The following is a 56,002-nucleotide window of genomic DNA, read 5'->3' as shown; positions in this document are numbered from 1 at the left end:
GCCCAAGAAACTTCTGGCCCTAGCCGCAACAGGACTTAGCCTCAGCATGGCGATCGCCGCTTGCACCCCCAGCAGCACAGACACCGCCAGCAGCCCCGCCGCAGGGGAAAGCACCCCCGCCGCCGCCGCCCCTGCAAAAGTTGAGATCACGCTGGTCAGCTACGCCGTTACCCAGGCTGCCTACGAAAACATCATTCCTCAATTCGTCGCCAAATGGAAAGCGGAAAAGGGGCAAGATCTCGTAATTAACCAAAGCTATGCTGGCTCTGGAACCCAAGCTCGCGCCGTGATTGACGGTCTGGAAGCAGACGTGGTTGCCCTCGCTCTCGCCCTCGACATCCAGAAAATTGAAGAAGCTGGTCTGATCAACGAAGGCTGGGAAAAAGAGCTGCCCAATGACTCTATTGTTCACAAATCGGTCGCAGTGCTAGTGACTCGTGAAGGCAACCCCAAAAACATCCAGGACTGGAGCGACTTGGCCAAAGACGGCATTCAAATTGTGACTGCCAACCCCAAAACTTCTGGCGGTGCCCGCTGGAATTTCCTCGGCGCGTGGGGTTCCGTAACGCAGAACGGCGGTACGGATGAGCAAGCGCTGGAGTTGACCACCAAGCTCTTCCAAAACACGCCGATTTTGGCGAAGGATGCTCGCGAATCGACCGACATCTTCTTCAACCAAGGCCAGGGTGATGTGCTGATTAACTACGAAAACGAAGTGCTGCTGGCCAAGATTAAGGGAGAAGAACTGCCTTACGTAGTGCCTACAACCAACATTTCGATTGACAATCCCGTTACCGTTGTAGACGCCATTGTCGATAAGCGCGGCACGCGGGAAGTGGCAGAAGCCTTTACGCAGTTCTTGTTTACGCCTGAGGCGCAGGAAGAGTTTGCCAAGGTCGGGTTCCGTCCATCTGATCCAGCAGTTGCAGAGAAGTTTGCTGACCAGTTTGGCAAAGTCGATAATCTATTTACCGTAGCTGATTTTGGCGGCTGGGACGATATTCAGGCCAAGTTCTTCGCGGATGGAGCAGTGTTTGACCAGATTCAGGCCAAGCTGGGCAAATAGGTGTAGCGTTGTCAGGTGCCTGTATGCGCCGGAGATTCTTTCGAGTGATACAGGCACTTTTAGCAAAGTTAATTACATTCATTTGCTGCGCGACTGGCTTAAGCTGCTCCCGCCGTGTAATTGCCACTGACCGTCTGTTTGCCCCTGGGATCTCCGGCTTTTCTTAAATCAACGCTGTATCATGACTGCCTCTCCTACAAATCCTAGACCCGTTAAGGGCGATCGCTCTTTTTGGTATCGCCTCACCCATTTGTCCTGGCCCTGGCGCGTCACGTGGGTTTATCTATCATTCATGCTGTTTTTGCCCGTGACTGCCATGCTGCTCAGCGCCAGCACGGTCGGCCCGGCAGAGTTTTGGCGCATTGCTACCACTGATATCGCCCTTTCCACCTACAGCGTCACCTTTGGCACGTCCCTGGCCGCCGCCCTGCTCAACGGCGTCTTTGGCACGCTTATTGCCTGGGTGTTTGTGCGCTATGAATTTCCCGGTAAGCGAATGATTGATGCGGCAGTGGACTTGCCTTTTGCCCTGCCGACCTCAGTGGCAGGTCTGACGCTGGCCACGGTCTATAGCAATAACGGCTGGATCGGCTCCTTCTTTGAACCCTTCGGCATCAAAATTGCCTTTACACGTCTGGGCGTGTTTGTGGCGATGGTGTTCATCTCGCTGCCGTTTGTGGTGCGGACGCTCCAGCCTGTGCTGCAAGAAATGGAAAAGGAAGTAGAAGAGGCGGCCTGGTGTTTGGGCGCGTCGTCCTGGCAGACCTTCTGGCGGGTGCTGCTGCCGCCGCTAATTCCAGCGATTTTGACCGGGGTGGCGCTGGGGTTTTCGCGGGCAGTAGGCGAATACGGCTCGACGGTGATTGTGGCGGGCAACGTGCCATTTCAGGACTTGATTGCGCCCGTGCTGGTGTTTCAGCGGCTAGAACAGTATGACTATGCCGGAGCAACGGTGATTGGCACGGTGCTGCTGCTGATTTCACTGCTGATGCTACTGGTGATCAATTTGCTGCAAGCCTGGGGGAGGCGCTATGCGGACTGATGCGGAACTGTTTAACACGCCGGACGCTTCATCGGGCCGCAGGGTTGCCCCTCGCAGCCAGGGGGCGTGGGTGAAGTGGGTGCTGATCGGCATTGCGGTGCTGTATCTGACGCTGATTTTGTTTATTCCGGCGCTGAATGTGTTTGTGCAGGCGTTTCGCAATGGACTGGGGCCGTTCTTTTCCAACCTAGTGTCGCAGCCGTTTTTGAATGCGGTGAAGCTGACGCTGCTGATCGCGGCGATCGCCCTCCCCATCAACACAATTTTTGGACTTTGCGCGGCCTGGGCGATCGCCCGTCATCAGTTTCCCGGCCGCACGCTGCTGCTCAGCATCATCGACATTCCCTTTGCCATCTCGCCTGTGGTGGCGGGTCTGATGATTGTGCTGCTGTATGGGCGAAACGGCTGGTTTGGCCCGTGGCTGCAAGCCAACGATCTGCGGATTATCTTCGCCGTACCGGGGATGGTGCTGGCGACGATGTTTGTAACGATGCCGTTTGTGGCGCGGGAGGTGATTCCGGTGCTGGAGGAAGCGGGCACCGATCAGGAAGAGGCAGCGAAAACCCTGGGCGCAAGCAACTGGCAGACCTTTTGGCGGGTAACGCTGCCTAATATCCGCTGGGGCTTGCTGTATGGCTTGATCCTCACCAATGCGCGGGCGATGGGCGAGTTTGGCGCGGTGTCGGTGGTGTCGGGGAATATCATCGGCAAAACCCAAACCCTGCCGCTCTATGTGGAAGAGGCCTATAAGCAGTACAAAACGCCTGAAGCCTATTCCGCAGCCGTCTTGCTGGCGTTTTTGGCCGTGATCACGCTGGTGTTAAAGGAAATTGTGGAGCGCAAGACGCGCATTAAAGACGTTGAGGAGTAGCACCTGTGCTGCCGAATAGCGCTGAACAGTCTCGCTCTGTGGTTTTGAATCCGCTGCTCGTCAGACCTCATCGAACTATAGGAGATTTAGCCATGACTGTACCCACGACCTCGATCGCCCATTTTGATGGGGATAGCCTTGCCGACGGAGGCGATCGCCCCACCCAGACCCGCATCCGCGTCCGCATTCCCAAGCAATATCACGAAGAACCCGTCATTTCCCGGCTAGTTTCCAAGCACGGGCTGACGGTGAATATTTTGGCGGCGCTGCTGGGGGCAAATGCCCGCGATGACGGCTGGTTTGACCTAGAGCTGCGCGGCCCCGCCCAGAACATTCAAAGCGCCCTGATCGACCTGAACGATCTAGATTTGGAAATCTGGCAGGGGGGCGATCGCCCTGACGGTTGGTGATCCGATTTTGGATTGCCGATTTTGGGTTTTCTTCTTTAGTTTGGACTAACTGGCATCACAATAATGCTCAACAGGATGCCATAAAGAATCTGCTCAACCGTTCATAACAGTTGAACTTAAGGAATTGGATACAATCCTGCTCGCAGTTAAGCTGCTGTTGCAACCGGACTGTTCAGGGATTGTTCGGATGTCTTGCGTTTCGAGGCTCGTTTTTTGACCATCGGATAGCAGGGACGAGGAGTTGGCTTGTGCCCCTTGCCTCGTCCTGGCGATTTACCACGAGGTTTAGGCGCAGGAGCAGGGGTGCCAATCACTGCCAAAATGCCTGCAAACGCTTGTGCGACCCGACCCGGAGTCAACGTTTCTTGCGGTGCCTGCCAGGGCAAGGGGTGGTCAGTACAGTCCTTTCGCGCTAACCACAACTGCCAACTGAGCAACGGCATCAGGCTGCTCCACTGTTCGGTTGCCGATACAGAACTGAACTGGGGATGTGTCCAATATAGCCTCTGCTTGGCAAAGCGATACCAGTGTTCAATGGCAAAGCGACGGAGGTAGTGCAACCACAGGGTTTCTAACGGAGGCATCTGCTCACCCAGCCAAACTAACCACAAAGGAGCCAAGCGTCGCGTGCTGCTCTGTGTCTCCAGCACCTCCACGCGCAACACTTCCATTGCCCGTTTGGGGGATTTGCGGAAATGGTATGCACTCCAACGACTGACCCGCACTCGTCCCCAGTTGGGATCATCGACTTCAACGGTTTCGACCGGGACACTCCAAGTGTCAGGGTCATTGAGTTTCATCTTATGTCCATGCTTGGCAGGTGCGCCTCGCCCTCGATACGCTGGGGGCGCGCCATAGACACATCGATTGGATGTAACCCGCAGCAGCAAGTCTGCCTCAATCCCTGCCGTTTGGTTGACAAAACTGGCATTGCCGTACCCTCGGTCGTAGATCGCCAACGGACGCACCGCTAACTGCCGAGTCACTTGTTTGAGTTGGAATGCCGCTTTACTGGCGGGTGTTTCAAAGCTGGTGATGCGCTCATGCCGCAATGGTAATGCCCAACTGCCCCTGTCTTCAGCAATCCAGGCTAAGGTACTGTAGTTTTGTCCGGCTATCGGGGCATGTCCTGTTCTGCCTGATAAGGTGCGGTCTTTCAAACGCCTGGCAGCAGGACGGTTCCACCGACTCGCATCACCTGCCAACAACGGTTGCTGCTGAGTCGGTATCTGCTGCACCAACAGCTTCAGCACCTTTGATCGGGGTAGGCGGCTATCGCGCAACGCTTCATAGGTGCTCGACCACTGGCGACGAAAGACAGGACTCTGCGATAGCCTCACAAACGACACGATGCACGCACTCACTAACACGGCATCCATCAGATCAAACAGGGCATCTCTGGCGTTTCCCAAGCTGGCATACAACGTTTGGCGAAATTGCTGAAGTTCGTTGAAAATCATGGGGTCAATGTTGGTTGTACTTCATTGACCTTACGGCAGTCGGTGCTTCTCATTGACTGCCTTCCTCTTCACCATTAGTCCAAACTAAAGTTTCTTTGGATTTACGATTTTTGGCCAGATGAGCGTTTGCAGGGCTGCTGGCGATCGCACTGGCAGCATCGACAATTGCTACATAAGCCGTCAAACGTGCATAAAAAACAAAAAATAGCCAGCCCTAAAGCAGGCTGGCCGGGTTCGCTGTGTTGGAAAGAGATGTGATGCTAGGAGAACGAAGTCACTGGCAGACTGCCTGAATGAACAGCCGAAGTCGTCAGTGCGATCGCTTTGCAGAAATCTCTGTAAAGTAATGTAACACTATCACCCCGACAGCGCAACATTTCGCAATAAATTTGCCGCCTGCTAGATTTGCCAATCCAAAATCGTCAATCCAGGGGGCGGCAATCCAAAATCACCAATCCAAAATCCACACCGCCGTTCTACTGCCGGGGCGTGAGCGATGCCCCCAAGGCCTGCGACACCCACACTTCAAAGTTGCGAACGGGGCTGCGGCGTATCTCTACGGCGGGGTCTGCCATTGGCTCCACTAGGATGGTGAACATGCCCAGGCGATTGCCCGCTAGCACATCGGTAAACAGGCGATCGCCCACCATCGCCACCTGTTCAATTGGAATGCCCATTGCCTCCACGGCCTGCCGCAGTTTGCGCCGCGAGGGTTTGCCTGCGCCCAGCAAGTAGGGCAGATCAAGCGAGTTGGCAATGCTGCTGATGCGCGATTTGCTGATATTGTTGCTCACCAGCCAGATCGCAGTTGTGGGACGCAGTTGCGCCACCCACTCGCGCAGTTCTCCAGAGGTTTGAGCCACCCGAATCGGCACCAGCGTTTCGTCCACATCCAGCACTAGCCCCCGCAGGTTGTATTGCTGCAATAACGCTGGGGTCAGCGCCAAGATGCTGCTGCCCAACACCAGGTCAGGTTGTAAGAGTTTTCCCCAGGACATTGTTTTTGCGTAAGGGCGAATTGGGGCGCGATACCGATTCTCAATTTTGGATTCGCGATTTGGGATGGCTAGTCAAGCAGTTGCAAAGCTTCTAGCAGTTTCACTCGTCGCTCCGCTCAGGAGAATTGATATTGCGATTGCTTGGCTAACAACCCAGCCTAAATTCTACCTGGTAGATCTGGTGCCGTTGGATGATTTTCCGTGACGTTGGAACTTTAGTTTTTCCGAGTTAGTTTTGCCGAATTAGTTTTGCCAAGTTAGTTTTGCCGAGTTAGTTCCGCATCGACTGCTCGCTTGGCGGCTTCGTGTTCGGCGAGCGTCCGGCTAAAGATATGCGTACCGTCGTATCGCGCCATGAAAAACAGATATTCCGTATCGCCAGGATTCAGCGAGGCTTCCAGACTGGCCAAACCCGGTGCGGCGATGGGCGTTGGCGTGAGGCCAGGGTTGATGTAGGTGTTGTAGGGCGAGGGCTGGCGCACCTGGGCGTAGGTCAGCGGCTGCTCAACGGTTTGCCGGATGCCCAGCCCATATTCTACCGTGGGGTCCGCAGCCAGAGGAATACCCTCGCGCAGCCGCCGCGCAAACACGCTGGCGATGGTGGGACGCTCGTCCTGGACGACGGCTTCTTTTTCAACAATGCTAGCCAGCGTCACCCATTCCATGAAGCTATAGGGCGATCGCCCTTCGTCATAAATCGGCAGGGCGACTTGCTCAAATCGGCGAAGCATTTGGTCAATTGCCAACTCAGGCGTAAGCTCTCCCGCAAACTGGTAGGTATCGGGAAACAGAAAGCCCTCCAGCATGGGCAGATTTTCGGGTAGCCACGGAAAGCGATCGCGTGGGATGTCTTGTGTGGCGGCCATGAATTCCTCAGCGGGGAAGTAGCCCTGCTCCTCGAAATACTCCGCCATTTGGCGAATCGTCCAGCCTTCGGGAATGGTGAAGCTGTTTTGCACGACTTCGCCCCGCCAGATCTGATCGGCAATCGCGGGCAACGGCTCAGCGGGCGAGAGGGCGTAGGTTCCTGCCTGAAAGCTACCCGGCCGGTTTTGCAACGTTTGCCAGCGCGTCCACAGGTTCCATGCCTCAGTTGAACGGATGATGCCTTTGTCTTTTAGGGTTTCGCCAATTTGCTGGGCGGTGCTGCCTTCGGGAATTTCGACCTGCACGGCTGCGTCTTCTGGAGGGTTGCCACTATGGGTCGCCTGAGTTGCCGGGGCGATCGCCCCCAGCCACCAGCGCCAGCCCTGCCAGCCGCCCAGCAGCAGCGCCACCAGCACCAGCGCCAGCAGGATTACCCCCTTAGACCATCCAGAAAATTGTTTGACCGACATTGTTGTTTTCTCCAAACCCAGAGCTGCTGAACCCAGAGTGTTGGGGCGATCGCCCTGCGGGTTTCTACATTAAGCACCGGAACGCAGTCTAAACCCTAGTCTAGCGAGAGTCTACGAGTCTAACGGCGGCAGCCCCACGAGGATTACGCACCCCAAATTACTCAAACGAGTCAAACAACTGCTCTTCTAGCTGCGGGCGGATTGCTTGAAACTCTTCTGGAGAGAGCAATTCAGGTTCACCGCTAGCGTTGACGCGGGCAAAGAACATGAGCGGATCGAGGGGCGTGCAAACGTCGTATTCCTGCTCTTCGTGATAGAAGGAGGTCAGCCGCTGAAACTGCTCAGAATCCACCAGGCCGCCTTCTTCGCCCACGTCAATCGTGATTACGTCTTCTTCGGAAACATCGGGCAGGTCGCCCACCGCCGTCAGCGTATAGGCCGTGCGCTTGAGGGTCAAATCTTGTTCTGCTAGCACAGCCCGAGCGGTTTCAAAAATCTCTTCAATCTGAGTATCGGCCAGGTCAACAAGCGTCTCTGCATCTTCGTCTTCGTCGTCTTCCCAGGCAAAGATTTCAATCGGCGAATCGACTGGCAGCAGCAGCAGGTAGGCTTGTCCGTCTACTTCAACCGAATGCTCCACATAACAAACGAGCGATCGCCCGGCCTCGTCTGTCAGGCTGACGGTAGGCAACTCCTCTTCCAAATCGCCCTGGTTTGTCTCAAAGTCATCATTATTTTTCCCGACCTTTGCCATGCCAATATCCTTAAAAAACTTCTCCAGCAAGAGTTCACAAGCGCATTGCTACTGAAAACTTTACCGCATCGCTGCGCCGCAATTGATGAAAAGGTGGATTCTGGTGGACTCTTCGGCGGATAGAAAACAGGAGCAGCTTTGGATTTTGGGTTTTGGGTTTTGGATTTTGGATTCTGAGTCTTGGATTTGTAGCCCCTCGGATCGGGTCGCAGGCTAGGTCTGAGTGGGCGATCGCCCGTCTAGCCACTGTTGCAAGATAATGGCGGCGGCTTTGCGGTCGATCAGCGCCTTGTTGTGGGAGGGCGATCGCCCCTCCGCATGGATTAATTCCTCAGCGGCATAGGAGGTCAATCGCTCGTCTACATATTCCACAGGTAGATTCAGCGCCGCTCCCAGCCGCTCAGCAAACCGCTGCACCTGCCGCGCCTGCGCCCCCACTTCGCCATCCAGCTTGTAGGGCATTCCCACCACCAGCACCGTTGCCCGCCGCGCCTCGACCAGCTTCCGCAGCCGCGCCACATCTTCGGCAAAGGATCGCCGCTCGATCGTCTCTAGACCCGTGGCAATCAGCCCCGTGCCGTCGCAGCCCGCTACGCCGATGCGCTTCCTGCCCACATCCAGCCCCAGCGCCGAGATCCGCGTCATGCTGTAAAACTTAGTTGAGATCAGTGAGTTGAGAGCTAGTTGAGATCTGGTTGAGATTCAGTGCGAATCTTGGTTGAGATTCAGTTGGGAGCTTTAGTTGGAATCTTTAGACAGCCCCGGCGGCTTGGTGTCGGACTTACCGTTGCCGTTGCCCGACTCCAGCGAGAAGCGACTGGGCACTGGCTTTCGCACGGGCTGGAGATTTTGCAGCACGTCGGTTAGTTGCAGCCCCTCTAGCGGCTTGGCTTCCCGCAGCTTGTGCCACACCGAGCGCGACATCATCAGCGTATGGTGGGTTTGCTCTGCACCCAGTTGTTGCAAAAAGTCTTCCCGCTCCGGCTGATAGTCGGCCGAATCAACAATGAGCGCCTGCTCCGGATAGCCCCGCACCACCTGCGCCATCTGGCAAAATAGCTCTGGATAGAGCCAAGTGTAGGCCGGGTGAACCGTTAGCTTGGCTTCGTGGGGGTGGCTGCCGTCTTTACAAAGTTGCAGCCGAAAATAGCCAATCGCTGCTTTGCGCTGCGGCTCGAACACGTAGCCGCTAACCACCTGCACCGGAGTTAGCCAACTTCCCACCCCGTCCGTGACGCTGCCCAGCAGACCAGTCTTGAAATCGGTGATGTGGCGATCGAACACTTGACGGACGTGGGGCGGCATCGAGGCCGTGTCCAGTTGGCACAGCAGCCCTGCGTCGGCGTTGCCCACAGGCAGCAGGTTGGGCAAATCGGGCTGTCGCTCGGCTAGGGCTTGCCACAGATCAGGGGCGATCGCCCAGTAGGTCATCTGCGCCAGCGGTTGAAAGCCTGTTTTGCGACATAGCCCAATCACTGAGTTGTCGTTGACATCCACTTCAATCAGCCAGGTACGGGCTTCCCAAATGGCTTGCAGGCAGTAGCGCAGGAGTTGGGAACCCACGTCCATCAGCGAGGTTTGTCTGAATTCGCCGGGAGAATATTGCCCGACCGCAATTTGCTCAATCCGCCAAGTGCTGCGTGTGCGGTTGAACGGTGAAACCTGAATCACCCCGCGCACCTGATCGTCTTGCTCAGCAACGTAGGTTGAAAGCAGATGTTGCAGCGGATTGGGGAACAAACTCAACCCCTTGAGCAGCCCGTACCAGCGTCGGAGCTGCTGCACTCGCTGCGTCACCTCCAGACGGTTGCTCTCAGTGTCCGTTTCTAGTGCATCCAGCATCAACCGCTCCACGACTTCCAGGTCGCGGCGAAGCAGCGGTCGAATTTGCAACTCAGGAGTTTCCGCAGGAGATGAGGCCATCAGGGTTTGAATAATTGCACTGACTCTATGCTATATCCGAATCACGGGTTAGGGGAGGGTTTGCGGTGACAGGGAATTGGGGCGGTGGGACGATGGGGGAGTTCGCCCAAATATTCAAATTAATACTCAATGAATCCTCAAACTGGGCGAATCCTCAAACTGGGCGATCTTGCACAAACCCTGCGGGGAGAACGATTAGCGTGTTCCCCTGGCGACCGACGACGTGAACCGTCTGCCCAACGGCGATCGCCACGTCCGAAACCTGGCTGCGGGCTGACCAAATCGTGCCTTCATAGGTCACCTCCCCAACCCCGCCGCGTGGAATCGTCACAGAAACCTGTGCCTCGCTCGGAGCCGCCAGATCTTTGGACGATTGGGGCACTAGCCCGCGCATGACAATCGCCAGCGCCACCGACAAAATGCCCCACAGCATCATCTGAAGGCCGACGCTGGGCAGGCTGAGGGCGGCGATTGAGGTAATAATGGCCGCAATGCCCAGCGCTGTGATGGTTGGCTCAAACACCAGCAAATTCAAAAAAAGGCAACACATTCCTCCCACCAGCCAAAGCAGGTAGGCAGGCTGATTGAAGACGGACTGCATCATGGTAGAAAGCTCCCGCGCATGGAAGACGGCAGACCGGGAAAGGAGGAGGATTTGGGAGCAGGCCAGCCGCTATGTTTCAAGACTACACGCTGGCGATCGCCAATTACAGGCAGCCCCGGCGAAAGGCTTCAATGTGCGATCTCAGTCTGGGCGATCGCCGGTAAAGCGGGGTTTAGCAAACTGCCAGGAATCAGCAGTCGCTCAAGGACGTGAGCAGAAGGAAGTTCCGACTCACTTGACTAGACTCGCTTGACCAGACTCGCTTGACTAGAATAAACGGTATTGCAGTATCGGGTTGGATCATCCCTATGGCACACAACCTGCTCAACGACGACGCAATCGTGACGGAACTGGACATCAGCCATCTGGTTACCGAGGACGACACACCAGTGGACAATTTTCAATCCGAAAAACAGCAACGACTCCTGGTGGAACCGCTGTATAGCTCCTGGTCACCAGGAATCCCATTTATTGCCGCCGCCAATGTGGGGGTGTTCTATGCCCTCAAGCAAGATCCGATTGTTCCCGATGCGATGCTGAGCTTGGGGCTGGAAATGCCAACAGATTGGAGCCAGAAGCAAAACCGCTCCTACTTTGTCTGGGAGTTTGGCAAAGTGCCGGATGTGTGCATTGAAATTGTCTCCAACCGAGAAGGAGATGAGCTAGCGCTGAGCCGTAAATCTCAGCAAAAGGGCAAAACCCTGAGCAAGAAAGACCTCTATGCCCGCATTGGGGTGCCCTACTACGCTGTGTTTGATCCTCTGGAACAGCTTCAGGCTCCAGAAGAGATGGATGGATCGCTGCTGCAAGCTTGGGCTTTGAGGGAGGGACGATATCACCTCTTGCAGCCGCCCATCTGGTTAGAAGCGGTGGGGTTGGGGTTGACGCTCTGGGAGGGCGAATTTGAAGGAGTAAGCGGACTGTGGTTGCGCTGGTGCGATGCTCAAGGGCAGGTGATTTGGACTGGAGCAGAGGGACAAAACGCCGAACGCCAGCGGGCAGAAGCCGAACGCCAGCGGGCAGAAGCCGAACGCCAGCGGGCAGAAGCCGAACGCCAGCGGGCAGACAGACTGGCGGAGCGACTGCGGGCTATGGGCGTTGACCCAGATGAGGTTTGACCGCTCGAAGTCCTCTTCCTGGGAGGACCAAGAGCTGTGTGGTGTGGGATTTGAGCGATCGCCCACCCCATGTTTCCGTCCCGCCTTCCACACCGGGCTTGACTCTCCAGCAAACTGGAGAATCTAGAGTGGAATAACGTCTCTGATCTCAACTTGTAGACTTTAGATTCACATTGACCGATGAACCTCAAAAAAGCGAACGTCAAAGCAAATATCCAAAAGACCCTCCTCGCGGTCGTTTTTGCTGGAAGCCTGGGCTTAGCTGCCTGTAGCCACGACTCTGGCCACCAGAACAGCCAGTCCACCGCTCCCGCAACAATGGGTCACAATATGGGCGGCATGGATCACAGCAGCATGAGCTTGGGGCCCAAGGACGACTCCTTCGACCTGCGGTTTATCGACGGCATGATCCCCCACCACGAAGGCGCAGTGCTGATGGCGCAAGAAGCGCTGGAAAAGTCCAGCCGTCCTGAAATTCGCACCCTCGCCGAAGCCATTCTCCGTGTCCAGGAACAGGAAATCAGCCAGCTTCAGGCCTGGCGCAAGGCGTGGTATCCCAATGCAGGCGATCAGCCCGTGATGTGGCACGACAGCATGAACCACATGATGCCTATGACCCCAGAAATGCGCGACGCGATGAGGATGGCGGGCGACCTTGGCGCGGCGGATGACCAGTTCGATCTGCGGTTTATCGAGGCGATGATTCCGCATCACGAAGGGGCATTGGTGATGGCACAGGAGGCGCTGGAAAAGAGCGATCGCCCTGAACTCCGCCAGATGGCAGAAGAAATCTACGCTTCCCAAAAGCAGGAAATTGAGCAAATGCAGGCCTGGCGCAAAGCTTGGTACGGGAAATAGCGTCCCTATTACCTATCTCAACGTCACGTCCCACTCTCTGAGGTTTCACACTAGACCTCTTGCGTGAATCGTTGGGCGACGGTGCTGCCCAACGATGCACGTTTCCAGAAAAGCATTGATGCAATAGGTTTACTGAAGTCTCAAAACATCAAGACACGCAACCGCCTGAGAAAATTGCTCAGTCAGCAGATTGCCTGTCCTGATTCGTCACCGTTGGCACGTATGTATTAAGTGAGGGACGCTGCCCTCGTTTGGATTCTTTTGGCGCAGACCAGCTTAGGCAATGCGGCAACGATGTAGGCAGGCGACCCGGTTGCTGTTTCTCTCCTCACCCCCTCCCTGAGACTCATGGCTAAGGCGCTTTCCCATGTTGCGGTTTACACGTTAGCGGCGCTGGCCGCCCAAGATGCACCCCAGGCGGCGATCGCCCAATCGCTGCAAATCGACGCGCCGCCGATGCTGGTTGGGCTGGCCGCACCCCAGGATCTCTTGCAGGCGATGGTCTCCGTCTACGCCACGATTGCCCCGCCAGAGGTTGCGGCGATGGGTCTGGAAGAATGGGCAGACTCGGCAGGAGCAGTGATGGCGGCACCCGTCGCGCCAGTGGAATTTGCTGATCCTCTGGCGATTCGCGAAGTGATCCGTGCGGAAATCGCCCCTCTGCCCCAGCCGCTCGCCGCGAATCGCGAAGCGATCCCTGCGGGAATCGCGCCACCCGAAGTCCTCGACCGGGCGATCGCCCCCCTAGCGCCCCTAGCGACCCAGGATCTTCTGCGATGGCAACCGCCATCTGCGCCCTGTGTAGCGATTCGTGAAGCGATCCGTGCGGGAATCGCCCTGCCAGAACCCCTGTTCGAGGAACCCATCGGGTTAGAAGCATCTATGCCCCTGTTTGATCCTTGGATCGACGCAGAAGAACTGAGCCTGCTAGATGCCGAATGGTGGCAACTCCAGCACCAGAACGACCTTTGGGATCTGCTGGCGGATCTGCCTGCGAATGGGCCGACAGGCTACTGGGGATAACGCACATCCGACGCTTTTAGCCAATAGCCCATTGCAGCTAGGACATCCATAGGCAAACTCTTGCCAATGAATCGGCTTGCAAAATTCGGCATCCCGATTGAATCGCTCAATCTCATGGCTCAATCGGGTTGCAAAATCTTAAGTCATGCTGAACACAAAGATGAGTTTTGGAACGGTCTGAAGCGCACCAAACGCTTCAGCAAGACCATGCTTTGGGCTGTGAAATTTGCAGGGCGATCCGCCCAAATCACCCCGACAGGGCCAGCCCTGCCAGAATTTTGCCGTTTCGACGAGAAAGTTAGAGATCACCGCAAAATAAGCATTTCAAACTTTTTTTGACTGTCTCCCTCCGTACTATTTCAGCGCAAAAGCCATAGTATGCTGTTGCTTTGAGTTTTGGCGCTCCGAGCATCAAACTGTATAACCTACACAGGAGCTTGACCACCTGTGGCATCGCAAAGCTGAAACTTGTGTTTCTTAGAGTTCTTTGAGACTTTAGAAAAGAGCATTCTTTTCAGCAGTTGGTGTTAGCGTTACCCCCCCCCATTGGGATAGGTCGTTAAGCCCAACTCAAGCTGCCCCAGTGGCTTTGTCAGATATCTGCGAGACGATTGAGGTTCTTGTCATGATCTGGCGCGATCAGAAAACCTGAGGAATTCAAACGGCATGGATTGCAGTACGTTCATATTAGAATTATCCCCACCCTTGCTGGGACAACTCAACCTTGACTTTGGCAAGATTGCGCCCAATATTCCCTATATCCTGGGAGGCATTCAGGTCACACTTCTATTTACACTCCTATCTGCTTTGTTTGGCTTTGCATTAGCCATTGTCCTTTCTTTTTTCAAGGTTTCCACGTTTAAGCCGCTGCGCTGGTTTGCCGATGTTTATACTTCAGTCTTTCGCGGCACGCCGCTGATTTTGCAGTTGGCTTTAATCTACTTCGCAACGCCGCAGCTGACGGGGTATCCAATTTCGGGTCTACAGGCCGGCGTGATTACCTTTGCGCTAAATTCGGCTGCTTATAGTTCGGAAACCATTCGGGGCGGCATTTTGGCCGTGGACAAGGGGCAGCGAGAAGCAGCACAAACCCTGGGCGTGGGCTATCCCATGATGATGAAAGACATCATCTTGCCTCAGGCGTTTAAGAATATTTTGCCTGCGCTAGTAAACGACAGTATTGCGCTTTTGAAGGACTCGGCGCTGGTGTCTACAGTAGGGGCGTTGGACGTGATGCGGCGAGCGCAGATAGTGGCCGCAGAAAAGTTTATCTACTTTGAGCCATTGCTATTGGCGGGTGTTATTTACTATGTTTTGGTGATGGGGCTGACACTGTTTGCACGACGATTTGAACGGAGGATGCGGAGAAGTGATTAGAGTTGAGTTTTTGACAAAATCCTTTGGCAAGCTGGATGTGTTGAAAGACATTTCCACTGAGATTAAAGATGGCGAAGTGGTGGCCGTCATTGGCCCCTCCGGTTCTGGAAAATCGACTTTTTTAAGATGCTTGAATTTGCTGGAAACGCCAACTCGCGGCCGCATTTACATCAACAATGTCGAAGTCACTGATCCAAAATGTGACATTCAAAAAGTGCGGCAGAATGTGGGCATGGTATTTCAGCATTTCAATCTGTTTCCCCACATGACGGTGCTGGAAAATCTCACCTACGCGCCACGCAAGGTGAAAGGCGTATCCAAAGCACAGGCAGAGGAGAAAGGAATGGAATTGCTGGAGCGCGTGGGGCTGGCAGAAAAGGCCAGCGTTTATCCCTCCCGGCTATCTGGCGGGCAAAAACAGCGGGTGGCAATCGTGCGGGCGCTAGCGATGGAGCCGGAGTATATGCTGTTTGACGAGCCGACCTCGGCGCTCGACCCAGAAATGGTGAAAGAAGTGCTGGACGTGATGAAGTCTCTGGCGCAGACGGGCATCACGATGGCGATTGTGACGCACGAAATGGGCTTTGCGCGAGACGTGGCGGATCGGGTGCTGTTTTTGGAAGGCGGCAAGATTGCAGAAGACGCGCCGCCGGACGTGTTTTTCTCTACGCCCAAGAGCGCCCGGGCGCAGCAGTTTTTGGAGAAGGTGCTGTAGCGCTTTTGCTGTGCATTTTGACCCGTGGGTGACGCGCACTGGCTGCGGCGCTGGCGACGAAATCGTCCAAAACCCAGAGAGCTTGTTGTAAGTGCGTAGGTCCGTTGCAATTAAACGGTCAGGAAGTTGAGGTGGTCGCCTGCCTGCGATCGCACGTCCTCCATCGTCCCTGCAAGCTTCAAGCGTCCCTCTTCCAGAAACACGACCCAATCCGCCAGCGCAATGACGTTGGGGCGATGGCTGATCAGGATTGTCGTCTTGCCCCGACGCTGCCACAGCAGTTTGTCCAATAGTTCAGATTCGCTGACCGGATCGAGACCGCTGGTCGATTCATCCAGGATCAAAATCGGCGGGTCGGCAAGCAGGGCGCGGGCGATCGCCAGCCGCTGGCGCTGGCCGCCGGAGAGGGTGGAGCCAAATTCGCCCAAAATCGTCTGGTAGCGGTCTGGCAGCTTTTGAATAAAGTCGTCTGCGCCCGTCATCTGGCAGGCGGTTTGAATGTCTGACTGTGTAACCTGGGGCTGGGCGAGGCGAAAGTTTTCCACAATCGAGCGGCTCCAGAAAAATGAATCCTGGGGCACGAGGATAACCTGCCGTCGCACGCAGGCGAGGGATAGGTCTTGTAGCGCATCGTTGCCAATGCGAACCGTGCCCGACTGGGGTGAGTGCAGTCCGGCGATGACCTTAGCTAGGGTGCTTTTGCCACAGCCCGTGCGGCCGATCAGGGCGATCGCCTGGCCGCCGGGAATCGTCAGGGAGAAGTCCTTCAGCAACTCGACCCGACCGGGATAGAAGAAGCTGACTCCATCACAGGCGATCGCCGCATCGTCGGCCAGCGTCTTCCAGGGTTTGTCTAGGCGCTCGGCTTCGGGCGTGGCGGCGATCACCTCATGCAGGCGGGCGTTTGCCGTTTGCACCCGCGCCCCGTCGTCTACATAGTTCACCAGCAAGTCCACCAGCGCCACTCCGTTGCGGTTTAGCGTGGTAAACGCCAGCAATTGCCCCACCGATAAATCCTGGCTAAACACCAGCAGCCCGCCGATGCCCAGCAGCAGCGCATTGCCCAGATCTGACATCAGCGCACTGAAGTTGCTGTTGATAATGCCGATTTGCATGGTCTCCAGCAGCAGTGCCGCCAGCCTGCGAAACCGCTGCTGAAGTTCTTCCCAAAAGGGCGATCGCGCATCCAGCACCTTCAGCGTCAGCGCTCCCTTAAAGGTTTCCACCAGCACGCCCTGGTTTTCGGTTTCCAACACCATCGCCGCCCGCGTCTTTTGCCGCAGCACAGGCTGAAACCAGATGGTGGAAAGGGTCATGGCGATCGCCACCAGCACCGCCACCAGCGTCAGCCGCCAGCTATAAAACAGCATCAGTCCAAAGGACACCACCGCCACTAGCAGCGTACTGGGCAGGCTCACCACCGCATCCGACACCAGGCGGTTAATCTCCTCGATGTCGCGCAGACGGCTGACCACCTCGCCACTGCGCCGCGTTTCGTAGTAGGTCAGCGGCAGCCGCAGCACCTGCTGCCCAAACTCCAGCACAAAGCCCAACTCTAGCCGCTGGGCAAACCGCGCAATCAGCAAATCCGCTGCCAGCGACAGTCCGCTCCGCAATAGGTAGAGCAGCATCACCGCCGCCACAATGCCCAAAAGCATCCGCCGCTGTTCGGGCAAGGCTCCCGTTTCCTCAGCAGGCAGCAGCACCTCGTCCGTCAAAATTTGCAGAAACATAGGCGATGCCAGCGACAGTAGCCCGATTAGGCTGGCGCAGATCATCACTTGCAGCAGCACCCAGCGGTAGGGGCGAATTCGCTGCCAAAGCTGGGCGAGTGTTACTGTCGGATCATTGGGCTGGCTAAAAAAGCGCTCTGGATCAGGTTCCAGCAGCAGAATCACGCCGTTTGCCCAGCCTGCCAGCAGTTCCGCCCCCGACAAGAAGCGCAGCCCCACCGCCGGATCGGCAATCACAAAGCCATCCTGGGGGCGATTCCCGTAGGGATCGTTTCGCGCATCGCCCCTCTGTCCATATAGCACCACCCAGTGATTGCCCTGCCAGTGCAAAATCGCAGGCAGTGGCATCCGGTCAAGCGCCTCCAGCACCTCGTCCGACGCGACCACCGACTGGGCCCGAAACCCCAGCGACTCGGCTCCCCGTCGCAACCCCAGCATCGTCGTGCCCAGCTGCCCCGTGCCGATGGCTTCGCGGATGCGGGTAAAGGATACGGTGCGTCCATAGTGCTTGGCGATCGAGGCCAGACATGCTACGCCACAGTCTTCGCGGCTGTGCTGGAGGATGAGGGGGTAGCGAGGCATGGGGAAGAACGAAGAACGAAGAACGAAGAGGGAATTGGGCAAGGAATGGGGGGGCTGCGGTTAGATCCTTCGGAGTCTCTGTGCTGACGGGCCGCTTCCCTGAAAATAAGGGCCCTTCTGAACTGGCTCGGTTCCCCCCCTTGTTAAGGGGGGGAGGGGGGATCAGGCTCGGTTCCCCCCTTAACAAGGGGGGCGAGGGGGGATCAGGCTCGGTTCCCCCCTTAACAAGGGGGGCGAGGGGGGATCAGGCTCGGTTCCCCCCTTGTTAGGGGGGGCGAGGAGTCCCAGAGGCTTCAGGTTGGTAAGTCCTATCAGGGCGCGTTTCGCAATGCTATCGCAGGGTGGGTTTGGGGGTCAGTCCCTCTTTAGGAAGACTAAGGGCTTGGAGCGATTAGGATTGCTGGATCTAGTTGCTTGACCTACATGAGATCCAAGTTGGTCTGGACGGTGCTGCGGAGCTTTTCGGTTAGCTGCTCGACGGTCTGAGTTCGGTCTTGGGTATAGTCGTCTAGGTGTTGCGTCAGGTTTACGGGTTCGCCGACGCGGAGAATGACCGTGCGATCGCCCTTGGGGGGCGGCTGGTCGATGCCAAACACGGCCCGCTCTAGGCGAATGAGCGTATCGAGAAATCGCTCTGGGGTGGGGTTGGCGGCCACATAGCCGTCGGAGATGGCGTTGAAATTGAGCAACTGGGCAGCAGCGCGGGCGATCGCCTCTTGGGTTCGCAGATCCAGGGTTTCTGCCTGTGCCTCTAGGCTGCGCTGGATGCGATAGACCCGCTCCCGCAGCGGTTCGTGGAGATTCGGCGCAATCTTCAGCGTGCGTTCGCAATAGTTCAAAATGTGGTCTTTGACCCGCTGAATGCGGTCAGGGCGCGATCGCCACACGGTTTCTACAATCGGCAGCCCATAGTCGCGCTCGAACCCCAGCAACACCTGCTCGCCAATCACCAGCAGCCGCTCATACCAGTCGGTGCTGCTGGGAAACACCCATAGCGCTTTTTCTAACTGGTTTAGGGTTTGTTCAATAACCGGAGCCATATCGCCGTGATAGCGATATTTCAGCGCAATCGGCACAGCATACAAATCCTCCAGTGCCTCAACGGGTGTGCCCTGCCTCACCTGTCGCTGCATTGTCTGCATCGCCAGTTGCACTGCGCCCACCCGAAACGGCATCACCGTGTCATTTTGAAAAGAGAAGCCGCCCTCCGGAAACACCACCAGCCGACAGCGGGGCTGGGAGAGTAACTCCATCGTTTTTGCAATGCTGGGGCGATCGCCCAGTCCCCGCCGCAGCGAATACGCCCCCATCCGCTGAAGAAACCAGTCCGTTGCGCCGCCAAACCGCTCGTGCGCCGCCAGATAGTGAAACGGCTGTCCCCACCGCGCCGACAGCAGAAACAGCGCAATCCAGTCATGGTGGGTGGGGTGGTTGGGCAGCAGCAGCAGACGATGGGGCTGGAGCGTGCGGAGCGTCTCTAGGCAACTTGGCTGCACCTCTAGCCGCATTTTGTGATAGTAGCGAGCTACGAGCGGCGACGCACGCTGAACCGCCCACACCAGCGGCGGCGACAGCTTGGGCGGATAAAAGTCCGGCATAGCGGAGCGAGCGGGGGCTGAATAAAGGCCTGGGCCGAGGCGTTAGGAAGGGGTGAATGAATCGGGGCAAATCACTAGGACGGCGGGAAAAACAGAATCGGGTGCCAGCTTCGGCGCAGCAGATCGCCCGTAAAGCTGGGAACCGACAGTTCTACCAATCGCCCAATGCTTTTGGACGACGTGGCGATCGCCGTAATGTCGATATCAATTGCCGTTTCCAGCGCTTGCGTCACCGCATTGCCATGCGCCACCATCGTATCCGTTTTCACGCCTAGCGCCTCTAGCTCTCGCTTTGCCGCTTCCAAGTTCTTCGCTGCCTCTTCGCGCTTTGCATCCCGCAGCACAGAGCTACGAGCCACCTCTTCAATAGACGTGAACAGCAAGGCTTTCTCTAAAGTGCCAGAGGGGCGATCGGCGGCCAGTTGCTTCACCTGGCGGAGCATCGCCTGTCCGGCTTCGCTGCCATCATAGGGCAAGAGCAAGTAGCGGAAAAGGTGACGGGCCCGCAGGTCTAGCTCCTCTTCGGTGAAGGCAGAAACCAACTGGGGACGTAGAATCAAGAGTGCTACGTTTCCCTGCTGACAGAGAGAGACAGGCGTGCTGCCAAACAGCTTTTCCTTCAGCAGTCCATCTCCCGCAGTTCCAATAAAGACGACATCGCTTTGATATTTCTTGCGGGCTGAAAGAATATGCTCGACGGGCTTGCCCCAAGCCACCTCAACTTGCACATCAACCCCAGCAGGTACATCACCCAGCAGCTTTGCAAAACGCTCTCGCGCCTCCACAAATGGCTTGTCAGATTCGCGAGGGATTTGCCCCTCCAGAACTGGAACCGTGTGTAAAAACGTAATCTGCTGTAGCCCGGATGCCGAGAGGCTGGGGACAAAGCGGGCGAAGCGATAGAGACCGTCCTTAAAGTCGGTGCAAATCAAAGCACGCTTGAACATACGCGATGAAGGGGGCGCTATTAACTGCATGGTGAGAGTTGCCTAGCAAGTTACGGCTGCCGATTGGCGCGGCAAAACTCTACCCAACCCTACCATCTCAACGCGAAAAACTCGAACCCTTTTCCCCTGAAACTACTCTATCGAAACGTTAGACAGGCATCAGGGCTTTCGTTAGGCAGGGGAAACCAGGGTGAAACGCCACTGGACTGTAGGTTCCTGGTCAGCTACTCAGCAAAATCATCAAAGGACTGGCACAGGGTCACTGTCGGTACGCCGCTTAAACGCAAAACCTGAAAAGATTGACAGGAGCCAGGGCCAAGAAAACGTCTGGAATGTTTAGAGGATTTGCAACGACTTAGTGCTAATCAGCAGAGACGGGAGAAGGCAATCAGGCTTTTGAGATTGCTTGAGATCGAGCGGACGCCCCAGCATCCCCAGCTCCTTTCCCAACAGGCCAGGAATCGAGCAAGAGAGGGAGGTCGCCTACTGCGACTCTAGCAGACTAGAACTGCGCCCCGCCTTCGATGCCCCACTGATGCTTTAGCAGGCTCTTGTAGGTGGCATCCTTCAGCATCATCTGCTCGTAGAGCTTGACCAGGAAGTGCTGGGCCTGTTCTCGGCTCATGTTTTCGACCTGGGTTTCAAAAGACCGCAGGCTGAACTGCTGTTCCAGAGAGAGTTCAATTCGTTCGTTCATTGGAATTCTCCTTGACTGAGGTAAACAACGTCAGAAGTCGAACATGGTTGGATTCGAGCTTCCTTGGGAAGCTAGCTGGATAGGTTCCTCGTAGGGTTCCCTAAAACAGGCTCCATGCCTCCACCTTTCTATTAAAAAAGATAACAATCGTTTGACAAAATGCACAGTCCCCCCGTGGGTAAGTCTTTGAAATCTTAGGCAAGATCTTTGAATCGATTCTTGGTCAAGGTTCCTGCTGGCTTGTCCATCAAGGTGTGTGCAGTGTGTCGGGCGATCGCCATCCTCCGGTTGATGGATCATTCCTGGCGGCCGAAGTGCAGCCAAGTTGGAGTTACTTTTAGCAAGTGAAGAAATGTAAAAAAGTTCGGATTGAACATCTTGAGGACTTGACAAAAATCACATCGCTCTGAACTTCTTATAAAGATTCATCAGTATGGCTTTGGTGGAATACGCAAAAAAAGCTTAAAGAAAGCCTGAATAGAGTTTTGGGGCAATTATGAGAGCGTTTGTAACACTGGGGCGATGCGATCAGTGAGATAAGACACAAAAAATGGCGATCGCCCTGGGGATAGAGGCGATCGCCATTTATGTAATCTGCCAAATAGGAAAACGTTGATCAGAGGTCGGTTGGATCTGTCGAAACCAGCAGCCGGAACTAGCCGCGCAAATCCTGTGAATCCTTTTACCTGGCCCCGATCCAGCTTGTACGCTACTGAGACCTAGCCCTACTCAGCCTTAGCCCTACCTAGGCTTAGCCCCACTCAGACTTAGCCAATATAGTCGGCTTCAGCTTCAAGCTGACGCACTAGCGCCTCATCGCCCTTGGCGCGAGCAGCTTCCAGACGACGCTGAATATTTTGGCGCAGGTTGTCGTGGTGCATCTGAGCAACCTGTTCGCGAGAAACCCGATTTTTTCTGTTAAGTCCCAACATTTGCAATTCTGATGAAGGTAATAGAGAAATACTTTCTTCAGAATAGCATCGCCCACAACAAACGGTAGCTTTTGCTACAAAAATTAGGAATTCATGGGCACTGGTGGGCGATCGCCCTAAAACTCAATTCCCGGCTGTGCCTTCACGCCCTGCTCCCGAAACGGATGCTTCACCAGCGTCATCTCTGTCACCAAATCCGCCCGGTCAATCAGCGCCTGCGGTGCGCCGCGCCCGGTGAGGATGACATGAGACTCCTCTGGCTTTTGCGCTAGCCCGGCCAGCACGCTATCCACAGCCAGATAGCCCAGTTTTAGCGCAACGTTGACTTCATCAAGCAGCACCAGCTTGACATCGGGATCTTGAATATAGGTCAAGGCAGTCTCCCAGGCTTCGTGCGCTTTTTGAATGTCGCGATCGCGGTCTTGCGTTTCCCAGGTAAAGCCCTCGCCCATTGCGTGAAAGACCAACTGCGGCGGATCGCCCGCTGTCCAGGGATGCAGCACGGTCTTTTCAGCAGGTTCCCATGCGCCTTTGATGAACTGCACAATGGCGACCCGATGCCCGTGACCGAGCGATCGCAGCACCATACCCAGGGCCGCAGTCGTCTTGCCCTTGCCATTGCCCGTGTGGACGATGATGAGGCCTTTTGTGAGCGATCGCTCTGCTAGCCGCTGTTCCTGAACCTCCTTCCGGCGCTGCATCTTGCGGCGATACTGCTCATCACTGAGGCCGGGCGCAGTCGCCTCCTGGTCAAGCTGCTCGGCTTCTTGGTCAGCCTGGGGCGTGAGGGCAAGGTTTTCGGTCATCACCATAGAACCTGAAACGAGAACCTCCCCATGCTATAGCAGAGGCCGCAGGATAGTCACAGGTGGGGCAGAGGTGGGTCATAGATTAGCCACAGACTGGAAATTAGCGGATTGTAACGGAGTATCTGTCAGACATTGATAATTCTACACGCCAGCTTTAACCAGTTCTTAGCCTGACAGTAATCGCTGCTTTAACTCCTGATGATGTACTTAGCATGAGCATGATTTTGAACCTTTCGGCACTGAGAGAACTTTCCCATGAGTCAAGACCCCCACTCCAGATCTCCCCTGCGCGTTTCCCGCCGCTCGTTTCTGGGCTGGAGCGCCGCCGGGTTTGGTAGCGCGATTCTGGCATCCTGCACCCAATCGACCACTACTCCGGCGGCTTCTCCGGCTGCCAGCCCTGCGGGTGCTTCTCCAGCAGCCAGCCCTGCGGCAGGTGGACTACCGTTGACTGCGGCCGAAGCGGGTGGGCTAGAGGCCATCATTGAGCGGGCCAAGGCCGAGGGTGAGCTTTCCGTAATCGCCCTACCCGACGACTGGGCAAACTACAAGGAAATGAAGTCTAGCTTTTTGCAGAAGTATCCCTTCATCAAGCTAAATGACCTGAACCCAGATGCAAGCTCTGCTGATGAAATTGAAGCCATCAAGGCTAACCGAGGCAACAGCGGTCCCCAGAACCCTGATGTGATTGACGTGGCCTTCAAGTTTGGCGAAGAGGCAAAGCAAGAAGGACTCCTCCAGCCCTATAAAGTGGCAACCTGGGATACGATCCCAGCGGCACTGAAAGATCCCGAAGGCTTCTGGTTTGGGGATTATTACGGCGTGATGTCCTTCGAGGTGAATACCGACGTAGTGAAGACGCTGCCAGAAGACTGGAGCGACCTGCTGAAGCCGGAATATCGGGGGAAGGTGGCGCTGGCGGGCGATCCGCGCAAGTCGGGTCAAGCCATCAACGCTGTATGGGCGGCCGCACTGGGCAACGGGGGGTCTCTGGAAGATCCAGGCCCGGGTCTGGAGTATTTCAAAAAGATGAATGCCGCGGGCAACTTCCTGCCTGTAATCGCCAAGCCTGCAACGATTGCCAAGGGTGAAACCCCGATCGCCCTGCGGTGGGACTATAACGCACTGGCCAACCGCGACGCGACGGGCGGCAACCCTGAAATTGCGGTGATTCTGCCGAAAACAGGACTGCTGGCGGGTGTTTATGTGCAGGCGATTAATGCCTTTGCGCCCCGCCCCTACGCGGCTCGCCTGTGGATGGAGCATCTCTATTCCGACGAAGGGCAGTTAATTTGGCTAAAGGGCTATTCTCGTCCAGTACGCTTCGACGACCTGAACAAGCGCGACGTGATTCCGGCAGACCTGAAGGCGAAGCTGCCCGATGCTGCGATTTACGAAAAGGCTGCATTCCCGACGGCAGCGCAAATCACTCCCGCCAACGACAAAATCACCAAGAACTGGGATAGCGTGGTCGGCGCGGATGTGAAGTAGGGTTCTGCCGCTATCTGGCTGCCTGTTTGATGAGGTTGGCTCGGTCAGGCTATTTCGATCAAAGCACTGGGTTAGACCGTTCGCCAAGCTGTGTCGTCAGATAGCGGCCTTTGTTGCGTAAACCATGACGCTTGTTCAACCGCTGGAATCAATTCAATCGGCTGCGAAGGGCGATCGCCGCTGGGACTGGCTCGGTCTAGTGCCCTTCTTCGCGTTCGCCTTTGCCTTTTTGATCTTGCCGGCGCTGTCGATCGCCGTTCGCAGCTTTCAGGACAATACAGGACAGTTTACGCTGCAAAACATTCTGGACTTGCGCCAGCCAAGCATTATGTCCGCTTATGCCGTGAGCATTCGCCTCAGCATTGTGACGGCGCTAATTGGCGGTCTGCTGGGGGCGCTGATGGCCTACGCGGTGACGGCGGGTGGCTTGCCCGAAAAAGTGCGATCGCCCCTGGTCACCTTCTCCGGTGTAGCATCCAACTTTGCAGGGGTTCCCCTGGCCTTTGCCTTCATCGCAACGCTGGGGCGGCTGGGCCTGATGACTGGCTGGCTGAAAAATCTTGGGCTAGATCTCTACGCCCAGGGCTTCAATCTGTACACGTTTTGGGGATTGATGCTCACCTATCTGTATTTCCAGATTCCGCTAACGGTGCTGATCCTGGTGCCAGCCTTCGACGGGCTGCGGCGGGAATGGCGGGAGGCAGCGGAAAACCTGGGCGCGAGTTCCTGGGACTATTGGCGGCAGGTGGCGCTGCCAATTCTCATGCCGTCGCTGCTGGGCACAATGATTCTGCTATTTGGCAATGCCTTTGGGGCCCACGCCACGGCTTACGCGCTGACGGGTGGACAGATCAATCTGGTCACCATCCTAATCGACGCGCAGATTCGGGGCGACGCGCTGCAAAATCCGGGTCTGGGCAATGCTCTGGCGCTGGGCATGGTGTTTATTATGGCTGTGTCGATCGCCCTCTATTCCTGGCTACAGCGGCGCACGTCGAGGTGGGTGCGATGATGAGGAGGGGATGATGGATTCGACCAAGCGGGGCAATTTTTGGGCGTGGCTATGGATGGCGATTGGCACGCTGTATTTTGCTATCCCGCTGATCGCCACCATTGACTTTTCGCTGCGGGCCCAGCGAGACACCCTCAGCCTCGCCGCCTACAGCAACATCTTTAATGATCCCAAGTTTTTTGAAAGCTTTACCTTTTCAGCGCTGACGGCGCTGGCGGCGATCGCCCTCAGTTGGCTGCTGATCGTTCCCACGGCCTACTGGGTGCAGCTTCGACTCCCCCGGATGCGCCCGGTCATGGAGCTAATCACGCTGCTGCCTTTTGTCGTTCCCGCCGTGGTGCTGGTCTTTGGTCTGATCCGCACCTACAGCACCACGCTGCTCAACACGCGCACGGGCGGCTGGATCTTGCTCACCGTCGCCTACGTCGTCCTCTCTTTTCCCTATATGTATCGCGCCGTAGACACCGGGATGCGAGCCATCAATGTCCAGACCCTCACCGAAGCCGCCCAAAGCCTCGGCGCAAGCTGGCCTGCGGTCATCCTGCGCGTCATCTTCCCTAACCTGCGCGTCGCCCTGCTGAACGGAGCCTTCATCACCTTTGCCATCGTGATGGGCGAGTTCACCATCGCCGCTCTGCTGGCCCAGCCCGCCTTCGGCCCCTACATGAACCTGCTCGCCAGCAGCAAAGTCTACGAACCCTCTGCCCTTGCCGTCGTTAGCTTTGCCCTAACTTGGGGCGCGATCGGCATCGTGCAACTGCTGGGCCGCGGCAGCAGCGGCCAATTAGGCGGGCCGCGATAGTTGCAGCCGTGATAATTGCAGTATTGAAAGCAGCATTGAAAACCGAGTCCCAAAAAGAGCGCGATCGCCCCCCATCCCCCTGTTCATTTTTCGTTCTTCCCTCTTCGTTCTTCGTTCTTCATCTTTCCCTTTTCCCATGCACCTCTCCCTCAACCAACTCTCCAAGTCCTACGGCGGCACCACTCTGGCAGTTCGCGGGGTCGATTTGCAGGTTCAGTCGGGCGAGTTTGTATCGCTGCTGGGGCCGTCGGGCTGCGGCAAGACGACGATTTTGCGGATGATTGCGGGGTTTGAGAAACCAACCAGCGGCACAATCCTGCTAAACGGGCAGGATATCACGCGGATTCCGGCAAATCGGCGAGACATGGGCATGGTGTTTCAGTCCTACAGCCTGTTTCCCCACATGACGGCGGCGCAGAATGTTGCCTTTGGGCTGGGCCTGCGGAAAATGAACCGGGGAGAGCAGCAGCGGCGCGTGGAGGAAATGCTGGAACTGGTGGGGCTGGGCAGTATGGGCGATCGCTTTCCCCATCAGCTTTCGGGCGGACAGCAGCAGCGGGTGGCCCTGGCGCGGGCGCTGGCCATCTCGCCGCAGGTGTTGCTGCTCGACGAACCCCTGTCGGCGCTGGATGCCAAGGTGCGCGTGCAGCTCCGCAACGAAATTCGCCGGATTCAGCAGCAGTTGGGCATCACCACGCTGTTTGTCACCCATGACCAAGAAGAGGCGCTGTGTGTGAGCGATCGCGTCGTGGTCATGTCCCAAGGGAAAATTGAGCAACTGGGCACACCAGAGGAGATTTACCTTACCCCTAGCACTGCGTTTACCGCCTCCTTCATTGGCGCAATGAACCAGATCCCTGGCTTTTGGGTAGACGGCAAAGTCCGCATCGACACCCACCCCAACACCAGCCTGCCCGACGAGTTTTTGCAGACGCAGCCGACAAACCTGCCCGATGGCAGCCGAGTGGTGGTGCTGGTGCGTCCAGAGAGCATCGCCGCCCAGCCGCCAGAGCAAACCGCCCCGCCCAATACCAATCTGCTGAGCGGGTTGATTACAGGTCGAACCTTCCTTGGCTCAGCGGTGCGACTGTCGGTGCTGGTGGGCGAGTTTTATTTGAATGTGGATGTGCCGACAGGTCAGGCAGAAGCGTTTGCCGCTGGGCAACTGGTGCAGTTGAGCTTCCCGCCAGATCAGTGCCGCGTGCTGACGATCGAAGAAGCGCCTAAGCCTATTCAGCGTTCGGCGATTTTGAATGTTGAAGATCCGGTGCGCGATTAAAAACAGCATCGAGCAGCCGACCGGGTTCCTGTGTCGCTGGGCGAGCAAGTGGCTGGGCGAACAAAGGGCCAAAGCGTGTGCGCGGTTCGCCAAGACGAGAAAGCTGGAACCGCGAGAGTCAACGCTGAAGGTGGCAAATGATGGGAAGCTTCTGAAAGGCTTCAGCGTTGAAAGGTTTAACAGAGATTTAACATTAAGTCCACAGTTCGTCACATTAGGGGATGGTTTAGAGTTATTCTGGTACGCGAATTCTATGCGTTGAGCCAGGGGCTTTAGTTTATGAGTGAACGTTCGCAACCCGCCTCGTCGGAGGAAGCGCTTGCTGGTGTTGCCGATGCTCCCAATCCTGCACAGGCTGCGCCATCGGAGCCGCCGCCCAGCTATGTGAAACTGGCCATGCGGAACATGGTTCGCAAGCGGGGCACGTCGCTCAAGCATTTTGCTTTGACCACTGTGGGACTGTTGGGGCTGCTGGTGGGGCTGGCCTACCTAACGCGGTGAAGAGGCGATGATTCCAGAATTTCCGGGTCGAGCCGATATCCCAGAAGCCTCCGGAGTGGCGCGTTCGGCTGCTGAAGTATGGACTGGAGTCCCTGAAGCCCAGTCTGTTCAGGAAACCTCAGGGGAAATCTTACGGGAAATCTCAGTTGAGGTGGACGTGCAGGAGGAGGGGGCGATCGCCTCTCCCGTTCCCCAAGATACCTGGATCACCTGGTTCCAAACCTGGCTTACGGCACTCGCGCCCGATCTCTCTCCCATTGGCGCGTATGAGCTGAGTCTGCGGCTGACCACCGATGCCGAGATTCACCAGCTCAATGCTCAATACCGCCAGATCGATCGCCCAACAGATGTGCTGTCGTTTTCCGCAACGGAGTCTGGCGTGACGCTGCCTGCCGGACTGCTTGCCGAAGAACCCTTCCCTCTGGGCGACATCATCATCTCGCTGGATACCGCCGCTGCCCAGGCCCAACAGCGCCACCACACGCTGACCGAAGAACTAGCTTGGCTGGCGACCCACGGACTGCTGCACCTGCTGGGATGGGATCATCCCGACGAGGCCCACCTCCAAAAAATGTTGCAGCAACAAGTTAATCTGCTACAAACTGTTGCACTAGAGGTTCAGTATGATTAACCAGGGAGAGGTGTCTCTTGCCAACATGTCCATTGCCATTTGGAACTGGGCATCCTGATGATTGGCGAAGTCTGAATGATCGCTGTTGAATGATTTCTGAACGATTGACGGAGCGAGACGATGAGCGACCCGCAGGGCTATCGTCGCCGATCTAGCCTCTGCCGCCGCTTGAGCGCTTGTCTCGACACTAGTCCGATTTTTTATCTGACGTTACTCAGCGATCGCCTACTAGTCAATGCCTAGATTTCTGTCTTATCCCTATTCAAGTCGCAACGGTTCCTATGCCTCAGCCACTCTCCACCGAAAACTTTCAGGTTGTTCCACCGTCCCCCCCGATTCCCTTTCCTAGCAAGCCCAATCGGGAGTTGTCCTGGAAAGTGGCATCCAGCCTGTTTGTTAGCTTTCGATACGCCTGGGCGGGGCTGACCTACGCCTTTTTTACGCAGCGAAACTTTCGGATTCATCTCTTGGTGGGCACAATTGCCATTGGTCTGAGCCTCTGGCTCCAACTGAGCCGGGTTGAAATTGCGATTATCGGTCTCACGAGCGGGCTGGTGCTGACGATGGAACTGCTGAACACCGCGTTAGAGTCCGTCGTTGATCTCACCGTCAAGCAGACTTATCACGAACTCGCCAAAACCGCCAAAGACTGCGCCGCTGGGGCCGTGCTGATTTCGGCGATCGCCGCTCTGTTAGTCGCTGGTTCACTGCTGCTGCCCCCGCTGCTAGCGGTGCTAGGGCTGGTTTAACTGCACACGATCCCCACTTTCCAACCCTTCATTCCTCATGATCTTGGTCATCGACAACTACGACAGCTTTACCTATAACCTAGTGCAATATCTGGGGGAACTGGGGGAAGAACTGCCCGTCGCGGCCGATATCCGGGTCTATCGCAACGACGAGATTACGGTCGAAGAGATTCGGCAATTGCAGCCCGACGGCATCGTCATCTCGCCAGGGCCCGGTCGGCCGGAGGATGCGGGCATCTCGCCGCAGGTGATTGCAGAACTGGGGCCGGAACTGCCGCTGCTGGGCGTGTGCCTGGGGCATCAGGGGATTGGGCAGGTGTTTGGTGGCCAGGTGACTTCGGCAGCAGAGCTAATGCACGGCAAAACATCCGCCATCGAGCATACGGGCGTGGGCGTGTTTGAGGGCATCCCCAGCCCCATGACGGCGACGCGCTACCACAGCCTAGTGGTGGATCGGGAAACCTGCCCCGACGTGCTAGAAGTCACCGCCTGGGTGGAAGACGGCACGATTATGGGCGTGCGCCATCGAGAGTTTCCGCACCTCCAGGGCGTGCAGTTTCATCCCGAAAGCATTTTGACCGACCAAGGCAAACAGCTATTGCGAAACTTCTTGCGGCAGATTCCGTCCCGTCCAGCGGCCGTGGGCTAGGCGCGAGCCGCCAAGCTGTTCTGCCTGTTTCGTCGCCATCCAGTAGAGCCAGGCCTGGCCCAGCGGTTCCCGGTTCAGGTCATACACCGTTGCCAGCGATCGCTCGTATTCGTTTAGCAGCGGCGAGCCGTCGGGATCATAGCCTTCCAGTTCATCCAGCGCCGCCAGCACGCCAAAATCCGCAAAGGACAGCACATAGCCATAAACGGGATCTTCCCCAGGCGTGAGCGCCGGATATCCCATCGGCAAGTCATAGAGCGTGCCCAGGGCGATCGCCTCTACGCTGGCCACCACTTTGCCCTCACAGTAGCGCGGATAGAAATATTCGCCGGGTTTCAGCGTACCGTAGACAAAAACATGCAGCAGGTCGGGAGAAAGCATTTTGCAAGGAGAGATGCAGGGTTTATCTAGGGTTTATCTGGTTTATCTAGGGTTTATCTTTAGTCTCCCGCGTTTTGCCCAGGCGGATTAGCCAGCCAGAACTTTTGCATCAGAAGGGGTTCAAGCTCTGGGGGAAACGGACAATGGGCAGGCAGGGCAACATCAGGATAGTCGTCCTTCACCTGTCCAGCAGCATAGCGCCAAGACGCTTCAAAAATCTCGGTGAGATACCCCTTGAGGCTAGGCGAATCTTTGAGCAGCAGTTGGATTTCGCTGCGCTGTTCTTTGATCGGGTTTTCCCAACCCCGATAATCCTCTGGAGATTTAACATAAACCCGCTTCAGCAAATGACTCAACAGCACTCGCAGGCGGCTTTCTAGCTCGCGGCGATCGCGCTTGGCCAAGGCCTCAACCTCCTCAATCAAATGCTCCCAGTCCACAGTGCCAAACTCGCCTGCCCGCAGATGAGCCGCAGTTTCGTCTATCCAGAGGCAAAAATCTTGGTCATAGAGCGTAGCTTTCGCTGGAAACTCCGCCATACCCATCTCCCATCATGCAAACTTCTCCAAAATCCAACCCCTCTTCCCTCTTCCCTCTTCCCTCTTCCCTCTTCCCTCTTCACTCTCCAAACAACACCTTACCCTGACGAACCGTAGCCAACACGTCGGCCGGCGTGACGCGAGTAACGATACTGGCAGGAATGTGGCGACTAGCGCGGAGATGCGGTTGGGTAAAGTCCAGCACGACGAAATCCGCAGGAAGCCCCTGTTCTAGATAGCCGTAGGTGTCGCCGCCGAGGAGCGATCGCACGTTGGTCGTCACCATTTTTAGAATCGCTCTGGGATCAGGGCGGATGGCATCCCCATACTGGCTCTTGGCGACTTTATAGGTGAAATCCAGTTCGGCAAACAGATTGGGGCTGTTGAGCAGGCCGTTGTCCGTGCCCAGCAGCAGATTGGCGTTGCTTTCCAACAATTTAGCGATGGGCGGCAGCGGCAGCCCCAGGTTGGCATTGGCGCGGGGATTCAGGGCAATGTTGACACGGTGCTGGCTCATCAGGGCGATTTCGGCATCGTTGGCGACGGTGGCGTGGATCACCAGATGCGGCTGATACAGATCCAGCGCCCGCTCCAGGTCGCCGCGCCCCGTGACGGCCAGGCTCACCTCCCGATAGCCGTCGTTTTCCAGACAGTGGATCGCCCTCAGCTTGCCCTGGGCCTCGGTGATGTCGCGAATCTGCACCCAGGCGGCATCGGTGAGGTCGTTCATGGTGCTTTCGGAAAAGCCGTCGGCGATCGCCAGCACGGCCGCCAGTTCCGCCAAGGACTCCTCTGGCAACGCCGCCTGATTTTCCTGAAGTTGGGCGGCGGTGAAGGGCAACTCGTTAAACTGACCCAACACCACCGAGCGAACCCCCGTTTCTGCCGAGGCACGACGCAATAGCTCGCTGCCATACACGCCCTGCTCCCGAAAGTCGATGTGGCCAATTGTGCCCGTGCGGGCCATGTAGCGCAGATGGGCAGTGATGTGACCCAGGTGTTCGGCTGGGGTCTGTTTCGCCAGCTCGCGATATTTATAGCCGTGGGGACGAAAGAAGCCCTGCTCCAGCGTCATGCCCGTTGCGCCGTCGGGCAGGCAGGAGTCGCCCATGTGGGTGTGGCTATTGTAAAACGCGGGCACGATGACCTGCGTCCCCCGATCCAGGCTAAGGCAGGGGGGGCGCAGTTTCAGGCGGGTGATGGTGTCGGCGGAGACGGTGAGGCGATCGCACCAGTGCGGCTCTAGCTCTGGGCCATGCAGCACAACGCAGTCAGTGAATTCCAGCATCGGCAGCGAGTTGGGGTGGGATAGGACAGACGTGACGTGACATTCAATAGCGAGATGTGGCGATTCTAATCCCACGCGATGGAAAATTGTCGTAGAACATTCACAATTTGCTGATTACTGTCCAGTCCCCTTTCTAGTCTCACTAGCCCATTCTGCATGGGGCCCCCGCAGCCCCTCCGCCCCACCCCAAAATCCAAAATCCAAACCCCCCTCCCTAACCCCATTCACCTCTCCCTGCAACTCTCCGTGAGCTATTGCCTCAACCCGAACTGTGCCAATCCCCGCAATGTGGGCGATCGCCCCTTTTGCCAGAGTTGCGGGATGGAACTGGTGCTGGGCGATCGCTATCGGGCGCTGGAACCGCTGGGGGCGGGCGGGTTTGGGCGGACGTTTTTGGCAGTGGATGAATACCTGCCCTCGCGGCCACGCTGCGTCATCAAGCAGCTCTTTCCACCCAAGCCGGGAACCCGCCACGCCGCCAAAGCGGAGGAATTGTTTCAGCGGGAGGCCGAGCGGCTCGACGAACTGGGGCAGCACCCGCAAATTCCCAAACTGCTGGCGCACTTTATTCATAACGGCTACCCGTATCTGATCCAGACCTATGTAGACGGGCATCCCCTGACGCGAGAACTGCTGCAAGCGGGCGCGTTTGACGAAGACCAGATCCGGCATCTGCTGCGGGGTCTGCTGCCCGTGGTGCAGTTTGTCCACGATCATCAGGTGATCCACCGCGACATTAAACCCGACAATATTATTCGCGATCGCCACACGGAAACGCTGACCCTAGTGGACTTTGGCGCATCGAAAATGACAACGGCTTCCAGCCTCAGCAAAACGGGGACAGTCATCGGCAGTGCGGGCTATTCTGCACCGGAACAAGTCGCAGGCAAAGCCACCTTCGCCAGCGACCTCTATAGCCTCGGAGTTACCTGCATTCACCTGATGACCGAGGTGCCGCCCATCGACTTGTACTGTTTTGTCGAAGGGCGCTGGCTGTGGCGCGACCACCTGATGCAATCCGTCAGCGATGACCTGGCTCTGGTGATCGACCGGATGATCGAGCCGACCATCAGCCGCCGATACGCCGCCGCCAGCGCCGTTTTGCACGATCTGGAACCCGCGCAGGTGTCTTTCGCCCTGCCCTATCGTCCGTCTGCGCCGATGAACCCCGCCGCTACGGTTCCGCCCCAGCGATCGCCCTGGCGCTGTATGCGGACGCTGTGTGAGCATAAACAGGCCGTGGCGGCGATCGCCCTCAACCCGCGCAATCAGCAGTTTGCCAGCGCCAGCTTTGACCGCTCGATTCGGCTGTGGGACGTGAAAACCGACAAATCTACCGGCATTCTGCTGGGGCATACGGAACCTGTGGTGTCGCTAGCGTTTAGCCCCGACGGGCAGCGGCTCATCAGCGGCAGCCTGGATGATACGCTGCGGGTGTGGAATCCGGAGAACGGCGAACTGCTGCGGACGCTAAACGACCCGTCGGATTCGATCGTGTCGCTGGCGGTAGCGGTCAGTCCCGATGGGCAAACGGTAGTCAGCGGCAGCGACCAACACACCATTCGGCTGTGGCACTTGGCGACGGGGCGGCTCGTCCGCACGCTAGAAGAACCCCGTGCAGTCACCTGTGTCGCCATCAGCCCCGACGGTCGCCTGCTGGCCAGCGGCAGCAGCGGCAATACGATTCGCCTGTGGAACCTGTACACGGGGGAACTTCTGAAAACGCTGGAAGGACACAGCCGCGATGTGAATGCGATCGCCTTTAGTGCAGATGGGTCGATCTTGGTCAGCGCCAGCAGCGACCACAGCATCCGCCTGTGGAACTTTGAGACGCGCAAGGTGCAGATGCTCAACGGACACCACGACTGGATCAAGGCGATCGCCCTCAGCCCCGACGGAACCCTCCTCGCCAGCGGCAGCAGCGACCACACGGTAAAGCTGTGGAGCCTGCCCGACGGCAAACTCTGCCACACGCTGGCGGGGCATACCCGCGAAGTGAATGCGATCGCCTTTACGACCGATAGCCAGATTTTGATTTCGGGAAGCCGCGATCGCACGATTAAGCTCTGGCGACGTTAGGATCTGCGATCCTTTGGACGCAGGTGTGTGATTGATGCGACTGGCGAGCCAAACAGCCTTGGGGGATATCCCCCAAACCCCCTTTTGCATGGGACGAAGCGTCCCCCGCACCCCCTCCTAAGGGCTTGTCGGTGAGAGCTTTAGTTTGGACTAACTGGCATCACAATAATGCTCAACAGGATGCCATAAAGAATCTGCTCAACCGTTCATAACAGTTGAACTTAAGGAATTGGATACAATCCTGCTCGCAGTTAAGCTGCTGTTGCAACCGGACTGTTCAGGGATTGTTCGGATGTCTTGCGTTTCGAGGCTCGTTTTTTGACCATCGGATAGCAGGGACGAGGAGTTGGCTTGTGCCCCTTGCCTCGTCCTGGCGATTTACCACGAGGTTTAGGCGCAGGAGCAGGGGTGCCAATCGCTGCCAAAATGCCTGCAAACGCTTGTGCGACCCGACCCGGAGTCAACGTTTCTTGCGGTGCCTGCCAGGGCAAGGGGTGGTCAGTACAGTCCTTTCGCGCTAACCACAACTGCCAACTGAGCAACGGCATCAGGCTGCTCCACTGTTCGGTTGCCGATACAGAACTGAACTGGGGATGTGTCCAATATAGCCTCTGCTTGGCAAAGCGATACCAGTGTTCAATGGCAAAGCGACGGAGGTAGTGCAACCACAGGGTTTCTAACGGAGGCATCTGCTCACCCAGCCAAACTAACCACAAAGGAGCCAAGCGTCGCGTGCTGCTCTGTGTCTCCAGCACCTCCACGCGCAACACTTCCATTGCCCGTTTGGGGGATTTGCGGAAATGGTATGCACTCCAACGACTGACCCGCACTCGTCCCCAGTTGGGATCATCGACTTCAACGGTTTCGACCGGGACACTCCAAGTGTCAGGGTCATTGAGTTTCATCTTATGTCCATGCTTGGCAGGTGCGCCTCGCCCTCGATACGCTGGGGGCGCGCCATAGACACATCGATTGGATGTAACCCGCAGCAGCAAGTCTGCCTCAATCCCTGCCGTTTGGTTGACAAAACTGGCATTGCCGTACCCTCGGTCGTAGATCGCCAACGGACGCACCGCTAACTGCCGAGTCACTTGTTTGAGTTGGAATGCCGCTTTACTGGCGGGTGTTTCAAAGCTGGTGATGCGCTCATGCCGCAATGGTAATGCCCAACTGCCCCTGTCTTCAGCAATCCAGGCTAAGGTACTGTAGTTTTGTCCGGCTATCGGGGCATGTCCTGTTCTGCCTGATAAGGTGCGGTCTTTCAAACGCCTGGCAGCAGGACGGTTCCACCGACTCGCATCACCTGCCAACAACGGTTGCTGCTGAGTCGGTATCTGCTGCACCAACAGCTTCAGCACCTTTGATCGGGGTAGGCGGCTATCGCGCAACGCTTCATAGGTGCTCGACCACTGGCGACGAAAGACAGGACTCTGCGATAGCCTCACAAACGACACGATGCACGCACTCACTAACACGGCATCCATCAGATCAAACAGGGCATCTCTGGCGTTTCCCAAGCTGGCATACAACGTTTGGCGAAATTGCTGAAGTTCGTTGAAAATCATGGGGTCAATGTTGGTTGTACTTCATTGACCTTACGGCAGTCGGTGCTTCTCATTGACTGCCTTCCTCTTCACCATTAGTCCAAACTAAAGTGAGAGTGAAAGGTCGCTTCGCATTGCAGGGGTGATAAGGGCGATCGCGCAGCGTCTTCCTGAGAGAATCACGCAGCGTTCTTTTCGTAGGCTTTTCCAGTACACATCCGCCCAGAGCCGCCTGGCAATATGCCGACCGAATTGCAGACGGACAGAATGTTACCGGACACCGCCGATACCGAGGTCGGAGGGGGTTTGGGGGACGCGCTTCGTCCCCCAAGCAGGGGGTTTGGGGGAAGGCTTCCCCCAAGGATTGCTGGTTCGCCAGTCGCTTCAACCCATCCAACCATTAACCAAACGGGCAAAAACGGGCGATCGCCCTACTCATGCACCCAGGGCATGATTGTCGGAGTCCAGTTCACCAATTCCTCCGGCTTAAACCAGAGGCCGATTTCATACTCCGCCGTTTCTGGTGCGTCGGAACCGTGGATGATATTGCGGCCAATGTTTGCACCCAGATCGCCGCGAATCGTGCCCGGTTCGGCATTCAGCGGGTTGGTTGCGCCGATCAGCTTGCGGGCCGAGGCAATCACGCCGTCACCTTCCCACACCATCGCCACCACCGGGCCCGAAGTGATAAAGTCCACCAGACCTGCGAAAAAGGGGCGCTCCTTGTGAACCGCGTAGTGCTGCTCCGCCAGTTCGCGGCTGGGCTGCAAAAACTTCAGCCCCACCAGGGTAAAGCCTTTCGTCTCAAAGCGGCGGATGATTTCGCCGGCCAGCCCGCGCTGCACGCCGTCGGGTTTAATTGCGATAAAGGTGCGTTCCACAATAGTTACTCCAAATACTCCAAATAACTCCTAACTGCATTCCGAGCGGGGGGTTCCAATCAGGACATTCCAACTGGGAAATTCCAAGCAGGGAATTCCAGGTAGGGAATTCCAGGCAGAACCCTTGCAAGCCTTCTCTATGCTCAGAAAAAGATGGCCTTTTGTAAAGAGTCGGGGGCAATGGTCATCGGGGCTTCCTCTCAAAGCTTAATCGAAGCTTAACTAAAGCCTTGCGCGACAAAGGATACAGAGCTTTCTTAGGGAAATACGCTAGACTTAAGCTGAGCTTAAGAAATGCCGACCTGGATGGGGTGTCGTGCGTCGTGCGACACCCCAAACTGTTGGAAAAAACTGGAAAAACCTGGGACACTGCTTTTGCGGCTCACCGCTTGTGATTTAGCTCATGTTCTAGAGGAAAAACTTGATGGAAGTAAAACCCAAACTCTTTGCCAGCGATGTGGAAGAACCCGGAGGGGGAAAGCTCGCAGAAACGCCGCGAGACCGACGCATCACCAAGTTGCCGACTCCAGAGACGGGACGTGTGAAGTCGGGCTGGACGATTGAAGACAGCGAGGAACTGTACCGCATCAAGGGCTGGGGCGATCCGTATTTTTCGATCAACGCGGCAGGACACGTCACCGTCTCTCCGCAGGGCGATCGCGGCGGTTCGCTAGATCTATACGAATTAGTGCGAGCGCTGAAGCAGCGAAATTTGGGACTGCCGCTGCTGATTCGCTTTTCAGATATTTTGGAAGACCGGATTCAGCGGCTCAATGCTGCCTTTGCCAAGGCGATCGCCCGCTACAACTACCAAGGCGTTTATCGCGGCGTGTTTCCGGTGAAATGCAACCAACAGCGGCATCTGATCGAAGACCTGGTGCGTTTCGGCAAGCCCTACCAGTTTGGGCTAGAGGCGGGGTCAAAGCCAGAACTGATGATTGCCCTGGCGCTGCTCGACACGCCGGGGTCGCTGCTGATCTGCAACGGCTATAAAGATCAGGAATATATCGAAACGGCAATCCTGGCAAAGCAGTTGGGCAAGACGGTAATCGTCGTGCTGGAGCAGGTGGAAGAAGTAGACCTGGTGATTGCCGAGAGCCGCAAGCTGGGAATCATGCCGATTGTGGGCGTGCGGGCCAAGCTGAGCGCCAAGGGCATCGGGCGCTGGGGCGGATCGGCGGGCGATCGCGCTAAGTTCGGCCTCACCGTGCCTGAAATCATCCAAGCCGTAGAAAAGCTCCGCGCCGCCGACATGCTGAGTTGCTTGCAGCTATTGCACTATCACATCGGCTCCCAAATTCCTGCCATCAATGTAATCAAAGACGCAATTCGGGAAGCCAGCCAGATTTTTGTAGAACTGGCGCAACTGGGCGCGAATATGCGCTATCTGGACGTGGGCGGCGGACTGGGCGTAGACTACGACGGCTCCAAGACCAACTTCTACGCCTCCAAAAACTACAACATGCAGAACTACGCCTACGACGTGGTAGCAGAGGTGAAGGAAGCCTGCGAAGAACGCGACGTACCCATGCCCACGCTGATTAGCGAAAGCGGCCGGGCGATCGCCTCCCATCAGTCCGTTCTCGTGTTCGACGTGCTGGGCACCAGCGATGTCATCGCCGAGGAACCCGAACCCACCACCGACGACGACCATCTGATTCTGCGAAACCTCTACGAAACCTGGCAGTCCATCAGCGCCGACACGTATCAAGAGGCCTATCATGACGCGACCCAGTTCAAAGACGAAGCCATCAGCCTGTTTGGGTTTGGCTATCTCAGCCTGGTAGAGCGATCGCGGGCCGAGCGGCTCTACTGGGCCTGCTGCGCCAAGATTCTGGAAATCGCCCGCCAGCAGGACTATGTGCCCGACGATCTGGAAGACCTAGAAAAGATCATGGCATCGATCTACTACGTCAACCTGTCCGTCTTCCAATCCGCCCCCGATAGCTGGGCCATCGACCAGTTGTTCCCCATCATGCCGATCCACCGCCTCGACGAGGAACCCACCTGCCGGGGCACCCTGGCCGACCTCACCTGCGACAGCGACGGCAAAATTGACCAATTCATCGACCTGCGTGATGTCAAGTCGGTGCTGGAACTGCATCCCCTAGTCAGGGGGCAGGGATCAGACACGAATTCTGAACCCCAGACAACGGAGCCGTATTACTTGGGGCTATTTCTGGGGGGCGCGTATCAGGAAATCATGGGCAACCTGCACAACCTGTTTGGCGACACAAATACAGTACATATCCAGCTCACGCCCAAGGGCTACCAAATCGAACACGTCGTCAAGGGCGACACCATGACCGAGGTGCTAGGCTATGTGCAATACGACTCGGAAGACCTGATCGAGAGCATCCGCCGCCAGAGCGAAGCCGCCCTGCAAGAGCGACGCATCACCCTGCAAGAAGCGCAACTGCTATTGCAAAACTACGAGCGATCGCTCAGTCGGTATACATACCTGACCTCGTAGGGAAGAGGGAAAAGGGAAGAACGAAGAGCGAAGAACGAAGAGCGAAGAGGGTTCGTTTTTCGTTCTTCATTTTTCATTTTTCGTTCTTCATTTCTTCCGTCCCTCCCCCGCTGCCTCGATCTGCCGCGCCACGGTCCACGCGCTATAGCTTACGCCCGCTGTGCCCTCGCCGGGATGAGTCGAGTCGCCCACCAGCCACAGGCGAGGAATCGGCGTGCGGTTGGCAAAGCCGAAGGGGCCGAAGGTGGAGACGCGCTGGCCGATGCCGCCAACGATGCCGCGATCGCGCGCGGTGTAGTAGGCAAAGGTGCGGGGCGTGGCGGCTTCGGTATGCACTATCGTCTCAGGTGTCAGGTGGAAGAATTGCCCCAGGCGAGCGATCGCCATTTCGGTGTAGTGCTGCTTCAGCGCAGCGTAGCGGTCGTCGTCGCCTTGCCAGATGCGCGGGTCAGTAAAAGACGACGCAATCACCGTGGCGCAGCCGTCTGGGGCGCGGCCGTCGTCGGGATGGCTGACGGAAACAAACAGGGAATTATTCTCGGCGATGGGCCCGTCAAAGTCGTAGAGAAATTGCAGGTGCGGCGGGCAGTCAGCCGGAATCGCGTCCTGCTTGACCCCCAGATACACCACAAACGCGCCGGAGCCGTCGGGCAGCTTGTCTACGCGCTGGCGATAACCCCTGGGCGCGGCCTCGCCCAACAGTTTCACCAGATTTTGCACCGTTACGTTGGCGACGACGTGATCGGCGGGTTCTGTCCAGGTTTCGCCCGTTTTGGAGTTGCAAACACGCACGCCGACGGCGCAACCCTGTTCCGTGAGGATGCCGTCTACCGAGTGGCGCAGGTGCAGCGTCCCGCCGTCGCGTTCCAGGGCTTCCACCAGGCGATCGCTCAGGGCCTGCATACTGCCCTGGAGGTGAAACAAGCCCTGGGGCGATTGCGGCACCGCCAGCGCCGTGGCCGCGTAGAGCAGCGCCGTTTCCTCCGCGTCCACCTGGGAATAGAGCTTCAGCTGCAAGTCTAGAAACCGCCGCAGCCGATGATCCTGCCCCAGCCCATACCAGCGCAACACCTGCCCTACCGTAGAAAACGTATGCGGCAGCGTGGTCAGCGTTCCCGGCCGCACCGCCTGCACCAGTTGCCAAACATCCCACCCATTGCGCGGCGGCAGCACCGGATCTCGGCTCTGAAACGCCCAGCTTGCCTGAAACAAGTCCTTGAGCAATTGCCAGAAGGGTTCGCTTCCCGGAAACTGGCGCTGCCGCTCTTGCTGCCAGCGCTGCGGATCGCGCCACACGCGGATCGGCTCCGCTTCTCCTGGCAGATAGACGGCGCAGGCAGGGTCGCAGGGCGTGGCAGCGGGTGGCTCGATGCCCAATTCTGAGAAAATGCGGTGGTGAATGCCGCCCGGTTCTAGCCCGGCCACCTGGGTCGCGCCCACGTCGAAGGTAAAGCCGCGCCGCCGAAACGTAGAGGCACAGCCCCCTGGCGCGATCGCCTGCTCAAACACCCGCACCGCATAGCCCCGCCGCGCCAGCAGCGCCGCCGCCGTCAGCCCGCCAATGCCCGCCCCAACTACCACCACACGAGGAGCCATACGCCTTACTCCGGCTAGCGATCGCCAGCCCTGTGATACCTGCATTACATTTCTTAATAATTCTCATCTTAACGTTTAACTGGATAAGGGCGATCGCGCTATAAAAGTCAAGATTGTGTTCGATGTTCAGGTTAAGGTAAGGTTAATGATCATTTAAGGCAGATTTCTCAAGATTGCGATGGATATAGGCGACCTCGTGCGCCTGCGGCAACCGTTTAGCCCCGAGCCAAACAGCGAACGTACCTACAGCTATGGGATCATTGCCGGGATTGTTTGGTCGGAGGATGCATCGCCCCCGTCGTCCCCCGCAGAAATTGTGCTTTACCTGTACGATCTCGATACGCAGCAGATTTACGTCGATTCGGCTGGGCTACAGGCCATCTATGCCTTCCGTCCGGATGAGCTAGAGCTATTGTGAGATTTTGGATTTTGGGTTGGGACTTACGCAGTTGGACAATTTCTCGCAGGCTGCGCCTGCGAGAAATTGTCCAAAGCCCAAAGAGCTTATCGCAAGTGCATAAGTCCTGTGGGTTTTGGGTTTTGGATTTTGGATTTTGGGGTTTAGCTTGGAGCCTTTGCCGCCGCAAAATGGTCGATCAATCCCCAAGCTCAAAATCTAAAATTTCCTTGCCATCGGAGATCGCATCTACTACAATCGTCCATCAAGCTGTGAAAGATACCCTATCGACGCAGCGTCCCCGAAAAATTTGCCGCTAGTCGTTTACGGCGCTGGCAGGTGTTAGCCGCACCAACCAGCACCTGACCCATTGACAGAGTACGCTGTCTCAGGGCTTTGCTTATTTTAGCCGCCTTGAAATTCGCTCTATGTCTTTCGGGCGGCAGTTTTTCGGGGTTTCCTTCATTCCCATTTCAAGAGGAAACCCCAAATGCTTCAAATTCAATACTTTTCGGCGGCTTCCAACCCGGAGGCGGCCTCGGTTTCGCTCCCTGCTTCGCTGCCGCCGCTGCTGCCCCCACAGCCGAGCCGCCGCCGTCTGCGCCTTTACCTGGTCGGGTCTCCCGCCGACACCCAGCACGAGATCGACCGCCTGCATCTCCTGCACTATGCCGAGCGCTTTGAATGGAGCCGCGTGGTGCAGATTTCTGAGGGCGGCATTGTCCTGCGTTCCGATGCGGGGGATGTGTTGCGCTATCTCCAGCGCGATCGCCCCCTGAATTAAAGCCATCGTCCCTTTGACTAGGACGAGGAAATTAAGGGAAGACTAGGAGAATCAGGAAAATCGGTCGCCTGCGGAGAAGACCCGCAACTGCTGCAGGCGATCGCCCCTCCGCTCTCTGCATCTACCCGCACCCACCTGCATGACCTACAGCCTACGGATCGCCGACCTGCCGCAAAGCGAACGTCCCCGCGAGCGGCTGCTAGCCTATGGAGCGAAGCAACTTTCCGCCCCGGAGCTACTTGCCATCCTGCTGGGAACCGGCCAGGGGCCGGGCAAACTGTCGGCCGTGGGCCTGGGCAATCTGATTCTAAAAACCCTGGAAGAGAGCCACGGCAACGGACTGGCCGCCTTGCAGCATGTTGCGCCTCAGGAGTTGATGCAGATCAACGGAGTCGGCGAAGCAAAGGCAACGACCATTTTGGCGGCGATCGAACTGGGCAAGCGGGTGTTTCAGTCCCGACCGGGCGATCGCACCATCGTAGACGACCCCGCCGTGGCGGCCGCCGTCCTCAGCCAGGACCTCATGTGGCAACCCCAAGAGCGCTTTGCCGTCGTGCTGCTGGATATCAAGCACCGCCTGCTGGGAACCCAACTGATCAGCATTGGCACGGCCACAGAAACCCTCGCCCATCCCCGCGAAATCTTCCGCGAAGTGATTCGCCGGGGCGCAACCCGCGCCATCATCGCCCACAACCATCCATCGGGAAACCTGGAACCCAGCCCAGAAGACATCGCCCTCACCCGCCAACTGCTGCAAGGCGCACAGGTCTTGGGCATCCCGCTGCTGGATCATCTAATCTTAGGCAATGGCGACTTCATCAGCCTGCGCCAAACCACACAGCTTTGGAGCGAAACGCCCCAGGAAGTCTAGCGCCATCCCAACCGTGAATGGAGGCCTCCCCGATGACCCTCGCATCCAACGAACCCAAAAACGAACCCAAAAACGAACCCAAAGCGGAATCCGGTCTATCGATCCAGCCCGCCTCTGAACCCAAGGTCTGGACCGATGCAGAATTTATGGCGCTGCCGCAGGACGGCCACCGCTACGAACTGGTGAACGGAGAACTCATTGATATGGGCAACTCAGGAATGGAACATGGCGAAATTGGCAGCTTTTTGGGAGGTAGCCTATCGCTGTATGTTCGCACGCACAAATTGGGCCGAGTTTGTGACTCTAGCACCGCCTTTGCGATGAAAAACGGCAATCGGCGATCGCCCGATGTGTCCTTCGTGGCTAAAGATCGGCTGCAAGGGCTGCGGCGGCTGCCCAAGGGCTTCTTTCAGGGTGCGCCAGATCTGGCAGTGGAAGTCTTGTCGCCCAGCAACACGGTCGAAGAAATTCACGAAAAAATCGTCGAATATTTTGAAAACGAAACTCGCCTAGTATGGGTGATTCACCCGGATGAGCAGTACGTGCTGGTCTACCACAGCCCCAGCCCCGATCGCCTGCTGCGGCTCCAAGACTCGCTGGAGGGCGAATCGGTTGTGCCGGGGTTTTCCCTCGCGGTCGCGGAACTGTTTGAGGAGCTAGACTTCTGATCGGTCGCTTTTTTGCAGCCACGCTCTCAGCGCCATCTGAAACGCCTGGAGCGCCGCAGGCGTGCCGACTGTCCACACCTGCGCCACAGCCTCTAGAATCATCTGCTTAACTGGAAGCTCAGGAAACGTTGGGCTATATTCAGATTCCACATAATGCCCATCATGCAGGATGTAAAAGGTCAGGTTTCCATTGGCATAAACCCACAGTTCTGGAACGGCGATCGCCTCATAAGCCGCTAGCGTCATCACGGAAGTTATATCTGTCACGTAATGCACATATTCAATTGCCAAATCGGGCGGCGGATCGCCCGGTTGCAGCCGCCGCCGACCCCGCATTTGCGGCGCGTGCTGAATGTAAAAACAAGCATCTGGCTCAACCCCAGCGATGCCTTCTCGTTTGAATGTCGTTGACCCAAAGGGTTCGTAATCCTGCCCAGTCGCGCTCAGCAGTTGCTTGACCAGATCTGAGATTAGCTCGGTTGGTCGTTCATGTTCGGGCAAAGGAACCATAATCTCCAGCGTGCCATTGCTGTAGGCAATTCGGGCAGCCCGCCGTGTGCCTAGCTCTTCCAAAAGACATTCAAACTCTTCCCAGGACAGGCCAGAAATGCTGACTACACTGCCCGGTGCCAGGTGCATTTGGCTAATTGGCTTGGCAACTGGCACTGTCACCATAAAAGGCTCTCTCAAGGCGAGTTGGGGGCTTGCAGCAGAAACTAGGGCAACGCTTATATCCAACTTTAAACCAAGGGATGTGCAACTTTGCCGATCCCCCTCACCCTAAATCCTTCTCCCAGAGCGGGAGAGAGACTTCAAGCCTTTCTTGCTCCCCTTCTCCCGACTTGGGAGAAGGCTAGTGAGCAATACGGCAATATATTTCCCAAAGCGTCTTTCTTGCTCCCCTTCTCCCGACTTGGGAGAAGGGGTTGGGGGATGAGGGCAGATTGAAAGTTGCACATCGCGCTTTAGAACAGAACATCTAGACCAGTGCCTTGAGCAGCGCTTGCAGCTTTAGCTTAACTTCAGCCAGTTCGCGGGCAGGGTCCGATCCGGCGACGATGCCTGCACCTGCATACAGCCGAGCGCGATCGCCCTCTAGCAAGGCCGAACGGATGCCGACGATAAATTCCGCATTGCCCGCCGCATCGACCCAGCCCAGGGGTGCGGCGTAGAGCGATCGCCCAAAGCCCTCAGAACGGCGAATTTCCTCACAGGCGATATCGCGGGGCAGCCCAGCCACGGCGGGCGTGGGGTGCAGCGCGTCCACCAGTTCCAGCGGGTGCAGTCGGGCAGGCAGGTGGGCATGAATGGGCGTGTGCAAATGCTGAATATTCGACAAGCGCAGCAGGTCGGGGGCGGCGGGCATCTGGGGGGATAGCCCAAGACAGAGCAGGCGATCGCGCAAAAAGTCCACCACCACCTGATGTTCGTGCCGCTCTTTGGGCGTGTTCAGCAGGGTGTATCCCAGCCTCGCATCTTCGTCTGCTGTGCGGCCTCGCGGCGCAGACCCCGCCAGCGCATCAGTCGTGAGGCGCTGATTCCGCACACTGACCAGTCGTTCGGGGCTGGCTCCGATAAAGGTCTTGCTGCCGCCCTGGTTCACCGAAAAGATATAGCAATCGGGATAAAGCTGCCGCAGATGATGCAGGGAAAAAAGCCAGTCGAATGGACGGCGAGAAATCACGTCAACCGCGTGAGACAGCACCAGTTTTTGCAGGCGATTTTGATGAATCGAGCGGAGTGCTTTTTCAACCGTTTTTTGGAAATCATTAATTTCTAAAAATTCCCAGGATGGGGGGGCGATCGCCTCACTGCCCGCAAAGTTTAATAAGGAATAGTTTGCCTGCTGAATTTTTTGAAACTTGCGCCAGAGTGCATCGGTTAGCATGGTCACATTAGTATCAGCATCCAGCGCTATATTTGCGGTTGCCAAACAGCGATCTGGCTGGCGCAAAATCTGCCACTCTGGCAGCAAGATCATGGCAGAGGCAAATGGTGAATGAAGTGATCTAGGCTCATCAAAAAAGGTGTAACTACAAAAACAGCGAAGATCCGCTGGGGAAGTGATGCCCATTGGCGCAGTTTCCACCCCATGAGTTGCCATGAAACGAGGCATCCCAATTAAGCTGTGCTTGAGAAATTGCTGAGTTCTTAAAAAGCGGCGATCGCCCCCCGTGCTGAGCGACAAAGTTTTCCCGAAAGCCGCTACGGCCTCGCCTTCGTAGGGTTTTTCAAAGTAGAAATGGGGCTGATCAGAGAGATTAAATTGATGTAGAGCCAGCAGTGGATCAACCGCCTCAATCTCCTGAGAAATGCTGACCCAATTGCAACCAGATTGATGCTCAGAATCTAGGACTTGTTTGATATGCTTCTGGCATTGGAAAAGGAGTTTATATAAACTTTTGCAATCTTGAACAGGTTCAATCGGTCGGGGTGCGACTGGCATGAGTCAATGGTAAAACGGTTCGATAAAGGTGAGCAGTAAAACAGCAATGGCGGGCGCAGCCTGTCTACTACAGGTAACATACTTGGGCAAAGTCTAGCCACCGGCCCATAAGATCTAATGAAGCCGACGATTGTCTCCGACAAAGCCAAGGCCCATCAAGCGTTTGGGCAAGGGGCGATCGCCCGCAACATCAGTCACAACTCTTTACAGTTCCAACAGGTCGCCACGACCAATCGGAGAGGCGGAAAATCGTAGAATAATGAGGCTTCCAGCAGTTACCCGCCGGCAATGACGACCAAACCGACCCGACACACTCCCTCCACAAACCTTCACTCCCTAGAACCGACACTCAGCGCTGGGTCTGCGGTCGGCCCCCACCCAGAGCAGCTCGCCAAGCCGCCTGCCAAAAAGCTCTGGATGGCAGCCCTGAAGCCACCCATGTATAGCGTTGCGATTATGCCGATTGCGCTGGGAACGGCGATCGCCTATTTTGAAAAGCGATCGCTTCAATGGGATATTTTGATCACATTTTTAGCGGCCGCAATTTTAATTTTGATCTGGGAAAATCTAAGCAACGATGTGTTTGATTCGGAAACCGGAATCGATCAGAACAAGCATCATTCTTTGGTGAATCTAACGAAAAATAAGTCTCTGATTTTTGCGATCGCCAATGTTTGTTTAATCCTGGGAATTTCAGGCATCATTTCTATTTCCTGGATTCAGCAAGATCCTACGGTTCTGGGTCTCGTCTTGCTCTGCTGCGGACTGGGTTATGTCTATCAGGGTCCACCCTTCCGCCTGGGCTATCAAGGGCTGGGCGAAATCCTCTGCTTCTTCGCCTTTGGGCCGCTGGGCGTGTCCGCCGCCTACTATAGCCAGAGCCAGTCGGGGTCATGGACAAGCCTGGCCGCATCCATCATTTTGGGCATCAGCACCAGCCTGATTTTGTTCTGCTCCCACTTTCACCAGGTCGCAGACGATGCCGCCGCCGGAAAGCGATCGCCCATCGTGCGCCTGGGCACTCGTCGTTCGGCGCAGTTGCTCCCGTGGCTCTGCGGCAGCCTCTACGGGCTAACGGTGCTATTTGTCATCACAGGGCTATTTCCCATCTGGACGCTGCTCATCTTTGCCAGCCTGCCGCCCGCGCTCCATCTCTGCCGTCACGTCCTCGCCAACCACGACAAACCCGCCCGCGTCAGCAACTGCAAGTTCATCGCCGTCTCGCTGCATTTTTGGAGTAGCCTGCTGCTGTGTGCAGGGTTTGCGCTATCCGCCTTGGGTCGTTAATCCCTCAGACTTTTGCCACAGGCACCGGACTCACGTCTGCATTTCGCCCAAACAACACCCTCGGCTTCAGCAACGCACGCAGCAGCAGCCAGAGCGACTGAAACTCGCCAGGCGACTGCCGCGTTTTCCACTGCCCCGGACGGCAGAACAAGACTTCCACCAAGCGGCGCTGCTGTTCCAGGCTCATTTCTTCAAACAGAATCCGCACGGTGGGAAATTCGTCGCTTGTGCCCGTCCGTTCCACCAATCCCCAGAGCGTCAGGCTTTCTTCCAATAGCTCGATCTGCACGGGCGGCAAATCCGGCGACGGGGGCGGAAAGCCTGCTTGTGTAAGGGCGACCTCTGCGCCCACTTCAGAAATCATGGTGGTGATGCCGTAAAACGAGCGATCGCCCACTTGCAGGCGCACCGTCCGGCGCAGGTCAAACCATTCATAGGGACTGGGGCGCGGCGCATCCAGCAAAATCAGCAGCGCAATCCCCAGCATCATCAGGTTATACAGGCTCCACAGCCAGCCCAGCCCGATGCCTTTCACCACCATCGCCTCTTCTGGCGTAACAGTCTGTTGCCATGCGCCCTTGATCATGCACATGCCCAGATTCACCCATAGGCTAATGGCCGTCAGCACAAAGAAAATCAGAATCGGCGCGGCCAGGTTCCAGTTAAACGTAAAGCGATCGCTCGCAGTGCCCTTTGGCGTGACCTTGAACCCCTTGGAAAACGGATTCAGCATCACCTTTACAACCGTCGCTGCCAGGGGCACAGCCAGCGCCAGCGAGTAAATGTCCGACAGCACTGCCGAGCGCGATCGATAGTTCAGCCAGGAAAACACCGCAAGCTGCACCAGATAGTAGGGCAAAAAGAAATACATCAGCTCCGCCGCCGTCGCCCGTAGCGGAATCACGCCCAAAAACGAATAGGCCAGCGGCATCAGCAAATAGCCAACGCGGGAAATGCTGGTAAACCAGTGCAGCAGCCCCTCCAAGTGCGCCAGCCGCTGCAACGGCCGCAGCCCCCGAATCGTCAGCGGATTCGCCTGAATGAAAAAGGCTTGCAGCGTGCCCTGGGCCCAGCGCAGCCGTTGGAGCGCGTGGGAGGCTATATTTTCTGCTGCCAGACCAGCACTCAGCTTTTCGTCCAGATACACCAGACGATAGCCCTGAGCCGAAATGCGAATGCCCGTGAAATAATCTTCACTGAGGGAATCGGTGACAAAGCCGCCGATTTCATCCAGCACGCTGCGCCGCACCACGAAGGATGTACCCGAACAGATAACGCTACCCGCCCCGTCGCGAATTGGCTGAATCTGGCGATAAAACACCTCTTCTTCAGGCGTGAGTACGTCTTCCAGCCCCAGGTTGTAGGCAATCGGGTCGGTGTTGTAAAAGGTCTGCGGTGTTTGCACTAGTGCCACCTGCGGATCTTGGAAAAAACCGACCGTGCGGATCAGGAAATTGCGCGTGGGCACAAAGTCCGCATCGAAGACCACAATCAGTTCCCCAGTGGTGCGGGGCAGGGCGTTGTTTAGGTTGCCTGCTTTGGCGTGGCGATTGTCGGGGCGGGTGATATATTCGCAGCCCAGATCCGCCGCTAGCGCCTGGATTTCGGGACGGCGCGTGTCGTCTAGCAAATAAACCGTTTTAGCCGGATAGTCGATCGCCTGACAGCCGATGACCGTGCGCTTGAGGATAAAGGCGGGTTCGTTGTAGGTGGGGATGAAAATATCGACGGTTGGCGTGTACTGGCCGGTTTGCACGGCTTGGGAAAGGGCATCGGCTTCGGAACGGCGATCGCGCACCTTCAGCATCAGCGTCAGTTGGATAATCGCGCTGCTCAGCATCAATAGTTCCAAAAACAGCAGCCCCAGGCTAAACACCCCATTTAGCGGCGTATTCAGGTTTAGCGTGCTGGCCACTCGCCACAGCACATAGCGCACCGTCAGCACCAGCAAAATCGTCACCACCACGGTTCGCGACCAGGGACGCGGACGGGGGGACAGCGCCATCACCCCCATCACCAGCAGAAACAGCGCCACGGTGGGCACTAGCAGGTATTGCCCCGTCACCATCGGCACTTCTAGCCACAGCGGGGGATTCTGCTGAATCGCGTTGATCTGGGCGAAGATTTTGCTAATCGTGCCCTGGCCCGCAAACCAGAGCGCCACAATCACAAAGGCGATCGCCACCACGCTCAGCAAAATCAGCGTCGTCAACTGCGGACGCATCGGCGCAGGTCTGGATCGGGACACCTGCTGACGACGAATTTCAGAAGTAGTCATAGAAGATGAGTCCTCAATCTGACATCGGCGATTAAGCAAAACCGCTATTCCAAACCCAATGTCCTAACGTGCCAAGCGTTACAAGCTTTGCTCAGCCAAGTGTAAAGCAGTACACTGTCCCCATTAGATACGAATCCAAGACCAAAAAGGATTTGAGAATGGCTCAGAAATCTCCAGGCCGTCAGTCTTCTCCCACGTTCTCGGTCTATCCCAATGCCTAATCCAGCGCGATCGCCCAGGTAAGCGATATCGGTAAACCCTATAGGTAAGCCATAGGTATATCAGCCAGCCCTTTCGCTAACTGTTGTCTCGCTAACTGTTGCATGGGTAACGCCGTACAGATAACGCCGAGTTCCCGCAGCGTTCTTGACGAAGCACCCCTTATGATTGCCCATAATCTACTGAAACCGAGAACCCAAACCGATCGCTCAAGCAAATTACTCAAGCGAATTGCTCAAGCGAATTGCTCAGGCGAACTACTCAAACCGTACATTCCCACAAATAGCTGAGAACAATCTGAGTGTGCTGAGAACATCCTGAAGTGCTAAGTGTGACAAAGACATCCTGAAGTATGAGGCTGAAACCCATCCGAACTGATCTGGCAAAGCTCCTCTCAAACCATGCCACACGCTTCAAGGTGCGACAATTAAGCTCTAACGGCGGAATTTCTAGCTGATCTGGCCCGAGATCTGGTTCGATTACCTCTGGCTTAACCTTCCATCAAAAACCCGTATCGCAGAAATCTAGAAAATCCCGCATAATCTTAAGAGAACGCAACAGTCTGGTGTTTGTACAAGTGCGGCGATCGCCGCGATTAGCCCCTAACCGAGTTCAGGAGACGGTTCGCCTATGGCCATGATCGAAACCAAAACCGAACCCATGGTGCTCAACATGGGTCCCCATCACCCCTCGATGCACGGGGTGTTGCGGCTCATCGTCACTCTGGACGGGGAAGACGTGGTGGACTGTGAACCTGTGATTGGCTATCTGCATCGCGGCATGGAAAAAATTGCCGAAAGCCGCACGCCTGTGATGTACGTGCCCTACGTCAGCCGATGGGACTACGCAGCGGGCATGTTCAACGAAGCGGTTGTCGTCAATGCCATCGAAAAGCTGGCTGACGTGCCCGTGCCCAAGCGAGCCAGCTACATCCGCGTCATCATGCTGGAGCTAAACCGCATCGCCAACCACCTGCTGTGGCTTGGCCCCTTCCTGGCAGACGTGGGGGCCCAAACGCCCTTCTTCTATATTTTCCGCGAACGGGAAATGATCTATGACCTGTGGGAAGCTGCGACCGGCTACCGCATGGTGAACAACAACTACTGGCGAATTGGCGGCATTGCGGCTGACCTGCCCTACGGCTGGGTGGACAAGTGCGCCGACTTTTGCGACTACTTCCTGCCAAAGGTCGATGAATACGAGAAGCTGATTACCAATAACCCGATCTTCCGCCGCCGCGTCGAGGGTATTGGCACCATCACCCGCGAAGATGCGATTAACTGGGGGTTGTCTGGCCCAATGCTGCGAGCTTCGGGGGTCAAGTGGGATCTCCGCAAGGTCGATCACTACGAGTCCTACGACGACTTTGACTGGGAAATTCATTGGGAAACCGCGGGAGACTGTCTGGCGCGTTACCTGGTGCGGATTCGCGAAATGCGCGAGTCGGTCAAGATCATTCGCCAGGCCCTGGCAGGCTTGCCGGGTGGCCCCTACGAAAACCTGGAAGCCCAGCGGATGAATGCTGGCCCAAAGTCGGAGTGGAACAGCTTTGACTATCAGTTCATCGGCAAAAAAGTTGCGCCAACGTTCAAGATTCCCAGGGGTGAAAACTACGTCCGCATTGAAAGCGGCAAAGGCGAAATCGGCATCTACGTGATCGGCGATGACAATGTGTTTCCCTGGCGGTTCAAGATTCGCGCCGCCGACTTCAACAATCTGCAAATCCTGCCTCACCTGCTGAAGGGCGTGAAGGTGGCAGACGTGGTGGCCATTTTGGGCAGCATCGACGTGATTATGGGTTCGGTTGACCGATAGTGGTCCGAGCGGGACACATTGCACAACCTGCCATAGCACCACACGCTACATGGCTAGTACAGTTTTCACTTGGTTTCCGCTCGTTTTATTCATCTCTGCGGCTCGAGACAAGGGTTTCGAGCCACTTTAATATGCTCTCGCGATTCGTTTCTTTGCAGAGCAGCAAGGGACTTATTGTGGAGGCTGGATGGAACCTGATCTAGGGCGATCGCGTCATAAGGGCTATCTTCACCTGATGCATCCCGGTTCAGCGTCGCTCAGCGTTTTCTTGGTCGATTTCTTAGTCGATTTCTTGGTCGGCGGTTCACCCGTTTGGGTCAATCTTGTACAAATGGATTGACTTACACATTCCAACCAAGGATAAATAAGTATGTTTACATTTAGGTAAGTATGTTTACATTCCACGATCTGCTCAGATCTTTTTGGGCGGCGTGGCGGGTTTCACAGTTCCGGTGCGTAGAGTCTGGCGCAGGGTTCTGAGGCTTTCCGAAATTCCAGCAGCAATGGCTGGATCACTAGAAACAACGACCTCTTTGGAAGCGCGTTCGAGTTCGATTCACGTATCAGAAAGCTCGATGGAATTAGCAACAACACTGAGGGGGCATACCGTCCACAACGCGGTGCGTGAGGTCGGCATCAACCCCAACTACTGGTATCCCGTTTACTGGGCTGAAGATTTGCAGCCGGGTCAGGTGGCGCAAGTGGTGGTCTGGCAGCAGGCGATCGCCCTCTACCGCACCCCCGATGGACAGGTCTACGCGATGGAGGATGCCTGCCCTCACAAAGGGGTAGAGCTACACAAGGGCAAGGTCAAGGGCGATCGCCTGGTGTGCCCCTATCACGGCTGGGAATTCAACTCAGACGGGCAATGTGCCCATATTCCCTATCTGCCGCCCAATCAAAAACTGCCCTGCGCCCAAGCCCGCAGCTACCCAACGCGAGAGCGCTATGGCATTCTCTGGGTGTTTCCGGGTGCTCCGTCCCTAGCGGAACAGGTCGCCATGCCCCATATGCCGGAATACGACGACCCTGCCTATTTTCAAATCCCCATTCCGGGACATTTCCACGCCCATTTCTCGATTTGCAACGAGAACACGATGGATGTGTTTCACGGCTATCTGCACGAAAACCTCCAGGGCTGGTACGACCCGAAATTGCTCAAGCTAAAGGAGTCGCCCAATTCCGTTCTGGCAGAGTATGAGGTGAACTATGACGGCTGGATGACCAAAGCACTGGGGCTGAGCGAAGACGGCGGCAAAACCACTCGCATCGTCTCGGTTCATTACCAATATCCGCACTACACCAGTTCGCTGGAGGGCGTGTCCTCGCTCTACCTCAATCGGTTGCCCGTGGGGCCTAAGGAAACTCGCTCCTTCTCGATCCTGTTCCTCAAGCTGCCCCTGCCGCAGTGGTTGGTGCGTCCCATCCGCAAGCCGCTGATGCTGTTCGTGCGGCGGTTTGTGTTTATGAAATTTCTCCTGCAAGATGTGGAGATGATGGAGAGCGAGCAGCGGGTTTTCACGTCAGATCCCAAGCGACGCTACGTGGAAATCAATCCAGCGATCATTGCGCTCCAGCGCGTCTTTTTGCGGCAGTATGAGCAGTTTCTGCAACAGTCTCAGGGATTCTCTGAGTCGTTTTCTGGAGCGATCGCCCAAGCAGATGTAGCAACCAGTAGTGAAGGAGAAATACCGCAGCCTGAGCCTGTTTTGGCAGACTCGGCAAGGCGTTCGGTGGACACTTCCAATGGGAGGGGTGAACTGTAACAATCTCAAGACATAGATTAATCTCCTTCTGGCAGAGTAAAGGAAAACTCTTATTGTAATTATCAAAAAGCGCCGCCGGAGCAGCGCCAGAGGTCGAGAATTCACCCAAAAGCTCAACCAGGTTTCACGAGTGTCGATATAGCGCCAATGGACTTAGCAGCATGAACTTAGCAGCATGTATTCAGCAGCAATGAGTTAAGCCAAGTCTAATCATCCGAGGGGCTAGAGGAGATACGCTACTCAATTAAGTTAGGTGAGGGGAGTTTACTGTGCAAGTTATCAAGGAATACGTTCAGCGCTGGTATGAGAGCGGGCTAGACCCGGATGAATATATCTGCCATCGCAAGCAGGGCAACCTGGTAGAAATTGAAGAGGCCGATACGGGCCGCCGCCGCATGGTGCTGACCTTCTGCACAAACGATGTGCTGGGTCTGGTGCAAAGCCCCGCAGTCAAGCAGGCAGCCATCGACGCGATTCTGCAATTTGGCACGTCGAACAGTTCGACCTCGGTGCTGAGCGGACGAATCGACCTGCACCGCCAGCTTGAAGATGAAATCTCTGCCTTTAAGCATCTGGGTCATACGCAACTGTTTTTAAATGCGTGGATGGCCATGCAAGCGCTGATGGATGCGTTTTGCCATCAGGCAATTCCGGTGCCAGGGTTCCAGAACACCCGCGAGACGCTGATCATGACCGATGTGCTGAATCACGGCTGCATCGTGTCGGCGATCGCCAATGCGGGCACTCGGTCAGGCAAGCTGTTTGGCCACAGCCCTGCGGTGCGCGTGCGAGCCTATCGCCACTGCGACATGGAAGACTTTGCCCGCAAGCTGAAGCGCTATGCCAAGCCGGGCGATCGCATTTTGGTCGTCTCCGACGCGGTGTTCTCGATGGATGGCGACATCGCGCCCCTGCCCGACATGATCGATATTATGTCGAAGTATGAAGACACCACCCTGGTCATGGACGAAGCCCACGCTAGCGGGTCGATCGGCGCGACGGGTCGCGGCATCTACGAACACTTTGGAATTTTGCCGCAAGATGCGCTGGATAAGGGCGTAACGCCGCTGATCATGACCACCTTCTCGAAGTTTGGCGCGTCGGTGGGTGCCGCCATCAGTAGCCCCGTGGCAGAACTGAAGCCGCTTCTCAACGTGTCGCCCTCTTCGATTGGCACCTGCTCTTTGGCTCCCCCGCTGACGGCAGCCGCGCTGGAAGCCGTGCGCCAGGTGCGCCAGCATCCCGAACTGGTGCAACGTCTGCACGACAATACGCGCTATCTGCGGAATCGTCTGGCAGAGAATGATTTCCTGGCAATTGGTGAAACCAACGTGCTGCCCGTCCTGCTGCCGCCGGATCTGAATCCGAAGGACTTTGCGCGATTGCTCGTGGCCAATCACGGCATCTGGGTTTCGCCCATCTGGTACATTGCCAAGCCCCGACTGCGGATCACGGCCAACGCGCTGCACACCCGCGAGGAAATGGATCGCCTGGTGGCTGCAATGGTGGCGGTGCGCGAGGAAATGTCCTATAAGCCTGCGGCAACCATCAGCGCCTAGTTCAGCAGCGCCTAGTTCAGCACATCGTTCAGGCATTTTGAGGCTGTAGGCACAGGACTTACGTACTTGCGATAGGCTTTCTGGATTTTGGATAATTTCTCGCGGGCTGCGCCAGTGAGAAGTTATCCGACTGCATAAGTCCTAAGGCATTTTGAGAAAAGCGGGGAACTGGCGATCGCCCTTCTCTGAACGCTAAATCGAACCTACCTTGCATCGCTCAAGAAAGACGGCGGCAGAAAGTGTCGCCGTTTTTGTTTTGGGGAACCAAGGGGGCGATAGAACCAAGATTGAACATTGAACCAAAACGTTTGCGTCTAGCAGCGCGAAATAGGAGAATGGCGCAGAATCAGTTGTCAATTTGCGGCTACTTGGAGCTGATTCGCCGCTGCAATCCATCGAGCGCTATGTTAGATACTCCCGTCGGCTGGTTGGTTTTGTTTTTAGTGGGCACAATGACGGGCACCCTGTCGGGGCTACTGGGCATTGGCGGCGGGCTGATTATGGTGCCGATTCTCACGTTTTTTGGGCTGCCGCTGGTGCAAGCAACAGCGACGAGTCTGGTTGGTGTGCTGCTGAGTGCTTTGTCAGGGAGCTACCAAAACCTGCGGACGGGTGCGCTGAACTGGCACGTTTCTCTGCTGCTGGCGGTGTTTGGCATGGCGACGGCGCAGGTTGGGGCGTGGCTGGGCGATCGCCTTCCCGATGCCTCCCTATCGCTTGCCTTCGCCGTGCTGCTGCTGGTCACGATCTACCTCATGGATCTCCGCCGCAAGCTCGCCCAAAAAGAGCGCCAACTGCAAATTCCAGCCCCCGAAACAGTTTCAGCACCCGTTTCGCCCCCTGCCAATGCGCTCCCGCCCATCGCTGGAATCGGCCTCCTCGCCGGAATTCTCTCTGGCCTCTTTGGGGTGGGGGGTGGCGTAGTCATGGTGCCGCTGCAAACGCTGTTTCTGGGCGAAACAATCAAGTCTGCGGTGCGAACCAGCCTGGGGGCGATCGTACCAATTGCCATTTCAGGACTAGCGCAGCACGCCTATAACAGCAACGTGCTGTGGATTGCGGGGGTTTGTCTGGGGCTGGGCGGCATTGTCGGCGCTCAGGTCGGCACGCGCCTTCTGCCCAAGCTGTCCGATCAAACCGTGAATCGGCTGTTCAAATCCTTC

At 56.6% G+C, this 56,002-nt stretch carries 54 protein-coding genes (2 of these 54 only partly in view); 32 read left to right on the top strand and 22 right to left on the bottom strand.

All coding sequences use genetic code 11. The features are described 5' to 3' along the window. From HPC62_RS05665 to HPC62_RS05650, 4 genes are all read left to right on the top strand, one after another. Nucleotides 1–1,066, top strand: the 3' portion of a protein-coding gene (locus HPC62_RS05665) for a sulfate ABC transporter substrate-binding protein (protein WP_172354142.1). 26 nt of this gene lie to the left of the window's left edge; only the last 1,066 of its 1,092 coding nucleotides appear in the window; its start codon lies beyond the left edge, outside the window; the stop codon is at nucleotides 1,064–1,066. Between the two features lie 181 nt (nucleotides 1,067–1,247). Beyond that, nucleotides 1,248–2,108, top strand: coding sequence for a sulfate ABC transporter permease subunit CysT (gene cysT, locus HPC62_RS05660; RefSeq protein ID WP_172354141.1), 861 nt, complete (start codon nucleotides 1,248–1,250; stop codon nucleotides 2,106–2,108). Continuing rightward, entirely contained in the window at nucleotides 2,098–2,979 is an 882-nt protein-coding gene (gene cysW / locus HPC62_RS05655; RefSeq protein ID WP_172354140.1) for a sulfate ABC transporter permease subunit CysW, read from the top strand. The genes cysT and cysW overlap by 11 nt, the downstream gene beginning before the upstream one ends. Nucleotides 2,980–3,071: 92 nt before the next feature. Further along, nucleotides 3,072–3,389, top strand: coding sequence for an NIL domain-containing protein (locus tag HPC62_RS05650; protein WP_172354139.1), 318 nt, complete (start codon nucleotides 3,072–3,074; stop codon nucleotides 3,387–3,389). 146 nt (nucleotides 3,390–3,535) lie between these two features. Here HPC62_RS05650 and HPC62_RS05645 read toward each other — a convergent pair whose 3' ends face one another. The 7 genes from HPC62_RS05645 to HPC62_RS05615 all read right to left on the bottom strand — a co-directional run bounded on the left by HPC62_RS05645 (nucleotide 3,536) and on the right by HPC62_RS05615 (nucleotide 10,465). Next, nucleotides 3,536–4,849, bottom strand: coding sequence for an NF041680 family putative transposase (locus HPC62_RS05645; protein ID WP_172353733.1), 1,314 nt, complete (start codon nucleotides 4,847–4,849; stop codon nucleotides 3,536–3,538). Between the two features lie 476 nt (nucleotides 4,850–5,325). Further along, entirely contained in the window at nucleotides 5,326–5,847 is a 522-nt protein-coding gene (locus HPC62_RS05640) for a YqeG family HAD IIIA-type phosphatase (RefSeq protein WP_172354138.1), read from the bottom strand. A 257-nt stretch (nucleotides 5,848–6,104) separates the two neighbouring features. Then, nucleotides 6,105–7,184: an endolytic transglycosylase MltG gene (gene mltG / locus HPC62_RS05635; RefSeq protein ID WP_172354137.1), complete on the bottom strand. Its 1,080-nt coding sequence runs from the start codon at nucleotides 7,182–7,184 to the stop codon at nucleotides 6,105–6,107. 157 nt (nucleotides 7,185–7,341) lie between these two features. After that, a complete protein-coding gene (locus HPC62_RS05630; protein WP_172354136.1) occupies nucleotides 7,342–7,938 on the bottom strand; it encodes a DUF3727 domain-containing protein in 597 nt (198 codons plus the stop codon). 213 nt (nucleotides 7,939–8,151) lie between these two features. Beyond that, entirely contained in the window at nucleotides 8,152–8,583 is a 432-nt protein-coding gene (gene ruvX, locus HPC62_RS05625) for a Holliday junction resolvase RuvX (RefSeq protein ID WP_172354135.1), read from the bottom strand. 93 nt (nucleotides 8,584–8,676) lie between these two features. Further along, a complete protein-coding gene (locus tag HPC62_RS05620) occupies nucleotides 8,677–9,861 on the bottom strand; it encodes a GNAT family N-acetyltransferase (RefSeq protein ID WP_172354134.1) in 1,185 nt (394 codons plus the stop codon). A gap of 154 nt (nucleotides 9,862–10,015) precedes the next feature. Continuing rightward, the gene (locus tag HPC62_RS05615) at nucleotides 10,016–10,465 is read right to left on the bottom strand and encodes an NfeD family protein (protein WP_172354133.1); all 450 of its coding nucleotides are present in this window, start codon (nucleotides 10,463–10,465) and stop codon (nucleotides 10,016–10,018) included. A 308-nt stretch (nucleotides 10,466–10,773) separates the two neighbouring features. On the opposite strand from HPC62_RS05615, the gene HPC62_RS05610 reads away from it, so the two are divergent. The 6 genes from HPC62_RS05610 to HPC62_RS05585 all read left to right on the top strand — a co-directional run bounded on the left by HPC62_RS05610 (nucleotide 10,774) and on the right by HPC62_RS05585 (nucleotide 15,556). Beyond that, nucleotides 10,774–11,583, top strand: a complete 810-nt coding sequence (locus HPC62_RS05610) for a Uma2 family endonuclease (RefSeq protein WP_172354132.1) — start codon at nucleotides 10,774–10,776, stop codon at nucleotides 11,581–11,583. 180 nt (nucleotides 11,584–11,763) lie between these two features. Next, nucleotides 11,764–12,441 carry a DUF305 domain-containing protein gene (locus HPC62_RS05605; RefSeq protein WP_172354131.1) on the top strand — a complete coding sequence of 226 codons (678 nt, stop codon included), beginning with the start codon at nucleotides 11,764–11,766 and terminating at the stop codon, nucleotides 12,439–12,441. A gap of 348 nt (nucleotides 12,442–12,789) precedes the next feature. Continuing rightward, complete coding sequence (locus HPC62_RS05600) at nucleotides 12,790–13,464, top strand: hypothetical protein (protein WP_172354130.1); 675 nt, start codon at nucleotides 12,790–12,792, stop codon at nucleotides 13,462–13,464. 66 nt (nucleotides 13,465–13,530) lie between these two features. Then, complete coding sequence (locus HPC62_RS05595) at nucleotides 13,531–13,803, top strand: hypothetical protein (RefSeq protein WP_172354129.1); 273 nt, start codon at nucleotides 13,531–13,533, stop codon at nucleotides 13,801–13,803. A 366-nt stretch (nucleotides 13,804–14,169) separates the two neighbouring features. After that, nucleotides 14,170–14,841 (top strand): amino acid ABC transporter permease, encoded by a 672-nt coding sequence (locus HPC62_RS05590; RefSeq protein ID WP_225906748.1) that lies wholly within the window; start codon nucleotides 14,170–14,172, stop codon nucleotides 14,839–14,841. Continuing rightward, nucleotides 14,834–15,556, top strand: coding sequence for an amino acid ABC transporter ATP-binding protein (locus HPC62_RS05585; RefSeq protein ID WP_172354127.1), 723 nt, complete (start codon nucleotides 14,834–14,836; stop codon nucleotides 15,554–15,556). Before HPC62_RS05590 ends, HPC62_RS05585 begins: the two co-directional genes overlap by 8 nt. A 110-nt stretch (nucleotides 15,557–15,666) precedes the next feature. Here HPC62_RS05585 and HPC62_RS05580 read toward each other — a convergent pair whose 3' ends face one another. The 6 genes from HPC62_RS05580 to cobO all read right to left on the bottom strand — a co-directional run bounded on the left by HPC62_RS05580 (nucleotide 15,667) and on the right by cobO (nucleotide 22,851). Next, nucleotides 15,667–17,871 carry a peptidase domain-containing ABC transporter gene (locus HPC62_RS05580; RefSeq protein ID WP_172354126.1) on the bottom strand — a complete coding sequence of 735 codons (2,205 nt, stop codon included), beginning with the start codon at nucleotides 17,869–17,871 and terminating at the stop codon, nucleotides 15,667–15,669. Between the two features lie 419 nt (nucleotides 17,872–18,290). Then, a complete protein-coding gene (locus HPC62_RS05575) occupies nucleotides 18,291–19,469 on the bottom strand; it encodes a 1-acyl-sn-glycerol-3-phosphate acyltransferase (protein WP_172354125.1) in 1,179 nt (392 codons plus the stop codon). Nucleotides 19,470–19,543: 74 nt separating this feature from the next. Next, complete coding sequence (locus HPC62_RS05570; protein WP_172354124.1) at nucleotides 19,544–20,416, bottom strand: universal stress protein; 873 nt, start codon at nucleotides 20,414–20,416, stop codon at nucleotides 19,544–19,546. A 502-nt stretch (nucleotides 20,417–20,918) separates the two neighbouring features. Continuing rightward, the gene (locus tag HPC62_RS05565; protein ID WP_068512792.1) at nucleotides 20,919–21,113 is read right to left on the bottom strand and encodes an NblA/ycf18 family protein; all 195 of its coding nucleotides are present in this window, start codon (nucleotides 21,111–21,113) and stop codon (nucleotides 20,919–20,921) included. 767 nt (nucleotides 21,114–21,880) lie between these two features. Further along, nucleotides 21,881–21,994, bottom strand: coding sequence for an arginine synthesis PII-interacting regulator PirA (gene pirA / locus HPC62_RS24355; protein WP_449369351.1), 114 nt, complete (start codon nucleotides 21,992–21,994; stop codon nucleotides 21,881–21,883). Nucleotides 21,995–22,161: 167 nt separating this feature from the next. Continuing rightward, nucleotides 22,162–22,851 (bottom strand): cob(I)yrinic acid a,c-diamide adenosyltransferase, encoded by a 690-nt coding sequence (gene cobO, locus HPC62_RS05560; protein ID WP_205371247.1) that lies wholly within the window; start codon nucleotides 22,849–22,851, stop codon nucleotides 22,162–22,164. A gap of 258 nt (nucleotides 22,852–23,109) precedes the next feature. Here cobO and HPC62_RS05555 point away from each other — a divergent pair, with 258 nt between their 5' ends. The 9 genes from HPC62_RS05555 (at nucleotide 23,110) to HPC62_RS05520 (ending at nucleotide 29,968) form a co-directional block, all read left to right on the top strand. Next, nucleotides 23,110–24,345 carry an ABC transporter substrate-binding protein gene (locus HPC62_RS05555; RefSeq protein WP_172354122.1) on the top strand — a complete coding sequence of 412 codons (1,236 nt, stop codon included), beginning with the start codon at nucleotides 23,110–23,112 and terminating at the stop codon, nucleotides 24,343–24,345. Nucleotides 24,346–24,469: 124 nt separating this feature from the next. Continuing rightward, nucleotides 24,470–25,357: an ABC transporter permease gene (locus tag HPC62_RS05550; protein WP_172354121.1), complete on the top strand. Its 888-nt coding sequence runs from the start codon at nucleotides 24,470–24,472 to the stop codon at nucleotides 25,355–25,357. A 10-nt stretch (nucleotides 25,358–25,367) separates the two neighbouring features. Continuing rightward, complete coding sequence (locus tag HPC62_RS05545) at nucleotides 25,368–26,159, top strand: ABC transporter permease (protein WP_205370576.1); 792 nt, start codon at nucleotides 25,368–25,370, stop codon at nucleotides 26,157–26,159. 136 nt (nucleotides 26,160–26,295) lie between these two features. Continuing rightward, nucleotides 26,296–27,438, top strand: a complete 1,143-nt coding sequence (locus HPC62_RS05540; protein WP_172354120.1) for an ABC transporter ATP-binding protein — start codon at nucleotides 26,296–26,298, stop codon at nucleotides 27,436–27,438. Between the two features lie 279 nt (nucleotides 27,439–27,717). Further along, a complete protein-coding gene (locus HPC62_RS05535; protein WP_172354119.1) occupies nucleotides 27,718–27,939 on the top strand; it encodes a DUF3285 domain-containing protein in 222 nt (73 codons plus the stop codon). 7 nt (nucleotides 27,940–27,946) lie between these two features. Further along, nucleotides 27,947–28,570 carry an rRNA maturation RNase YbeY gene (gene ybeY / locus HPC62_RS05530; RefSeq protein ID WP_172354118.1) on the top strand — a complete coding sequence of 208 codons (624 nt, stop codon included), beginning with the start codon at nucleotides 27,947–27,949 and terminating at the stop codon, nucleotides 28,568–28,570. A 120-nt stretch (nucleotides 28,571–28,690) separates the two neighbouring features. Beyond that, nucleotides 28,691–28,813 carry a hypothetical protein gene (locus HPC62_RS23845; protein ID WP_255548865.1) on the top strand — a complete coding sequence of 41 codons (123 nt, stop codon included), beginning with the start codon at nucleotides 28,691–28,693 and terminating at the stop codon, nucleotides 28,811–28,813. Between the two features lie 38 nt (nucleotides 28,814–28,851). Then, nucleotides 28,852–29,319: a diacylglycerol kinase family protein gene (locus HPC62_RS05525; protein ID WP_172354117.1), complete on the top strand. Its 468-nt coding sequence runs from the start codon at nucleotides 28,852–28,854 to the stop codon at nucleotides 29,317–29,319. A gap of 37 nt (nucleotides 29,320–29,356) precedes the next feature. After that, a complete protein-coding gene (locus tag HPC62_RS05520) occupies nucleotides 29,357–29,968 on the top strand; it encodes an anthranilate synthase component II (protein WP_172354116.1) in 612 nt (203 codons plus the stop codon). Here the strand turns inward: HPC62_RS05520 and HPC62_RS05515 are convergent. The 3 genes from HPC62_RS05515 to HPC62_RS05505 form a co-directional block, all read right to left on the bottom strand. Beyond that, entirely contained in the window at nucleotides 29,915–30,349 is a 435-nt protein-coding gene (locus HPC62_RS05515; protein ID WP_172354115.1) for a gamma-glutamylcyclotransferase family protein, read from the bottom strand. The two genes, HPC62_RS05520 and HPC62_RS05515, sit on opposite strands and share 54 nt — an antisense overlap. 59 nt (nucleotides 30,350–30,408) lie before the next feature. Continuing rightward, the gene (locus HPC62_RS05510) at nucleotides 30,409–30,888 is read right to left on the bottom strand and encodes a DUF29 domain-containing protein (protein WP_172354114.1); all 480 of its coding nucleotides are present in this window, start codon (nucleotides 30,886–30,888) and stop codon (nucleotides 30,409–30,411) included. 79 nt (nucleotides 30,889–30,967) lie between these two features. Continuing rightward, nucleotides 30,968–32,176 (bottom strand): amidohydrolase family protein, encoded by a 1,209-nt coding sequence (locus HPC62_RS05505; RefSeq protein ID WP_172354113.1) that lies wholly within the window; start codon nucleotides 32,174–32,176, stop codon nucleotides 30,968–30,970. 246 nt (nucleotides 32,177–32,422) lie between these two features. On the opposite strand from HPC62_RS05505, the gene HPC62_RS05500 reads away from it, so the two are divergent. Further along, on the top strand, nucleotides 32,423–34,255 hold the full coding sequence (locus tag HPC62_RS05500) for a serine/threonine-protein kinase (protein WP_172354112.1): 1,833 nt from the start codon (nucleotides 32,423–32,425) through the stop codon (nucleotides 34,253–34,255). A 251-nt stretch (nucleotides 34,256–34,506) separates the two neighbouring features. Here HPC62_RS05500 and HPC62_RS05495 read toward each other — a convergent pair whose 3' ends face one another. Next, entirely contained in the window at nucleotides 34,507–35,820 is a 1,314-nt protein-coding gene (locus HPC62_RS05495) for an NF041680 family putative transposase (RefSeq protein ID WP_172353244.1), read from the bottom strand. Between the two features lie 410 nt (nucleotides 35,821–36,230). After that, nucleotides 36,231–36,680 carry a nucleoside-diphosphate kinase gene (ndk, locus tag HPC62_RS05490; RefSeq protein WP_172354111.1) on the bottom strand — a complete coding sequence of 150 codons (450 nt, stop codon included), beginning with the start codon at nucleotides 36,678–36,680 and terminating at the stop codon, nucleotides 36,231–36,233. Between the two features lie 424 nt (nucleotides 36,681–37,104). Between ndk and speA the strand changes: the two genes are divergently transcribed. After that, nucleotides 37,105–39,153 carry a biosynthetic arginine decarboxylase gene (gene speA / locus HPC62_RS05485; RefSeq protein ID WP_172354110.1) on the top strand — a complete coding sequence of 683 codons (2,049 nt, stop codon included), beginning with the start codon at nucleotides 37,105–37,107 and terminating at the stop codon, nucleotides 39,151–39,153. Between the two features lie 87 nt (nucleotides 39,154–39,240). Here the strand turns inward: speA and crtD are convergent, their stop codons facing one another. After that, nucleotides 39,241–40,794: a C-3',4' desaturase CrtD gene (gene crtD, locus HPC62_RS05480; RefSeq protein ID WP_225910608.1), complete on the bottom strand. Its 1,554-nt coding sequence runs from the start codon at nucleotides 40,792–40,794 to the stop codon at nucleotides 39,241–39,243. A 133-nt stretch (nucleotides 40,795–40,927) separates the two neighbouring features. Between crtD and HPC62_RS05475 the strand changes: the two genes are divergently transcribed. The 4 genes from HPC62_RS05475 to HPC62_RS05460 all read left to right on the top strand — a co-directional run bounded on the left by HPC62_RS05475 (nucleotide 40,928) and on the right by HPC62_RS05460 (nucleotide 43,469). Beyond that, a complete protein-coding gene (locus tag HPC62_RS05475) occupies nucleotides 40,928–41,167 on the top strand; it encodes a hypothetical protein (RefSeq protein ID WP_172354109.1) in 240 nt (79 codons plus the stop codon). 469 nt (nucleotides 41,168–41,636) lie between these two features. Then, nucleotides 41,637–41,930: a hypothetical protein gene (locus HPC62_RS05470; protein ID WP_225910607.1), complete on the top strand. Its 294-nt coding sequence runs from the start codon at nucleotides 41,637–41,639 to the stop codon at nucleotides 41,928–41,930. Between the two features lie 139 nt (nucleotides 41,931–42,069). Continuing rightward, nucleotides 42,070–42,801: a RadC family protein gene (gene radC, locus HPC62_RS05465; protein ID WP_172354108.1), complete on the top strand. Its 732-nt coding sequence runs from the start codon at nucleotides 42,070–42,072 to the stop codon at nucleotides 42,799–42,801. A gap of 146 nt (nucleotides 42,802–42,947) precedes the next feature. Beyond that, entirely contained in the window at nucleotides 42,948–43,469 is a 522-nt protein-coding gene (locus HPC62_RS05460; protein WP_225906924.1) for a Uma2 family endonuclease, read from the top strand. On the opposite strand, the gene HPC62_RS05455 is transcribed toward HPC62_RS05460, so the two are convergent. Both HPC62_RS05455 and HPC62_RS05450 read right to left on the bottom strand, forming a co-directional pair. After that, complete coding sequence (locus HPC62_RS05455) at nucleotides 43,458–44,144, bottom strand: Uma2 family endonuclease (protein WP_172354106.1); 687 nt, start codon at nucleotides 44,142–44,144, stop codon at nucleotides 43,458–43,460. The genes HPC62_RS05460 and HPC62_RS05455 overlap by 12 nt on opposite strands. 304 nt (nucleotides 44,145–44,448) lie before the next feature. Then, the gene (locus HPC62_RS05450) at nucleotides 44,449–45,543 is read right to left on the bottom strand and encodes an isochorismate synthase (protein WP_225906923.1); all 1,095 of its coding nucleotides are present in this window, start codon (nucleotides 45,541–45,543) and stop codon (nucleotides 44,449–44,451) included. 489 nt (nucleotides 45,544–46,032) lie between these two features. On the opposite strand from HPC62_RS05450, the gene HPC62_RS05445 reads away from it, so the two are divergent. Next, nucleotides 46,033–46,170 (top strand): hypothetical protein, encoded by a 138-nt coding sequence (locus tag HPC62_RS05445; protein WP_172354104.1) that lies wholly within the window; start codon nucleotides 46,033–46,035, stop codon nucleotides 46,168–46,170. Nucleotides 46,171–46,332: 162 nt separating this feature from the next. After that, nucleotides 46,333–47,202: a 2-carboxy-1,4-naphthoquinone phytyltransferase gene (menA, locus tag HPC62_RS05440; RefSeq protein WP_225906922.1), complete on the top strand. Its 870-nt coding sequence runs from the start codon at nucleotides 46,333–46,335 to the stop codon at nucleotides 47,200–47,202. Nucleotides 47,203–47,206: 4 nt separating this feature from the next. Here the strand turns inward: menA and HPC62_RS05435 are convergent, their stop codons facing one another. Beyond that, entirely contained in the window at nucleotides 47,207–49,480 is a 2,274-nt protein-coding gene (locus HPC62_RS05435; protein ID WP_172354102.1) for a glycosyltransferase family 2 protein, read from the bottom strand. An 849-nt stretch (nucleotides 49,481–50,329) separates the two neighbouring features. Between HPC62_RS05435 and HPC62_RS05430 the strand changes: the two genes are divergently transcribed. The 5 genes from HPC62_RS05430 to HPC62_RS05410 form a co-directional block, all read left to right on the top strand. Further along, on the top strand, nucleotides 50,330–51,514 hold the full coding sequence (locus HPC62_RS05430; protein WP_172354101.1) for an NAD(P)H-quinone oxidoreductase subunit H: 1,185 nt from the start codon (nucleotides 50,330–50,332) through the stop codon (nucleotides 51,512–51,514). A 187-nt stretch (nucleotides 51,515–51,701) separates the two neighbouring features. After that, on the top strand, nucleotides 51,702–51,854 hold the full coding sequence (locus tag HPC62_RS05425; RefSeq protein ID WP_172354100.1) for a hypothetical protein: 153 nt from the start codon (nucleotides 51,702–51,704) through the stop codon (nucleotides 51,852–51,854). Between the two features lie 235 nt (nucleotides 51,855–52,089). Then, the gene (locus HPC62_RS05420) at nucleotides 52,090–53,280 is read left to right on the top strand and encodes an aromatic ring-hydroxylating dioxygenase subunit alpha (protein ID WP_172354099.1); all 1,191 of its coding nucleotides are present in this window, start codon (nucleotides 52,090–52,092) and stop codon (nucleotides 53,278–53,280) included. Between the two features lie 269 nt (nucleotides 53,281–53,549). After that, a complete protein-coding gene (locus tag HPC62_RS05415; protein WP_172354098.1) occupies nucleotides 53,550–54,839 on the top strand; it encodes an aminotransferase class I/II-fold pyridoxal phosphate-dependent enzyme in 1,290 nt (429 codons plus the stop codon). A gap of 404 nt (nucleotides 54,840–55,243) precedes the next feature. Beyond that, nucleotides 55,244–56,002: the 5' portion of a sulfite exporter TauE/SafE family protein gene (locus tag HPC62_RS05410; protein ID WP_172354097.1), read on the top strand. The gene runs 57 nt beyond the window's last position; only the first 759 of its 816 coding nucleotides appear in the window; the start codon lies at nucleotides 55,244–55,246; the stop codon falls past the right edge of the window.

This window comes from Thermoleptolyngbya sichuanensis A183 (assembly GCF_013177315.1).
Classification (GTDB): domain Bacteria; phylum Cyanobacteriota; class Cyanobacteriia; order Elainellales; family Elainellaceae; genus Thermoleptolyngbya; species Thermoleptolyngbya sichuanensis.
Note: the sequence above shows the minus strand (reverse complement) of the source record. Positions and strands in the feature narration are given on the sequence as shown.

What these genes read in the sequence shown, in the direction of transcription:
- cysT (WP_172354141.1), top strand. Translation starts at nt 1,248, where the DNA reads ATGACTGCCTCTCCTACAAATCCTAGACCCGTTAAGGGCGATCGCTCT.
- cysW (WP_172354140.1), top strand. Translation starts at nt 2,098, where the DNA reads ATGCGGACTGATGCGGAACTGTTTAACACGCCGGACGCTTCATCGGGC.
- HPC62_RS05650 (WP_172354139.1), top strand. Translation starts at nt 3,072, where the DNA reads ATGACTGTACCCACGACCTCGATCGCCCATTTTGATGGGGATAGCCTT.
- HPC62_RS05645 (WP_172353733.1), bottom strand. Translation starts at nt 4,849, where the DNA reads ATGATTTTCAACGAACTTCAGCAATTTCGCCAAACGTTGTATGCCAGC.
- HPC62_RS05640 (WP_172354138.1), bottom strand. Translation starts at nt 5,847, where the DNA reads ATGTCCTGGGGAAAACTCTTACAACCTGACCTGGTGTTGGGCAGCAGC.
- mltG (WP_172354137.1), bottom strand. Translation starts at nt 7,184, where the DNA reads ATGTCGGTCAAACAATTTTCTGGATGGTCTAAGGGGGTAATCCTGCTG.
- HPC62_RS05630 (WP_172354136.1), bottom strand. Translation starts at nt 7,938, where the DNA reads ATGGCAAAGGTCGGGAAAAATAATGATGACTTTGAGACAAACCAGGGC.
- ruvX (WP_172354135.1), bottom strand. Translation starts at nt 8,583, where the DNA reads ATGACGCGGATCTCGGCGCTGGGGCTGGATGTGGGCAGGAAGCGCATC.
- HPC62_RS05620 (WP_172354134.1), bottom strand. Translation starts at nt 9,861, where the DNA reads ATGGCCTCATCTCCTGCGGAAACTCCTGAGTTGCAAATTCGACCGCTG.
- HPC62_RS05615 (WP_172354133.1), bottom strand. Translation starts at nt 10,465, where the DNA reads ATGATGCAGTCCGTCTTCAATCAGCCTGCCTACCTGCTTTGGCTGGTG.
- HPC62_RS05610 (WP_172354132.1), top strand. Translation starts at nt 10,774, where the DNA reads ATGGCACACAACCTGCTCAACGACGACGCAATCGTGACGGAACTGGAC.
- HPC62_RS05605 (WP_172354131.1), top strand. Translation starts at nt 11,764, where the DNA reads ATGAACCTCAAAAAAGCGAACGTCAAAGCAAATATCCAAAAGACCCTC.
- HPC62_RS05600 (WP_172354130.1), top strand. Translation starts at nt 12,790, where the DNA reads ATGGCTAAGGCGCTTTCCCATGTTGCGGTTTACACGTTAGCGGCGCTG.
- HPC62_RS05595 (WP_172354129.1), top strand. Translation starts at nt 13,531, where the DNA reads ATGAATCGGCTTGCAAAATTCGGCATCCCGATTGAATCGCTCAATCTC.
- HPC62_RS05580 (WP_172354126.1), bottom strand. Translation starts at nt 17,871, where the DNA reads ATGCCTCGCTACCCCCTCATCCTCCAGCACAGCCGCGAAGACTGTGGC.
- HPC62_RS05575 (WP_172354125.1), bottom strand. Translation starts at nt 19,469, where the DNA reads ATGCCGGACTTTTATCCGCCCAAGCTGTCGCCGCCGCTGGTGTGGGCG.
- HPC62_RS05570 (WP_172354124.1), bottom strand. Translation starts at nt 20,416, where the DNA reads ATGTTCAAGCGTGCTTTGATTTGCACCGACTTTAAGGACGGTCTCTAT.
- HPC62_RS05565 (WP_068512792.1), bottom strand. Translation starts at nt 21,113, where the DNA reads ATGAACGAACGAATTGAACTCTCTCTGGAACAGCAGTTCAGCCTGCGG.
- pirA (WP_449369351.1), bottom strand. Translation starts at nt 21,994, where the DNA reads ATGCACCACGACAACCTGCGCCAAAATATTCAGCGTCGTCTGGAAGCT.
- cobO (WP_205371247.1), bottom strand. Translation starts at nt 22,851, where the DNA reads ATGACCGAAAACCTTGCCCTCACGCCCCAGGCTGACCAAGAAGCCGAG.
- HPC62_RS05555 (WP_172354122.1), top strand. Translation starts at nt 23,110, where the DNA reads ATGAGTCAAGACCCCCACTCCAGATCTCCCCTGCGCGTTTCCCGCCGC.
- HPC62_RS05550 (WP_172354121.1), top strand. Translation starts at nt 24,470, where the DNA reads ATGACGCTTGTTCAACCGCTGGAATCAATTCAATCGGCTGCGAAGGGC.
- HPC62_RS05545 (WP_205370576.1), top strand. Translation starts at nt 25,368, where the DNA reads ATGATGGATTCGACCAAGCGGGGCAATTTTTGGGCGTGGCTATGGATG.
- HPC62_RS05540 (WP_172354120.1), top strand. Translation starts at nt 26,296, where the DNA reads ATGCACCTCTCCCTCAACCAACTCTCCAAGTCCTACGGCGGCACCACT.
- HPC62_RS05535 (WP_172354119.1), top strand. Translation starts at nt 27,718, where the DNA reads ATGAGTGAACGTTCGCAACCCGCCTCGTCGGAGGAAGCGCTTGCTGGT.
- ybeY (WP_172354118.1), top strand. Translation starts at nt 27,947, where the DNA reads ATGATTCCAGAATTTCCGGGTCGAGCCGATATCCCAGAAGCCTCCGGA.
- HPC62_RS23845 (WP_255548865.1), top strand. Translation starts at nt 28,691, where the DNA reads ATGAGCGACCCGCAGGGCTATCGTCGCCGATCTAGCCTCTGCCGCCGC.
- HPC62_RS05525 (WP_172354117.1), top strand. Translation starts at nt 28,852, where the DNA reads ATGCCTCAGCCACTCTCCACCGAAAACTTTCAGGTTGTTCCACCGTCC.
- HPC62_RS05520 (WP_172354116.1), top strand. Translation starts at nt 29,357, where the DNA reads ATGATCTTGGTCATCGACAACTACGACAGCTTTACCTATAACCTAGTG.
- HPC62_RS05515 (WP_172354115.1), bottom strand. Translation starts at nt 30,349, where the DNA reads ATGCTTTCTCCCGACCTGCTGCATGTTTTTGTCTACGGTACGCTGAAA.
- HPC62_RS05510 (WP_172354114.1), bottom strand. Translation starts at nt 30,888, where the DNA reads ATGGCGGAGTTTCCAGCGAAAGCTACGCTCTATGACCAAGATTTTTGC.
- HPC62_RS05505 (WP_172354113.1), bottom strand. Translation starts at nt 32,176, where the DNA reads ATGCTGGAATTCACTGACTGCGTTGTGCTGCATGGCCCAGAGCTAGAG.
- HPC62_RS05495 (WP_172353244.1), bottom strand. Translation starts at nt 35,820, where the DNA reads ATGATTTTCAACGAACTTCAGCAATTTCGCCAAACGTTGTATGCCAGC.
- speA (WP_172354110.1), top strand. Translation starts at nt 37,105, where the DNA reads ATGGAAGTAAAACCCAAACTCTTTGCCAGCGATGTGGAAGAACCCGGA.
- crtD (WP_225910608.1), bottom strand. Translation starts at nt 40,794, where the DNA reads ATGCAGGTATCACAGGGCTGGCGATCGCTAGCCGGAGTAAGGCGTATG.
- HPC62_RS05475 (WP_172354109.1), top strand. Translation starts at nt 40,928, where the DNA reads ATGGATATAGGCGACCTCGTGCGCCTGCGGCAACCGTTTAGCCCCGAG.
- HPC62_RS05470 (WP_225910607.1), top strand. Translation starts at nt 41,637, where the DNA reads ATGCTTCAAATTCAATACTTTTCGGCGGCTTCCAACCCGGAGGCGGCC.
- radC (WP_172354108.1), top strand. Translation starts at nt 42,070, where the DNA reads ATGACCTACAGCCTACGGATCGCCGACCTGCCGCAAAGCGAACGTCCC.
- HPC62_RS05460 (WP_225906924.1), top strand. Translation starts at nt 42,948, where the DNA reads ATGGCGCTGCCGCAGGACGGCCACCGCTACGAACTGGTGAACGGAGAA.
- HPC62_RS05455 (WP_172354106.1), bottom strand. Translation starts at nt 44,144, where the DNA reads ATGGTGACAGTGCCAGTTGCCAAGCCAATTAGCCAAATGCACCTGGCA.
- HPC62_RS05450 (WP_225906923.1), bottom strand. Translation starts at nt 45,543, where the DNA reads ATGGGCATCACTTCCCCAGCGGATCTTCGCTGTTTTTGTAGTTACACC.
- HPC62_RS05445 (WP_172354104.1), top strand. Translation starts at nt 46,033, where the DNA reads ATGAAGCCGACGATTGTCTCCGACAAAGCCAAGGCCCATCAAGCGTTT.
- menA (WP_225906922.1), top strand. Translation starts at nt 46,333, where the DNA reads ATGGCAGCCCTGAAGCCACCCATGTATAGCGTTGCGATTATGCCGATT.
- HPC62_RS05435 (WP_172354102.1), bottom strand. Translation starts at nt 49,480, where the DNA reads ATGACTACTTCTGAAATTCGTCGTCAGCAGGTGTCCCGATCCAGACCT.
- HPC62_RS05430 (WP_172354101.1), top strand. Translation starts at nt 50,330, where the DNA reads ATGGCCATGATCGAAACCAAAACCGAACCCATGGTGCTCAACATGGGT.
- HPC62_RS05425 (WP_172354100.1), top strand. Translation starts at nt 51,702, where the DNA reads ATGGAACCTGATCTAGGGCGATCGCGTCATAAGGGCTATCTTCACCTG.
- HPC62_RS05420 (WP_172354099.1), top strand. Translation starts at nt 52,090, where the DNA reads ATGGAATTAGCAACAACACTGAGGGGGCATACCGTCCACAACGCGGTG.